This window comes from Nocardia puris, from assembly GCF_036051655.1.
GTDB lineage: Bacteria > Actinomycetota > Actinomycetes > Mycobacteriales > Mycobacteriaceae > Nocardia > Nocardia puris.
Genome location: NZ_CP107943.1, coordinates 2863083 through 2920753, shown reverse-complemented (window position 1 = coordinate 2920753; position 57671 = coordinate 2863083). Strand labels below are relative to the sequence as shown.

Here is a 57671-nt window from a genome sequence, read left to right as displayed (position 1 = left end):
GCGCACCCGGCCGAGCCATCGCCGTCCCGCCCAACGGGTTTCCAGAAACAAGCTCTCGCAGATGCTGCGCGACCGCTACTACCTCGGCTACGTCATCTACAAGGGCGAGGAGATGCAGGGCCGACACCAGCCGCTGATCGACGAGAACCTCTTCGACAACGTCCAAGAGATCCTCGAATCCCGCACCAACGCCAACGAACGCCGACGAGTCCACCACCACTACCTCAAAGGATCCCTGTTCTGCGGACGCTGCCAGCGGACCGGAACCGTCGGGCGGATGATCATCCAACGAACAACCAACCGACACGGCAACGAATACCTCTACTTCTTCTGCCGCAACAAACAGAAGGGCACCTGCAACGCGCCCCACATCAACGTCGCACTCGTCGAAGACGCCGTCGAGGCGCACTACGCGACGATCCGATTCCGCAGCGACTTCATCACCAGCATCCGCAACCAGATCGCCGAAGCCATCAACGCTCAAGAGACCGCCGATCGGCTCCTCCAGAAGCAACTGACCACCGAGCTGCAGGCACTCGACGCCCAGGAAGAGAACCTCATCGACTTGGCCGCCGACGCCACCCTTCCGCAGCCCAAGATCAAAGCCAAGCTCCGCGACATCGCCCACCAACGGCGACGACTGACCGAACGCCTGGCAACAACGACCGAAGACCTGTCATCCAGCGCCCGACTCATCGAAGCCGCGCTCACACTGCTGGAGAATCCCCAAGAACTGTATCGCCGCTGCAACGAACACCAGCGCCGCCTGTTCAATCAGGCAATCTTCCAACAGCTCTATATCGACGATGAGCAGATCAACGGCCACCGCCTGCACGACCCCTTCGGACAGCTACACGCCGCCCAACGGGCACAGACAGGAACATGCGGCGCAACCCGGCACAAGACAAGCCGGGATACTCCTGGATCAGGCAACGCCCAAATGAAGGGAGGAGTAGGGGTCCTACTCCAGGGCGTTCATTCAGCCCTGGGTTCTAGTAGTGACCCTATGGTGGTGGTAGAGGTGTTCGAACGCACTGCAGACCGCGCAGTGCTGGAAGTAGGCCGGTTCGTGCTGGTAGCAGGTCCGGCAGAGCGGGCCGACGGCGACGCTGGCCTGCACGCGCATGGTGCGACCGCAGCGGCTGCAAGGGGCGCGGCGTTGGCCGCACGGATGGCAGAGCGGACCGTCCGGACCACGCCGATGCACTGGTCGGACTCGTCCGCAGTTGACGCAGGTTTGGCCGAACAGCTTGCGCGAGCACAATGCACAGCGGGCCGTCGCCGAGTTCGCGAAGTGACAGGGTTTGCTCTTCCCACAGATCGAGCAGACCGCGACGGGGCCGCGCCAACACCGGCCGCAGTAGCGCCGGTCCTTCACTCGATGGACGATCAGGTGAATGCGCCCGCACTTCGTGCAGCTCTCGTGCCCGACGGGGTCGCGACGCATACAGGGGGCGCACAGCGGTCCGCCGTCGGGCGTGCGGGTCGCTACTGTTCTGGATTCGCCGCAGCGACAACATGTTTCATGTCTGAGCGCGTCATAGCATCGTCGGCAGCACCGCCGGTCGTCGCGCTGGAACTTCAACGCGACCACGCGTTCGCAGAACGGGCAGCTCGGCGGGAGGACTCCCGGCACCTGGTCGAGAACAAGGTGTTCGACCAGCGCTATCAGGCGCGGCGAACCCATCGCAGCACCGCCGGTCAGCAGCTCGGGGTGGGCGTCGAGCTGCCACGCCACTTCGCGGCGTTGGTAGGGCTCTCGGACGAGCCGTTCTACGGTCTGCCGCAGCAGCGCAGTATCGTAGTCGCCCGCTACGCGGCTGACGTGCTCGACGATCGCGGCGAGGTGGTTGCGGCCTGGTTCCGGTGGACACTTCGGGCAGCGCGCGGTGCCGTCGCGGTCGCGGGTCTGAACCTCGCGCAGCCTTCCGCATCCGCCGCACGTCTCGACTTGCCTTTTGTAGAAGGTGAAGCAGGAACCACAGATCCGTTGCCGTTGAACATCGAGGTTGACCAGGGGACGGGCACGACCGCAGCGGGCGCAGCGCGGCAATGCGACATGGGTTGCCGCGGCGTCCGTCAATTCGCTGATGAGCTGACCGACTGCCCGCGGTCCTTGCGGGCGCATCGACGTGAGCAGCCCAGGATCGTCGCTCAACGCTTGGGCCAGCTTGCGTTGCCGGGCGCGGGTCGGGGCGATCTTCTCGATCGCCGCGACGATCGTGTCGCCGTCGAGTCCAGGTTCGATATGGGCGACGATCTCGGCGATCACGCCGAGAGGATCGGTCAGGAATCGAGGAGCCGAGACGGAATCAGTCATCGCTCGGTGCGGCGATCCGTGCTCGCTTCGGACGGAAAGAGCCCACACCTTTGTCTGGTTTGCCTGTGGGCGAAGCCGTTTCGCCCGATGCCGTCCGCCGCTGACTTGCAGTCGCCGCGACCGGCTCGATCAGGTCGTCCATCCGGCAGCCCAGGATGTCCAGCAACGCCATCAGCACTTTCAGGCTCAGACGTTCGGGTCGTTCTGTCACCAGGCGATAGATTTGGCTGTCCGACAGGTCGATCCCGCGCTCACGCAACAGGGGCCGCAGCTTCGTCGTTGAGAACATGCCTCGGTCGGCCATCACGTCGCGCAGATGCCAGCGGTAGTCCAGTTTCGCGGTCATCCCGCTCCTTCCTCGATCGGTGCGAAGGCCCGGTCCAGGGCCTTGCGCATCATCGTGTTCATGTGGTCGGTGCTCACCGTCGTGTATATGCCGGTGGTGCTGCGGAAGCGGTGACCGACCTGCTGGCGCAGGAATTCCGGGTCCATCCCGTCCTCGACACCGTGCGAAACATACGAGTGCCGCAGGCAGTGCGGAGTGAGGTCGGCGGCCAAGCCCAGTTCGTCTCGGTATCGCGCGAATCGCTCGTCTACCTCGCGCCCCCGCAGCCGACCGCCTCGTTCGGTCACCCACAGCGCCGGATGATCGTCCAGGCCGAAACGGGGCCGGATGTTGACCAGGTAGTCCTCCACCGCCTCGACCGCCCACGGCATCACACTCGCCACCGCGCGCCGGCGCGGACCCGACCCACGCGACGCCTTGCCGTAGCGGACATGCAGTACCCCGAACCGGCCCAGTTCGGGTGCCTCAGGGTTGCGGTAGAAATCGCTGCGATCCAGCCGGCACGCCTCGTTGACCCGGAGGCCCCAGCCGTAAAGGACTTTGAAGACCGTCGCATCGCGGTACGCCGCCAACGCCCCTTTGCGGCCCGACCTCACCGCCCGCTCGACCTGACCGTCCGCGTGATCGAACAGCGCCTGAATCTCGTCGCGGCTCATCGGCCTACGGGTCGGACGGCTCTCATCGTCCTCGACATGGACCGCGGTGTTCCACTCGTGACAGACCTGCGTCGGATGCGTGCCGAACCGGGCCTCGCACACCTCGGGCCACTCGTAGTGCGCCGAGGTGATGTAGTCGCAGAACAAGCGAATCGCACCCTGATAGTTGCGGATCGTCGACAGCGACCGCCCCAGCTCCGAGAGCAGATGGGTCGTCCACTCCTCGACATGCGAGGCCGTCCATCGCCAGGGGTACTCGTTGCTGAACGCCACGAATGCCTGCACATTTCGTTGCCGCGTCCCGATCGTCTTCGGGTCGAGCCGCCGACCGCCGCGCTGCTGCTTGCTCCAACCACTGAGCATCGCCTCCAGAACCGCGTCTTCCTGACGCAGCAACGCCACGCCGTCCACCAGCTCGAGCCGCGCCGATCCCGGCGGACTGTCCACCATCACCACCTCCCACCTAACGGTCAGATCATGCATCAAACGGGAGATCTATTGCAAAATGCCAGGCAGGAGCCATGACACCTGATCAGAATCCGTGCTACGGTAACCCCAGCTCGGAGGGGGATAGCGCCGAAAAGTCTTGCATCAAACGCAATTCCGCTCAGTCGACCACGCTGGTCGTCATTCGTGGCAATTCGGCATCGGGCAAGTCGACCGTCGCCGCTGGCCTGCAACGTCGCTTCGAGCACGGCCACTGCGCTGTCGTCGGTCAAGATGTTGTGCGGCGGCAGATTGTCCGCGAGCGCGACGAGCCCGGCGGGTGGAATATCGAGCTGATCGAACACATCGCGACACTGTGCCTGGCCCGCCGGATGGTGACGATCGTGGAAGGCATCCTCGACGCCGATCGCTACGGGTCGATGCTGCACCGCCTCGCCGCCACCGCCGGTCGTGCACTGCACTACAGCTTCGATCTCACCTTCGACGAAACGCTCGCTCGCCACGCAGGGCGACCGCAGGCCGCGACGATTCCCCCTGGTCAAATGGCTGAGTGGTACCACGGCTGGCAACCCCTGTCTCACGTTGACGAGGTCCGCATCGACTCCAGCTGGAGCCGCGACTCCATCATCGAGCGGATCCACACCGACATCCTCACCACCCACGGACAACGCTGACTCGACGATCACACGGACGGGACAGAGCGCAAAATGAATTGCCGCCGGTGCGGCAAGTCCTGATCATGCTGTACATGATCGTGCGCCGACTTTCCGCCGATGACTGGCCCGTAGCCCGAACAGCGCGACTCAACGCGCTCGCCGGTAGTCCCGCAGACACCTTCTCCACTACTCACCACCAGGCATTGGCGTGGAGTGAGGACCAGTGGAAGGCTGGGCGCGGACTCGGGTGATGTTCGTGGCCGAGGACCAGGACACGGTGCTCGGATCCGCCGCTGTGCGCGTCGGAGAGGCTGGTGCGGAAGTGGTGTCGGTGTGGGCTTCTTCGGCTGTCCGAGGGACAGGGATCTCGGACCTGTTGCTGAGTGCCGCGTTCGACTGGGCACGGGCCGATGGTCACCGAACTTTGCGGCTGTCGGTCCTCGACGACAACGGACCTGCCCGCACCCTGTACCTGCGCAATCAGTTCACCGAAACCGGGCAGCAGTCCGTCGACCCTGCCTGCGGGAAGGTGGAAGTAGAGATGGTGACGCCGCTCCAGTCGGTGCCCGACCGGCGCCCGGTGGTCCGGATGCGGCCACTGCATCGAGAAGACGAACACGCGTTCCGCGCGCTACGCCGCGCGTTTCACCGCACCGGATTCACCTTCGCGAAGGACTACCAGGAAGACATGCCCTGGCAGGACTATTTGGACTGGCTCGAGGCTGCCCGCACGGCTGGCACCGGCGACGGCCGGGTTCCGTTCTCGTTCTTCATCGCTGAGGACGCTGCCGGTGCGTTGATCGGCAGCAGCGACATCCGCCATGTCCTGACCGAAGAACTGACGGGCTGGGGTGGGCATATCGGCTACGCCGTCGCACCTGGGTTCCGGCGTCGCGGATACGCCACCGAAATCCTGCGCCAAACCCTGCCACTCGCCGCCGACCTGGGAATCTTCGACGCTCGGATCACCTGCACCGTCGACAATGTCGGCTCCCGACGAGTAGCCACTGGACTCGGCGGTCGGCTCGACATCATCAGCGACAACATCTGCCGCTACTGGATCGACACGACGAGCACCGAACCCCGAAGAGTCGGGGCCACTTCTCGATCATCGACTGCCGTCGAAACAGTTCGCCTACGGCCGTTGCAGGAAACGGACGAAAACGTGGTCCGCGCCGCGCACAGCGACCTGGCCAGGGGAGATAGCTTCCCGTTCGCGTTGGGGCTCGAGCCCGAGATGAGCTGGGCTGACTATCTACGCGCCCGGGAGGACCAACGGCAGGGTGTCAATTTGCCGGACGGCATCGTGGCCTCCACGTTCCTACTCGCGACTGTCGACGGCCAGGTAGTCGGTCGGACATCGATCAGACACACCCTCAACGACGGCCTACGTCGCCGAGGCGGGCACATCGGGTATGCCGTACTGCCCCAGTACAGACAGCGCGGCTACGGTACCGCCATACTCCGCCGCAGCATCGTCGTTGCCCGGTCGACCGGCATCGACCGGATACTTCTCACCTGCGACGATTCAAATCTCGGGTCCCGGAGGATCATCGAGGCGTGCGGCGGAGTTCTGGAATCCACCGAGCCCTGGACCAATGGCACGCTGATGTGCCGGTACTGGATCGAATAGATGCACCGGCGACCCGATCGTTGATCGGCCAACCTACGATGGATGTCCGGGGTCGCCGCACAGTCCGGTGGTGATCCAAGCCCAACCGAGCACCTGGAAGGTGTCCAAGCCATGCAATCGGCCGAAATCAGTCGCCGCGCTCTTCGATTTTTCGAGAACCGGGGTCACGCAGTGGTGCCCTCGGCATCGCTGATCGCTGATGACCCTACGTTGCTGCTGATCAACGCAGGTATGGCACCGTTCAAGCCGTACTTCCTCGGCGAGGCTCCGGCTCCTTTCTCTCGTGCCACCAGCCTGCAGAAATGCGTGCGAACGGTCGACATCGAAGAGGTCGGCAAGACCAGCCGTCATGGTTCGTTCTTCCAGATGTTCGGCAACTTCTCCTTCGGCGACTACTTCAAGGAGAAGGCTATTCCGTTCGCCTGGGAGTTCTTGACCGGTTCCGTCTCAGACGGGGGTCTCGGACTGGCTGAGGAGAAACTGTGGGTCACCGTCTATACCGACGATGACGAGGCCGAGGAGATCTGGCGGCGCGACATAGGTGTGCCGACCGACCGCATCCAGCGTCTGGGTATGTCCGAGAATTTCTGGTCGATGGGGGTACCCGGTCCGTGCGGACCGTGCTCGGAGATCTGCTACGACCGTGGCCCGGAGTTCGGGCGTGATGGCGGGCCGGTGGCAAACGATGAGCGCTACCTCGAGATCTGGAATCTCGTGTTCATGCAGAACATCCGTGGTGAGGGTCCTGCGAAGGAGGGCTATCCGATCGTCGGTGATCTGCCGTCGAAGAACATCGACACCGGCTTCGGCCTGGAGCGGATGGCCGCGCTTCTGCAGGATACGCCGACGATCTTCGATATCGACACCACACGTCAGATCCTGGACCTGGCTGCTGAGCTGAGCGGCGCGAAGTACGGTTCCACCGTCAAGGACGATGTTGCTCTGCGGGTGGTTGCGGATCACATCCTGACCAGCGTCATGTTGATCGGCGATGGTGTAACTCCTTCCAACGATGGCCGCGGCTACATCCTGCGCCGAATTCTGCGCCGAGCGGTCCGGATGATGCGGTTGCTCGGTTCCGACGACGCCGTTGTTCACGACCTCGTTGCTCGCACGGTCCAGGTAATGAGCCCGATGTATCCAGAGCTGACCGGTGAGCACGACCGCATTGATCGCATCGCGGTCGCGGAGGAGGCCGCGTTCGCTCAAACCCTCAAGTCGGGGACGTCCATATTCGATCTTGCCGCTGAACAGGTACGCAAGAGCGGAAAGCTGGTGTTGCCCGGTGACAAAGCGTTCCAGCTGCATGACACCTACGGGTTCCCCATCGACTTGACGCTGGAGATGGCGGAGGAAGCCGGCCTGACCGTCGATGAGACTGGATTCCGCGAGCTCATGCAGGAGCAGCGGGCGCGGGCGAAGGCCGATGCGGCTGCGCGTAAGACCGGCGGGCATGGCGAGACCGGCGTGTATCGCGAGCTGCTGGCCTATGGTCCTACCGAGTTCACCGGCTACTCGGAGCTGGAATCCGAAGCCACGGTCCGCGGCCTCGTATGGGAGGGCGAGCGGATCCCGGCGGCGGTCGAGGGCGACATCCTTGAATTGGTGCTCGACAGGACTCCGCTGTACGCCGAATCCGGCGGTCAGGAGAGCGATGCGGGCACGATCGTCGCAGACGGAGTCGAGCTCGAAGTGCTCGACGTACAGAAGGTCGCCCGCAAGTTGTGGGTTCACCAAGTGCGAGTCCGAAGCGGCGAAATTACCGAGGGGCAGGGTGTCCTGGCCAGGGTTGATCCGGAATGGCGGATCGGCGCCCGTCAAGCTCACTCGGGTACCCACATCGTCCATGCCGCCTTGCGGCAAGTGCTCGGGTCGACCGCGCTGCAGAGCGGCTCCTACAACAAGCCCGGGTACCTCCGTCTGGATTTCTCGTGGACCGGTGGTCTTTCCGCGGAGACGCGCAGCGAAATCGAGGAGATCTCCAACCTGGCGGTGCGCCGTGACCTGCCGGTTGCTGTCGAGTACATGCCACTGCCCCGGGCCCGTGAGATCGGTGCGCTGGCATTGTTCGGCGAGACCTACGGCGAAGAGGTTCGTGTGGTCGAGATCGGCGGCGAATGGTCGCGGGAACTGTGCGGCGGGACTCACGTAGCGCACTCGTCCCAGGTCGGACCGCTGACCCTGATCGGTGAGTCGTCTGTTGGATCGGGTCTGCGCCGAATGGAGGCATACGTCGGTATCGACGCCCTGCGCTTTCTGGCGAAGGAGCGGGCATTGGCGGTCAACGTCGCCGACATCCTGCAGGTACCGACCAGCGATATCGGCGATCGAGTAGCGGCGTTGGTGAAGCAACTGCGCGACGCCGAGAAAGAGATCTCCCGGTTCCGGGCCACCCAGCTGGCGGCCTTGGCCGAACAGTACGCTGCCGACGCACCCACGATCGGTGGCGTCACGGTGGTATCAGAGCACCTGCCGGAGGCTGCAAGCGGCGAGGAACTGCGCACCGTGGTGCTCAAGGTCCGAGACCGGTTCGCAGACCGGCCGGCCGCCGTGGTCATGACGGCCTTGTCCGACGACAAGCCAATCGTGGTGGCCGCGGTCAACGAGCATGCCCGCGCACGCGGACTCAAGGCCGGCGACCTCGTGCGAACGGCCGCGAAGGTCCTGAAGGGCGGAGGCGGTGGAAAGCCCGACATCGCGCAAGGCGGAGGCACGGATCCGCTCGCGACGACCGATGCCTTGAACGAGGTCCGCCGGGCAATCAGCGAGTCGGTGAACTGACGTCACTCACCGGACCCAGGTCGGACCTCGATAGGTGCGAGCAGATCGAGGCCGACCTGGCCTGGTTCGGTGAGTACGCGATACGCTCCGGTATTGATCAGCGCTGCATCTCCGAGAAGCCCCCAGGCTGCACCGTACGTCCAGACCCCAGCTGCGCGCCCAGCGGCAATATCTGTTGGCGTGTCACCGAGAAAGAAAGCCTGGTCAGGGCGAACCCCGAGGCCGGTGCAAGCGGTGAGGACGCCCTCCGGAGACGGCTTCGCGGCAGCGTCCTCGTGTGCGATCACGATGTCCACTATCTCCGCGACATTCTCCGGCAGCAGGAATCGTAGCCGGTCACGTGCTTGCGCGGTGACGATGCCGATCCCAGCTCCTTGTTCCCGCAATACGGAGATCCCGTCGACGACCTCGTCGAAAACCCGCACTTCGCCTATGGCGGTCGCCAGCGCATCGTCGAAATAGTCCCGATACACGTGTCGTGCGTCCGGAACGTCCAAGGCCATGAGCGCGTCGACCGGTGGCATCGCCACACACGCGTCCAACAGGCTCGGGTTCACCGGCATCTGCGCCCTCGCGCCGGCGAGAGCAAGCAGGGCGGCTCGCGTCGCCGCGCGCGTATCGATGATCACGCCATCCAAATCGAACAGCGCCGCGTACTGGCGGGCGGAGGATGAATACGGCATCAACATGCCGGCCTGCCGAAGTCGATATCGTCCAGAAGGGACTGGGTCAGCAGTGCCCGCAGTTCAATCCCTTCGCTCGCCAGTAGCTCACCGCCGCCGGCCTCGCGATCGAGCACGCACAGGGCGGCAGACACTTCGGCACCGCATCCGCGAAGGACCTCGGCGGCATACACGACCTGCGAGCCGGTGCGCACCACGTCATCGACGATGACGACGTGGCGTCCACCGACCGCGTCACCTTCGATCTGACGGCAGCTGCCGTATTCCTTGGGGCGACGACGGAAGAATCCTGCCCGCCGACCAGTTACCGCAGATAACGCGACAGCCAGCGGCACACCGCCCATCGCCACGCCCATCACCACATCGGTGTCCGAAGGGACGTGGCCGACCATGGCCTGGGCGACATCCTTCAGCAGGATCGGGTCCGCGGCGAGCAAGTACTCGTCGAAGTACTCGTCCAAGGTGTCTCCGGTCGGCAGTATGAACGCCTGCTCTCGCAGCGCGGCCCTGCGAATTCGTCCGGCCAAACTGACGGGCAGCATCATCGGTCTTCCACTCCCGCCGAAACCGTCCCGAGGCGATCAGGTGCCACACTCTGTACGAGCTGAGGCAACTTTTCCCGGAATGCCGCGAGATCGGGTATCTCATGGAGGAAGCCGAGAGGACGGGTAGGTGTCTCGAACAACCAGTGCTCGGCCCGTAGAAATGTTGCCAGTCGCAGCGCAGTCGGTCCGGCGAGGCAAACAGGAACTGGTCGAATATTGCCTGCGTACCAGAGAGCAGCGGTCAGCTCGTGCAGAGTTCCAACTCCACCGCCCATGGCTATCACCAAGTCGGCGCCGCCGAGGAATCGGTGCAACCGATCACCCATCGAGGACAGGCGGATCGCTCTGGAGACATGCGGATTGAACTCACCCCAGCTCACACCGGCCAAGGTCACGGCGACGACCGGTCCGCCGGCACGTGCCGCCCCGCTGGCCGCGTCCTCCATCAGCCCGTTGTAGCCGCCGTGTTGTAGCAGCATGCCGGCTTCTGCGACTGTCTGTCCTATATCGCGCGCCAGCCCACGCTCATGGTCGGTTGCCGGCACCACTCCGCCGAAAAAGGATGCTGTCAGGCGCTTTTCACGCGAAGCCGACCTCATGGCAGATCCAAGTAGTACTGGTAGGCGTCGACCGCTTCGCGCATGCTGTCGACGGCATCCGGTGCCACCCTGCGCGCAATAGCGAACACTCGATCGAGTCCGTCGGTCAGGGACGCCACGGTGGGAATCGCCGGAGCGGAAATCAACGCCTCGAGGTCGGCCAGACACGCCCGGCCGATCGGGGTGGATCCTATCTCCTCTCTGAGCTGATACCAGCCCCAGTACCTCGACGTCGGCGCGAGCGCGGCCTTGACCAGGTTCTTCGCGGCCGAATTGAACAGGAACCACTCCGAATACGAGATGAATTCCTGCCCGCGAGCGATCCGTTTGTGGATCAGGTATCCGAGCACCATGGCCTCGACCAGCAAGTCCGCACACATATGCGGACGAGCCAGCGTTTCGGCTACGAACGGCGCAACCGATGAGTCCGGCTCGTAGGCCGCAGCCGGGGCGCGAATAAAGACAGCTTGGCAGACGGTGCGGTCCTGAATGCCGGAAATGGCGCTGGCCGGAGCGACGTAGAGGTCGAGCTGTTGCAGATGCCCTTCCCAGCCGACCAGATAGACGAACCCCAGCCCTCCCATGTGGCCCACGATTGTGTCGAGCCAACCCGGAAGGATGCCGCCCAGTTCCATCGAGATCAGCGGATCCAGCACCTTGACGAACTCGCGGAACGAATGATCATCGACTCCGACGACGAAGTCGACGTCGGAGAGCCGATCGGCTGTCCCGCGTGCGAGGGACCCGCGCACCAGCAGATGTGTCACGGCGTTGCTGCGGGTGAATACGCCGGCAGCGTGTTCGAGTAGTGCGAACTGATCCGGGCGATTTGCTGCCACGAGGCGGTCGAGGGCTATGTGACTCATGCCGAACGCTCCTTTCGGTGCGAAAGACCCAGTAGTACTTCCTTGTTCGCACGCCAGCGCTCGGCCACATCACGGTGCTCGAGGAGGTCGTGTAGCGACGCGATCATGTCGTAGGCCGACCCCTCCGGCACGGCCCATTCATAGAACAGCCTCAGCAGGTACTTTTCTGCGGATTGGATATACCCGAGTCTGGCCAGCGCCTGTGCTCTGTCATAACGGGTTTCGAGCTCGGCGCGGGTAGCCTGCGGTAGCTCGGTAACCTCGGAATCATTCAGCCACGCGCCGGATACCAGTTCCGTGAGTCGATCGTCTGCGTAGCAGTCCAGCAGCAGGTGGTACCGATCGGGACCGAGGAGATTGCAGGCGCCGTGGACACGGGTCGGTGTCAGCTGCCAGATGCGTCCAGGTGCGAGGTGAATTCGTGCGCCGCCGGTGACGAGCGCAGCCGAACTGTTCGACGTCAACGGTATGTGCAACCGGTAGCGTTCCGAGCGATCGAGTTCGTCGTAGTCGCGATGCTCCCAGAGGAAAGAGTTCGATCCCAAGCGGGCGATGCGGGCCCACATGTAGCGCAAGCCCAGTTCGGTTAGAAACTTTCGCGTCATCGGCATTTCCCGTAGGAGCGTTGTCTCGACCGGATTGCAGTCGGAGATCGTCACATCGGCCGGATCTCCGGACTCGTTCAGAAGCGAGAGTGTCCGCCACCCACCGGACTGGAACTGGGAGTACTCCGTAACCCACGTATCCTCGGCCGGCACGGTCAGCGCCTCATGGCGGAGCAGTTCGAACACCCGTGGATCGATCTGCTGCACGCACGAGACCTGATCGAGCAGTGCCTGCTCGTTGGTCAAGGTCATCGAATTCATGTCACATTCCTCCAGAGCCAGAACCACGAGCAGAACCGCGGATCACCAGCGTCTGCGAACCGAATCCGCCCGAGAGCGGAAGCTTGGGTCTGTCCGGTCTCCCCATGTCGACCTCCTTGAAGAACCCTGGAACCGAGGTCCAGGTCTGCTGTACCGCTCTCAGATAACCGGGGCCGCATATCATCTGGGGAGGGGGCAAATGGACTCCGCGGACTGTTGCCCCCCAGCACGATGCACCCGCCCGCACCTATAGGGGGCCACTCGGCATGACCAGCGTGGATACCGGCGGCCACGAGATACAGGCCCGCACAGTGCTGTCCAGCGAGATCAAGCGGCGCAGATCCTCGGCCGGTCTGAGCCAGTCGCAGTTGGCGGGCCGGATCGGGTACAGCCGTCAGTACGTTTCGCGGGCCGAACGTCCCCACAACCTGCCGTCGCAGGATCTCATGCACGCCATCGACACCGCGCTGTACGCCAACGGAGAGTTGCTCGGGCTGTGGCACGTAGCCAAATCCGAACAGCTCGCCCTACGCACCCCAGTCGAGCGGAGAGCCCCCTCCGGAAGCAACCGGTGGTACTCCGACGGCGGCACCGGACCATCCAGCGATTGTCGAACTGTCCTGCAACTACCCCGAGGGCGCAACTTCTCCGGCCTGGAAGTCCTCGCCGTGGTCTTTCCGGCTATCGCAGATCGAGGTCGGATAGTGATCACCTCGGCGTACGGCACATTGACCGATCCCACCATAGCTACGTCTGGCCGGGCAGTCGTACTCGCCCACCTCGATGCCTCTGGTCAGGTCCAGCAGTACGCGATGGATCGACGCCACGCCCGCGCCCGGCTAGCGGCCTCCAACCCGGAGGCACCACTGCCGATTCCTGTCGCGTACCTTCTCGATGACTTCACTCACGCGATCATCTGGGCCGTGACCAGCCTGGATACTGCACTTCTCGACGATGACGCCGACCTCGCCGATGCTGTATCCCGGTTGAATGATGGCCATGCAGAACCACGTTCAGATCTCGGTCCCGACCTCTCACCGATATCGCGGATGTGGCTCGGCTCCGACCTCTGTGCAGCCCATATCCTCCGTAACTCCGACAGACTCAGCACCACCCCACACTTCTGGTCCCGGGAGCAGCGCGGGGAAGAGGCCAGCACCTGGCTGTTGTTCACCCACAAATACCACTATCTCCGCGCAACCACCCCTGCGCACGGCGATCCGCCGATCCGCGCCTTCTGCATACCGCCCAGTGCCGTTGACGCCTCCGGTCGACTGGAACGGATCCTGCTGCTTCTCGCGATGGCACTGCACGAATCCATGGGCATCACAACCGTAGTGTGCACCGAACCGGAATACACAGCCACTCCCGGATTTGTTCTCGACCGCACTCGCGTCGCCTTGGTCGCCAACTGGGTCAATTCCGACCAGGTATGGCACGTGGATGTTACCGATCATCGACCCACCCTCCGAGAATTCGACGATGCCGTGGGCTGGGCAAGCACCCGTACGTCCCTTCCCGGAGAGACGCCGCAGCATCGGCTGCACGCTCTGGCGGACTACCTCGGTCTCGAGTGGTCTTGGCTCACCCGCCGCGCGCATGAACTGGCCGACAGCGGCGTCGCGGGTCTGTGTACGCCGCGCAGTCGACTCCTCTCCCTCATGGGCCTCGAACAAGCCTGTGCTTACCTCGCTGACCTCGGTGGCGAAGATCGTTAGGCTGTGTGGGTGAGTACCGTCGAATCCCGTCGTCGTATCGCTGTTTTCGCTCTCGGCGGCACCATCGCCATGACCGACAACGGCAGCGGCGCAGTCACTCCCACCTTGTCGGCCGAGCAACTCGTGGCCGCGGTCCCCGGCCTCGATGCCGCTGGCGCCGAGATCGAGGTCATCGATTTCCGGCAGAAACCGGGAGCCTCGCTCACCCCGACCGATATCGCCAACCTCGCCGCAGCGATCCATGCCCGGCTACCCGAGATCGACGGCGCGGTGGTCACTCAGGGCACCGACACCATCGAAGAAACCGCCTACTTGCTCGACCTACTCCACACCGCACCGATCCCCGTGGTCGTCACCGGCGCCATGCGCAACCCCACCCTCGCCGGCGCCGACGGCCCCGCCAACCTGCTGGCCGCCATCCGCACCGCCGCCGCTCCCGCCCTGCGCGACCAAGGCAGCCTTGTGGTGTTCAACGACGAGATCCACGCCGCGGATCGGGTCCGCAAGTCCCACACCACCAGCACCGCCACCTTCACCTCCGCCAATGGCGGTCCCCTGGGTTACATCACCGAGAACCAGCCGCATATTTTCAACCGCCGCCCTCATCGCCTGGCGTTGCCGCCGACCCAACCGCAGTCGGCCCGCATTCCCATCATCACGACGACACTCGGAGACGACAGCATGGTCGTCGACACAGTCGCCCCCCATATCGACGGGCTCATCGTCGCGGGCTTCGGTGCGGGCCATGTACCCATGAACCTTGTTGCCCCCCTCGAAGGTCTCGCTACCCGGGTACCGGTAATCCTGGCCTCACGCACCGGCTCCGGTACCGTCCTATCGGCCACCTACGGATTTCCCGGCTCCGAACAAGACCTGCTCGCTCGCGGGTTGATCCGTGCCGGCTACCTCGACCCCCTCAAGTCCCGCATCCTGCTCCACGCCCTCCTCGCAGTTACCTCCGACCGAGCCCAAATCGCGGCTGCGTTCGCCGCGGCTGGCGGATACAGCGAAGCGTCCCTCTGGCCCTGGCCGGCATCCACGGACAAGGAGTTCTGACGATGCGCGCCCACGAACTCACCCTCGGCCGCACCTTCGGCGTCACCTTCGACCACGGCGAGGATTTCTACACCGCCCTCGAAGACTTCTGCCGCACCCACAACCTCCGGCAGGGCTACATCCCGTCGTTCATCGCCGGGTTCAGCGAAGCGGACCTCGTCGGCGCGTGCGACCGTCTCGAGGACCCAGCCGCTCCGGTATGGTCAAAAGTCCACCTCCGCAACGTTGAGGTATTCGGCGGCGGCACACTGGCTTACGACCCTGTCGCCAACGGCCTTCGACCGCACATCCACGTCACGGTCGGCCTCAAGGAACAAGCGGCCACCGGCTACACCAGCCACCTTCTTGGCGCAACTGTCCAGTTCCTCACCGAAATGCTGGTGATAGAGGTGGTAGCGCCGAGCATGACCAGAACCCCGCAACCAAACCTCTATGACGTGCCACTTCTCCAGTTCGGAACAGATGGCTCAGCCCAGCCCTGACAGCCGTAGCTACGCCGTCATCGACCCTGAAAGGCCACGATTTCGGTGCAGGTCTCGACGCCTCGACGACCTGGTCGCGCTACATGTGGTCTCAGGATCCGACGTTTCCCCATGCCTCGAACGGTCGGGGTACCCGACGACCGCTTCAGAGAATGGTCCAGGCTGTGTGGAGGCGGTTTCGGAGTGCGGTGATCCGGCGGCTGACTTCGTCTGATGCCGCTGTGCCCGGTGCAGATTTGCGGGCGTTGGTGGTGATCATCCGTAGTTCGCGGAGGTCGCGGAGCCACGGATAGCTGGACCAATCTCGGATATCGAGGCCATACAGGCTGCAGAACTGGTTGTAGTCGGTGGGTGGGTGCGCGAAGCGGCGGCTGTGGACTTCGAGGGTGACGAGGTCCCATTCGGGCGGCCCGACGGCCGCGCCGTCCCAGTCGCAGAGCACGGCTCCGCCGGTGCGGTCGTGAAGAGCGTTGCGGTGGTGCGCGTCGCCGTGGATCACGACGGGCAGCAGGTCGAAGGTGACATCGGGGGCTTGTCGGGCGAGTTCGTCCCGGTGGTGACGGAGCAACGCGCGGTCGTCCGGGGTCAGGATGCGACTGCGATCGATGCTGTGGGTGACCGAGGTGAAGGTGTCATCGATGCCGAAATGGGGGAGACTTGTTGGCGGCGGCGGGCACTGGTGAAGGCGCGCCAGGGGGCCAGCGAGCTGTTGTGCTCGGACCGGATTGTTCTGTTCGAGGTATCGCCAGTATGTGACTGGGCATCCTGCGATGGTGATCGGCTGCTCGACGCCGGGGTACAGGGCCACGGTGGGGACGGCGTGGTGTTCGAGCCATTGAACGAACTCGATGATGGCGGCGAAGCGTGTCGTGTCGCGGGGGCGGCCGATTTTGACCACAACCGATTCGCTGGGCAGAAGGTAGACGGCGTTGGTGTGGTGTCGGAGCAGGGTGGCGCTGGACGGGTCGAGGCCCGCGATGTCGCATGCCGAGATGAGAACCGACCGGGTTCGTTCGGGTACGAACGTATGTTCGGTCAAGTCGGTGGAGTCGACGTTGTGGTTCATCCGACGGCGGTTGTTTCCGCGTGGACGAGTTCACGCAGCGAGGTTGCTGTCGGGCGGTTGCGGCACGATGTGGGGAGTGCTTTGAGGACCTCGCCTGCGCGGGCCACGACGATTCGGGTGCGGTGGTCTGCAGGCAGGTCGGCGAGGATGTGGGCGGCCAGTGCGCAGCCGTCATCGGCGGCTCCGTCCTGGACGTGGCTGACGGCTGCGTCTAGGTGTATGAGCGCGGGGTCGATGATGACCTGCGTTTTCCTATAGAGGCGGAGCGCTTCGTCCTGTACCCGGCGGGCGCGGTCGATGTGTCCCATGTTGGTGAGTGTTCCAGACATGTACAGCATGAGCCGTTTGGCGGTGAACCGGAATGCTTCGTCGCTGTCGTGGTCATTGAGGTGTTCGGTGAGGTGTTGGGCGCGGGTGAGGGCTTCTTCGGCTGCGCCGGTGTCGCCGATGCGGGCGAGTGCGCGGGCCTCGGCGGCTGCGGCCAGTGCTGTCTCGTCGGAGGAAACGCCTGGTAGGAGTGCTTGGGCGGATCGGGCGAGGGCGATAGTTTTCGCGGGGTCGCCGAAGTAGTAGGGCAGCATGGCGTGCTGAGCGCGGACCTTTGCCTGCAGTTTCGGGTTGGGGGTGTCGTCGGCCGCGATACGGGCTGTGCCGTACCAGTAGTTCGCTCGGTCCACTTCTCCGAGCTTCATGAGGGCGTCCGCGGTCAAGAGGCCGAGTACTGCGGCTGCCTGGGACAACCGGGCTTGTACGGCGGCGGGTTGGCGATCGGCCGCCAATGTCTGTACTTCGAGGAGATCCGGTGTGATTCCGGAGAGCGCGGTGCTCGGAGGGGTTGTGGTGTAGTTCCGGATCCGGTCGGCGACCCGCTCCTCGATCAGGTCGATGCGGCTCGGCGTCACACTGCTCGTGGCCAGGGTCCGGTCGACGGCTAAGCGCAAGTCGTCGAGACGCGATAGCGCGTTGCCGTCGTGAGCGGTGTTTTCTGTTCCCGCAGCGTCATGGTCTGTGGGTATCGGTACGTGTACGGCTTCTGCGAGTGCGGTTTCGAAGCGTTGGCGTTCGCGGTCATCGAGCTTGCTGTAGCGGTCTTCGAGGAGCCGTTTGCTTCCGGGGTTGAGGCGGGCGGCACGCCCTCTGGATTCCCACACTCGGATGGTTCGGGGTGCACAGCCGATGCGATCGGCGAACGCATCGATGCTCAGCAGCATCGATTCTCGGAGGCATTTGACTTCGATGCCTGTCCAGTCGAGTCCGATCACCGCGAACACCACCCCATGCCAGCTGATTGTTGTCGCCAGACTACGTCGGATCTGCCATGGGCAGGGATGGTGATCGAAAAGTGCCGCGGGAATGCCGTTTCGATGCCTTATGCCGTCCACGGAGTCGGCGCAATCTGGATTCGGCACCCGGCGCCGGTAGCGCGGTCATCCCCTCGTGATATGCGCAACCTGCTGGCAGTGAGAGGACATCGGGTTCGGTGGCCAGACCAGGCCCGGCGTCGGTGTGCCACCCACGAATACCTCAGGGAGGCAAATGATGTCCTGGTTGGCAACCGGCATCCGGCGAGTCACCGTTGTCGCCAGCGGTGAGCGACGATGAACGTCGATCCGGCGACCGACACCGCTTCACGGTGCGAGTTCTATCGCCGCGAATGTGATCTCGCTGCCGTCGTTCAGCCTGAGCAGCAGATTACGGTACCGGTCGGCAGGGTCGCGGCGATTACGATGCCGACGCGACTCGGGACGCGAGTACGCGAACACTTGCGCCGTTGTGGAGAGCCAATCGGGCCGGTTATCTCCCATCCCCGTTCGGATCGCTGGACATTCTTGGTCCGTCCCGACCTCGACGACGATATGGGCGTGTTCTCCGCACTGTTTCGGCTGAATGTGCTGATCACCGGGCTTGGCGGTCAGATCGCCTTACCGTCGCCGAGAGACGAACGCCGAGGACCAGGTGCGTTCCGTCTATGGGTCCAACCACCGCATTCCTGCTACCGACCGTCAGGAAAAGCCGTCGTCGATGCGATCCGATCGTGCGCGACGGCCCATGCGGACCGGCGTGAGGTTCAGACCAGAAGTCCTGGCGACGAATCGAATCCGAGCCGCTCGATACATACGCAAGGGGGTCGGTGATGACCGACGATCTGCCGCAGCGTGATCCAGGAGCGACGTTGCCCACGCACTTCGAGCAGCTGAACGATGCGCTGGCAACGGTCATAGTGGCCGGAGACGAGAGCGAAGGCCAGCTACCGCGGTCGTTCTTGTGCGACGAGGCAACGATGCGACGGGTCGCCGAGCACTTACTCCTATGGCCCGGTCAACCAGCGGCTGATTGACCCGCCATGGAGCGCCGCCTGGTTGTTGACTTCGACTTCCCTGGAGTGCCGGTTCAGCACTACCGAGCAGAGCGGTGTGCCGCCGAGGCATTCGCCGCCGAAGCAACACGACAGGGACTGGCGCGCGTGACGGTCGATGATCTGGCGACCGACGAGATGAAGCAGCTTCCGTACCAGCGACTTTTCATGCCGAGCAGAAGGGACGACGCATACCCATGGACGCCACCCGAGGACCAATGTGGGCGCAGCAGCGGCCGATAGAGCGCATGCCCGCCATCATCTGCACTGACGTTAGGCACGATCCGGGCGATTTGCTGGCGCTCATCCTCGCGGCGGCGGCGTTGCCGCTGCGGCTGGTGGTCACCAGCGATGAGTTCGGCGGCGGTCAACGCGCGAGACTGGCGCGATTCCTGCTGAACCTGTGTGGGAGGACCGGGGTAGTGGTGGTCGCCGGCGCGGAAACCGAGGGCGGGAAAGCGCGCTGGGTGTGCGACGGTCTGGTTCCCGTCGGATTTCCACCGGCTGGGCTGTCCTGGGGTTCTGTCCGCTGAGTTATGAGATTCCAATCCGTTCGGTGGAAGGATCTCCGCTCATGCCGATGATGTACTCACCACAGTTCCGTGAACGCGCCGTCGCTGTGGTCGTCGATGAAGGCCGCAGGGTCACCGACGTCGCCCGCGATCCAGGAGTCACTGGGCCATTTTCAACCTGCCGCTGAACCATGTTGCACCGCAGCGTGATTGATCTGCAGCTCGGGATGCGAACTGGCGAAGCCCCTGGTAAGAGAGCTGATTACCACATCCACTCGCACACCAGAGGCTTCACTTGCTGTTCTACCCTGCCGTGCTGCCGCTGTCACCTTCGACCCTGCACTTCGTCGCCGGCGTGATCCGCCGCCACCGCCGTGAAATCGGTTCACGCTGGCGGGCACTGGATCCGGGTCAACAAGCCATGCTCGTGCTGGTCTACCTGCGCAAAGGTGAGCCGTTCACCGAACTCGGGGCAGGGTTCGGCATCTCGACGACGACGGCGTGGCGATACGTCGAGGAAACAACCACGGTGCTCGCGGCACGAGCACCGGGATTGAAATCCGCGCTGCGGACCGCCAAAGCCGCAGGTCATAGCTATCTGATCCTCGATGGGACCGTCATCGCGATCGATCGGATCGCTGCGGATAGACCGTACTACTCGGGCAAGCACCGGTTACACGGGATGAACGTGCAGGTCCTGGCCTCGCCAGAAGGTGAGATCGTGTGGCTGTCACCGGCCTTGCCGGGCAGTGTGCACGACAGCAAAGCTGCCTGGATCTGGCAGATCGTGACCGAGTTGGTCACCGGCGGCTGGGTGGTGTTGGCGGACAAGGGATATCAGGGCGTCGCAGGTGTACTCACCCCGTACAAGGGCCGGAACAAGCCGCTGTCGCAGAAGGAAGCCAACCGTGCCCACGCACGGCTACGCGGCCGCGGTGAGCGGGCGTTCGCCCAGCTCAAGGTCTGGAAGATTCTGCGGAAGCTGCGTTGTTGTCCCGACAAAACGACCCGGCTCGTCAGGGCGATCGGAGTTCTTCAGGACCGTGAGCTTCAGGCTGCGGCAGCAGGATGAAAAAGGCTCACTGAAGGCACGCTGTATCGGTGGAAACATCAAGCACTGGTCGACCGCGGTGAGGCGCCCGGGACGTCCACGGTCGAATCCGCGCAACTACGGGATGCGCTCAACAGGATCAAGCAGCTCGAAGAGGAGCTGCGCGCCACTCGGCTGGCGGCAAAGATCCTCGATGACACCACGATCGGCCCAAAAGGCGGTTCCCGGCTGTCTCGACCTTGACCGGGCAAGGAATCAGCATCCGCACCGCCTGCCGTGTGCTCGGAGTGTCCGAGCGCGGCTACCGCCACCACCGCAACCGATTGCCCAGCCAGCGCCGACTGCGCCACGAGATGCTCGCCGAAACGATCAGGGCAATCCACGCGGCCTCGCGCGGCTGTTACGGCGTGCGGCGCATGCACGCCGAGCTCACCATCGGCATGGGTATCGAGGTCGGCTCCGGGCAAGTGCACTCGAACATGAAACGCAGTTCACCTCATGGGCCTTCAGCCGTCGAATCACCGAGGCCGGCTTGGTCGGTTCGATGGGGACAATCGGCGATGGCTACGACAATGCGATGATCGAATCCTTCTGGAGCAGACTGCAAATCGAGCTGCTCGACCGCAAGAAGTGGAAAACCCGCACCGAACTGGCCAACGCGATCTTCGACTATATCGAGATCTTCCACAACCGACAACGCCGCCACTCCAGCCTCGGCTGGCTCACCCCGACCGAATTCGAGAAGGCCAACCGACACCTACAATCAGTGTCCTGACTCTCGCAACCCGGCGGACATCAAGCTGAGACAGCCCAAAGCGGCCCCCAACCCGTGACGGTTCACGGTGCGCTCGGCCAGGTAGCCGGGCCGGAATGGGAGCTGCTCGAGCCCGGCGGAGAGGACCTGCTTGTGGTCGGAGGCGGTATTGGCGCCGACGTTGTCGGCCGCGATCAGCTGGTACCCCAACGTAGATTACCTCACCAGAACGGTGCTCCTGCTACTGACGGTAATTGACACTCGGCAAGCCGATTCAGGGCACCTTTCGCCATTTCAGAGCGGCCAGCAGCTCAGATGCGTGATCGGCCGAGGCTGGGCCATTGGGGCAGGCTGGGCGGCCCCGTGCTTCCCTGGCCGAGGCATGAAAGATCTGCGGTGGCTTCGGCCCCGGCCGTGGCGTCGATTCCGCGGTTGAACCGATGTGTTCCCGATACAGTCGAGGATCCGGAGTTGGCAAGGCATCTGTTCACGGTGGCGACGATACCGGCCCAGAACGGACGGCTTCGCCGGTCCATGGTCTGTTGAGAGGAACCGCAACGTGTCCGCATCGTATGGGAAATGGTGGGGCGTCGTGCGATCTCGCAGAGTGTCGGCCGGGTACGCGAATCATTCGACGGAGAAGCGGGCAGTCGAGCGCATTACCTCGAGTATTCGTATCGCGGTGGTGCTCTCCGTGGCGGCGTTGCTTCTACTGGGAACAGATGCTGCGCGGCGCCATCCGATCGTGGCGTGGTGCCTGGTTGCCGTCGCGGCAGCTTACGCCGTGGCGGTGTTCGCGGATCCGGAGCTGGAGCTTCGCAGCAGGGCGTCGGCCGCTACGATCACATCCAGCGATAGCGTGCTGGCTTCCGCGATAGTCGCGTCCACGGGGGCTGCGCAGAGCCCTGCGGTAGCCATCCTGTTCCTCGTGGTTGTCGCTGCAGCGATGAGGCTTTCTTTCCTGAGCACAGTGGGGGTAGCAACAGTTCTCGGTGCCGTCCATCTTGCGACATCGTTGTTCGTGGACGCGGACTACGCGCCTATCGGCATTCGGTTGGAGGCCGGTGTGTGGTGGGCGATCTATCTGGTGCTGACCGGCGCGCTTGGCGCCGGATTGTCCCTACTGACCGAATACGCCGAACGTGCTCGGAGTGTCGCTGAAGCTGAAGCGAATGCTGAACGCTTGGTTGCTGAGGAAGAGCGCGACTTGCGGACGCGGCTGGCCGCCTCTTATGAGGCTCAGGAAACTGGCTTGCGGGTGATCCTGCACGAGTTTCGGACGCCGATCGCATCCTTGCGAGCGCTGGTGCGGCAACTCGTTGTCGAGAATTCGCAACCTGCCAGCACACCAGTGGCCGCCGCCGCCGTCAGCTTGCTCGTGGCTCATGCAGACCATCTATCCGGAATGATGGACGCCCTTGCCGATGTCGCCGCCAGCCATCAGCCCGCGTTCAGCGTCGGAACCTACCGGGCAGTCGACCTTCGGGAGTGGTTGCTGGCTGCCTGTGCTGCCGCAGGGCTCGGTCCTGGGGACTGTCGGATGACGGTTCTGCCTGGCGGGGCGCGGTGTCGGTTGGAAACGCAGCTCGTTCGCCGGGTGGTCACCAATCTACTCGAAAATGCTCGTCGTTATGGTGGCGATGAGCCCGTCGAGTTCACTGCCAAAGTCGATTCAGGGCAACTGTTACTCGAGATCGGGGACAGAGGTCCTGGTATATCGAAGGAAATGGCCTCGGTTCTCGTTGGAAAGTTCGTCGCTATGGGCGAGCGGCAGGGAACCGCTGGCCTCGGATTGTGGATTGTGGATCAGATCGTCCAATCGTTGGGCGGCCAACTCGAATTTCGGCCGCGAGCCGGGGGCGGCCTGTTGGTGATGGTTGCGGTACCGGTTCAGCCGTAACCCATTCGCCCTTTGCGAGCAGCTCGCAATGCGGGTGGACCTCACAGCTGACCTGGCACCGACCGGCAACCGTCCGATTAGATATAGCGTATGGCTATATAACCGCGACGTTACCTGGCCTGTCAGGGCCAACATTGGCCCGTCGGATCGCCCCTCTCAGTGGCGATTCAAGTGACACTGATCATAGTTACCGAACAGGATCTCGACGATCAGGGGTTGACGAATGAAGACCAAAGCGGCTGTTATATGGGGTCCGAATGAAAAGTGGCAGGTCGAAGAGATCGACCTGGATCCGCCCGCTGACGATGAAGTTCTGGTCAAGCTTGCGGTAAGCGGTCTGTGCCATTCTGATCTGCATCTGGTCACCGGTGACATCCCGATTCCCTATCCGGTAGTCGGCGGCCACGAAGGCGCGGGCGTCGTAGCGGCGGTCGGCCCCAACGTCACCGAAATTTCCGAGGGTGACCCGGTCGTGTTGAGCTTCTTGCCGGCTTGCGGGCATTGCTCGTACTGTGCCCGCGGGATGTCGAACCTGTGCGATCTGGGTGCGGCGGTGGTGCTCGGTCCGCAGTTGGATGGGACCTACCGATTCCATGCGCGCGGCGCCGACCTGGGGCAGATGTGCCTGCTGGGTACTTTCTCCGAGTACACCGTGGTTCCGGCCTCTTCGGTGGTGAAGATCGACAATGGCTTCCCGCTCGATCGGGCCGCACTCGTCGGATGTGGGGTTACGACAGGATTCGGCAGCGCCGTTCGATCTGGTGAGGTCCGTGTCGGTGACGCGGTGGTTGTCGTCGGAGCCGGCGGTATCGGGATGAACGCTGTGCAGGGCGCTCGCATCGCGGGCGCTCGGATCATCGTCGCTGTCGACCCGATCGAATTCAAGCGTGTCAAAGCCGTCGAGTTCGGCGCGACTCACACCGCGGCCTCCATGGAAGAGGCGTGGAACATGGTCAGCGAGTTGACTCGTGGTCAGCTCGCCGATGTCTGCATCCTGACAACGGATATCGCGGAGGGGCAGTACATCGGGCCCGCGCTCGGCCTGGTGGGCAAGCGGGGCAGGGTCGTTGTCACCGCAATCGGGCACCCTGAAGATGAGTCGATGTCGGGGAACTTGTTCGAGCTCACCATGTACGAGAAGCAGATTCGTGGTGCTCTTTTCGGGTCCTCGAACCCGCACCACGACATTCCTCGCCTCCTCGAGCTGTACAACCTCGGTCAGCTCAAGCTGGATGAGCTGGTGACCAAGGAGTACGCCCTGGAGGACATCAATCAGGGATATGAAGACATGCTCGATGGCAGGAATATTCGCGGAATCATCCGTTACTGATCCGGTGTGCGAGCGCAATCGGTGGTCGTGGCGCATTAGTCACACTTGCCTGCCGCAACTGAAAGGAAAAGAAAATGTCACTCGATCGAATCATTGAACACGGCAAGCGAAACGGTTACGGAAGTCTGTGCGAAGGCGGCCTTCGCATGGAATCGTTTCCAATGCGACTCTTTCGAAAGGGAAATAAGAAGTTTTGGGACCCCGAGACCATCGACTTCTCTCAAGATGCCGCCGACTACGCGGCGATGACGCCGGAAGAGAAGCGGCTGACCTGCTATCTCGCTACACAGTTTATGGCGGGCGAGGAATCGGTGGCCCAGGATCTGCAACCTTTCATGACTGCGATGGCGGCCGAGGGCAGGCTAGCCGATGAAGCGTACTTGACCCAATTCACCTTCGAAGAAGCCAAGCATATGCAGTCCTTCCGGCTGTGGTTCGATGCGGTGGGACTAGATTCGGACCTGCATGAGTACGTCGAGTATAGTGAACCCTATCGGCGAGTATTTGCCGAGGAATTGCCAAAATCCCTGTACGCGCTCCAGCACGATCCATCGCCTGCCGCCCAGATTCGTGCCTCGATCACTTACAACCATGTCGTTGAGGGCTGCCTTGCACTGACCGGGTATTTCGCTTGGGCGAAGGTTTGCGCAAGCCGAAACATCTTGCCCGGCATGCAGCAGTTGATCAAATACATCGGTGACGACGAGCGACGTCACATGGCTTGGGGCACCTTCACTTGCCGCAGGCATGTGGCGGCCGATGAGCGCAACTGGGATGTCGCCGATGAGCGTATGCAGGAGTTGCTCGAGCCGGCAATGGGGCTGATCGTGAAGCTGTTCGATCAGTTCGACGATTCTATTCCGTTCGGCATCAATCTCGATGAGATGACCGATTACGGGCTGGACAAGGTCAACCGGCGACTCGAGTCCATCGAGAGTGCACGCGGTCGGCCTGTCGAGGAGATCGACGAGGACTACTCCCCGATGCAACTCGAGGATACGTTCGCCGAGGAAGACGAGAAAGTAGTTGCGCAATCCCTGGCGGCGATGTCATAAAACGTCGCTGCCCACCGCTGCGCACGAAAGGGCGGCCGCAGCGCGGGAAAATGTAGCCAGTTGATCAAGAATGAGAGGTATCTGCCGCATGGCTGATGTAGCACCACCCTCGGCACCCGCGGTCGATATCGATGTGCTGTTCATAGGTGCTGGTCCGGTTGGACTGTTCGGTGCCTATTACGCCGGATTCCGTGGACTCAGTGTGGCCCTAGTCGACTCGCTTCCCGAGGTGGGCGGCCAGGTCCAGGCCATATATCCGGAGAAGAGCATCTACGACGTCGCAGGACTCCCCGGAGTCCAAGGGCAGGTGCTCATTCGCAACCTTGTTGCGCAAGCGGAGCCGTTCCGGCCGATCCACTTGTTGTCGCAGGAGGCGGTGGCAGTCGAGCTTCTCCAGGACCGGCGTTGGCGCGTCGTCACCTCGCGAGGGGTCGTGGTGCAGGCGAGAGCGATCGTCGTGACCTCTGGCGTGGGCTCTGTCACCCCCAGGCAACTGCCGTGCGGTGAAGACTTCCTCGATCGCGGGATGTGCTATTACGTCCCGCGCCTCGAGGTGTTCGACGGTAGAGATGTCGTCGTGGTCGGTGGCGGCGACTCGGCGGTGGACTGGGCGCTGGCCGCGACCTCGCGAGCCCGGTCGGTGACACTCGTGCACCGGCGCAAGCAGTTCCGAGCGCACGAGCATTCTGTGCGACTGCTGCGGGAGTCATCGTGCGAACTCGTACTCGATGCTACTTTGACTGCGCTGCGCGGCGGATCGCGAGTCGAAAGCGCCGAGGTCCAGGTCGCCGGGGCGACACGAGTACGGGAAATCAAAGCGCAGGTGGTGGTCGCCGCGCTGGGATTCACGATGGATCTGGGTCCGATTACGACCTGGGGGCTCGAGCTCAAAGGCCGTGCCATCACCGTGGACAGCAGGATGCGAACAAATTTGCCCACCGTGTATGCGGCGGGCGATGCGGCAGACTACGACGGCAAAGTCAAACTGATCGCCGTCGGATTCGGCGAGGTGGCGCTTGCGGTGAACAACGCGGCCGTCGAGTTGAATCCGGACGCATCGCTGGCGCCGGGTCACTCGAGTGATTTGACGATACCGGCACTGAACTCCTGAGTTATCCGAAGCGCGACCGGATTGACGGTGCGTGAAGCAATAGGGAAGGTTGATCCATATGGCATTCGTAATCGGTGAGCCGTGCGTCGATGTCAAGGATATGACATGCATTGAAGAATGTCCGGTCGATTGCATATACGAGGGTGAACGAATGCTGTATATTCATCCCAGCGAGTGTATCGACTGTGCGGCATGCGAGCCGGTATGTCCAGTAGGCGCAATTCGCCCCGCGCAGCGTGTCGACGAAGAATGGCGGCCCTTTCAGGAATCTGCTAAAAATGCATTTCTCGAAATTGGCAGCCCGGGTGGGTCTCATAAGATCGATACTCCGATGGCCGACACAAGATATGTGGCAGCACTGCCGGAAAAATAGCTCGTCATCTCAATCTGATTCGTCCATCGGCCCACTCGATGAGGCATGCAGCGAGGTGTGGAGAGAATTCTTCTATCCGACCGACAAGGCCCGTGAGGTCGTCGAGTAAGAAGTATTCACGAATGGGATTGCGGTCCGGTCCAAGTGGTCGGTAAACCTGCTGGGCAAGAAAGGAGTTCGACGATGACCGCGATGGCTTTCGATGTACCGGAGTCAGTGAAGACGTTTCTAGGAGGTGCGATCGCCAGTATCGTGGTGGACGGTCGGAGGATGACCGCCGACGGCGACGGGATACCTACCACGGACCCCGCAACCGGCCTCGTACTCGGCCGGATTTCCGCCGGCGGTGCTGCCGAAGTCGACAATGCGGTGCGGTCGGCCGGCAATGCTCTCGATGAGTGGAATGCTCTGAGCGCAGCGGCGCGCGGACGGGTACTTTTCGACATCGCCGACCTGATCGATGCCAACTCCGACGAACTTGCGATTCTGGAGACCCTCGATAACGGGAAGCCACTCACCGAATCCTTGTACCTAGACGTCGGACTCGCGGCCCAGACATGGCGCTACTTCGCCGGATGGACAACCAAACTCTGCGGGCAGACGGTGCCAGTGTCGCCACCGGTCGGTGAGGCGTTCGTCTACACGCGTCGCGAACCACTCGGGGTTGTTGGGGCCATCGTGCCGTGGAACTTCCCGTTGATGATCGCATCGTGGAAAGTAGCGCCGGCGCTTGCCGCCGGAAACACCGTAGTGCTCAAGCCTTCCGAATTCACCTCATTGAGCGCATTGCGCCTGGTAGAACTGGCGTTGGAGGCCGGGTTGCCAGCCGGTGTGCTCAATCTTGTCACCGGATTCGGCAACGAAGCAGGTCAAGCGCTGATCGAGCATCCGGATGTGGCCAAGATTTCATTTACCGGATCAACCGCTACTGGCAAACGAATTGCTCGGACAGGCGCAGACAGCCTGAAGCGGTTGACGCTGGAGCTCGGTGGGAAGTCGGCCAATATCATATTTCCCGATGCCGATCTCGGAGCAGCCGTGGACGGTGCCTTCAACGCGGTGTTCTTGAATCAAGGACAAGTATGCTGTGCCGGCACCAGACTCTTCGTGCACCGCGATGTACACGACGAATTGGTAGCCGCGCTGGAGTCCGCGGCGAACTCGGTGCAGCTCGGCCACGGAATGGCTGAAGGCACCGATATGGGGCCGCTCGTCTCGGAAATTCAGCTCGGTCGAGTCGAGGGTTTCGTGGAGTCCGGTCGGGCGCAGGGTGCGACGCTGGTGTGCGGCGGCGACCGTCCTCTCGGACCCCTGTCCAATGGGCACTTTCTGCGGCCCACAGTCTTTACTGACGTTCGTGACGATATGGAGATCGCCACCGAGGAGATCTTTGGACCGGTTCTCTCGGTTCTGACGTTCGATGACGAGGACGAGGTAGTGGCCCGCGCCAATGCGAGTTCCTATGGTTTGGCGGCCGGAGTCTGGACGAACGACCTCAAACGAGCGCACCGAGTGGCTGCCCGCCTACAGGCGGGCACCGTATGGGTGAACACCTACAACATGATCGATCCGGCAGCCCCATTCGGCGGCTTCAAGGCATCCGGGCACGGCCGCGACCTCGGTGAGGAATCGTTACTCGGCTTCACACAGACCAAGTCGGTGTGGATCGACCTCAGCTGAGTCGATCTCTGGTAATTCAATAGAAAGGGTCAAATACAATGGGTGTATTCAAGGATTCTGCCGAAGTGTCCAAGTACATCGGCGGCGTTTTCGAGAAGGGTCTGCTCGACACGGAGATCGGGCCCAAGCTGTCAGGTTCCGGCGTGGTATTGAAGATTACGTACACTGATCCGGATTCGGTAATCACCGTTGATATGCCGAGTGGAAAGGTGTACTCGGGTGAGACCGATCTCAAGCCCATGATTGAGCTGTTCATGTCGGCGGACAATGGAAATAGGTTCTGGCTCGGCAAGCTGAACTTGGCAACGGGACTTGCGAAAGGTCAGGTTAGAGCCAAAGGCCCCACATCAAAAGTGCTCAAGCTGATTCCGGCGGCGAAGTCGCTCTTCCCTGCCTACCGTGAAATGCTCGAAGCCGATGGACGGCAGGACCTGCTCGAGGCCTGAGTAAGTGTAAGACGTCATCGTCGATATCGTGGAGGAAGATCCATGATATCGGCGATGACCGACCGCTGGCGATGCCGGCGAATGGAGGCGAACCGACCATGGATGTATCAACCATGGATGTATCGGTGCCAAGGCGTTGGGCGCGGATAACAGACAAAGCAAAGATCGCTCCCAGTGCGGTCGGACAGTTCTACGCTACTTGTCTCGAAATCGTCCGTGCTGTACCACGGCGACCCTTCCAGCGACGGGAATTCGTGCAGCAGTCATGGTTCATCGCGAGTGTTTCGATCGTTCCCACGCTGCTGATGGCGATTCCGTTCTGCGTGATGGTCGTCTTCCAAATAAACGTGCTGCTCAACGAGATCGGCGCCATCGACTTGTCGGGTGCCGGTGCCGGTGTCGCGGTCATTCGGGAAATCGGCCCGATCGTGACTGTCCTCGTCGTCGCCGGATGCGGTGCTACTGCGATCTGTGCGGATCTCGGATCCCGCACGATTCGCGAGGAAATCGACGCTATGCGTGTACTTGGCATCAATCCGTTGCAGCGACTTGCGGTTCCTCGGGTGTTGGCCTCGACGATTGTAGCGCTGTTTCTCAACGGTCTGGTGACCGCGATCGGTCTGGCCGGGGGATACCTGTATGGCGTATTCCTCCAGGGCGCCACACCAGGGCAGTTCATCACAGCGATCCCCATTCTTACCGGTATCCCTGATCTGCTGATCAGTGAACTGAAGGCCGCCGTATTCGGGTGTCTTGCCGGCCTGGTCGCCTGCCATCTCGGGTTGAATGCAAAAGGCGGACCAAAAGGGGTAGGCGATGCGGTGAACCAGACCGTTGTCTTCAGCTTCGTTCTGCTTTTCCTGGCAAACGCCATCATTACTACTCTGTCGCTGCACTGAACGGATACTCAAAGTGACTGTCAACGACTACGGGCCGATCGAAGCATTGCGGCGAAAGCCGTTGGGCCGGAGCCTCGCCAAGGCCGCGGCTACCTCCACCAACGGGGTCGCCGATCTAGGCGACCAGCTGTCATTCCACATGCACAGTCTGGGCTGGATGCCGCGCGCATTGCGCCGCTACCGGCATGAGGTCATCCGTCTGATAGCCGAGGTCAGCCTCGGTACCGGTGCGCTCGCGGTAGTCGGTGGGACGGTCGTCGTTGTCGGATTCCTGACCGCCGCAGCCGGCTACGAGGTCGGCCAGCAGGGAACGAGTTCACTCGGCCGGGTCGGCGTGGAGGCGCTGTCGGGATTCATCTCTGCCTTCTTCAACACGCGCGAGGCGATTCCTGTGGTGGCGGGAGTCGCGCTCACGGCGACCGTCGGCGCTGGATTCACGGCGCAACTCGGGGCCATGCGGGTTAGCGAGGAGATCGACGCGCTCGAGGTGATGTCCGTTCCGGCAATTCCGTACTTGGTCACGACCCGAATCCTGGCCGGACTCATCGCTGTCGTGCCCCTGTACGGGATCGCGCTGTTCATGGGATACGCATCGACCGAGTTCGTCAGTGTTGTGCTGGCCGAGCAGTCGCCGGGCACTTACGGGCACTACTTCAACGTTTTCCTCGTGCCGAGCGACCTGCTGTGGTCACTGGTCAAGGTTGTGGTGATGGCGGTGGTCATCATGTCTGTGCACTGCTATCACGGATTCCATGCGTCCGGTGGTCCGGCAGGTGTCGGGGTGGCGGTTGGTAAGGCGGTCCGCGCCTCGCTCATCTCGATCATGGTCATCGACCTGATCATCGGCATCGCCGTCTACGGTGGCGTCCATTCGACGGTGCGGGTGTCCGGATGACCATAGAAATTTCTCGTCGCCGTAGGATTTTCGTCGGCATTTCGGCCTTAGTAGTCCTCGCGCTGGTCCTGGCTGGCGCGGTCGTGTCGTACACGGGAGCACTTCAGCCGACCACGCGGGTCTATCTGTACTCCGACCGCGCTGGCTTGCAGATGGCGTCGGGATCCGATGTTAAAGCTCGCGGCGTTGTGATCGGTCGAGTCGCCGCGGTCGAGAGGGAAGACGACCGTGCGCGCCTGACGCTGGAACTTGATCGAGGAAGAGTCGGTGCGATCCCGTCGAACATCGGTGCCGAGATCGTCCCGACGACTCTGTTCGGCCGCAAGTTCGTTTCGTTCGTATGGCCACAACAGCCTGCTGTGACGGCGCTGTCGGCTGGCTCGGTGATCGACAATCGCCAGGTCGGTGTCGAGGTGAACGACATCTTCGCCGTATTGTTGGACGTGCTCGAATCTGTTGATCCGCAAAAGATCAACGCCACATTGACGGCGCTGAGTACCGCGCTACAGAGCCACGGCAGGCGCGTCGGGGAGTTGATGGTCTCACTCGACCAATACTTGGCGCAGTTCAATGACAGCATCCCGACGCTGCAGCGCGATATACCGCTGCTTGCCGACAATCTCGATACCTTCGCGGCGGCAACTCCTGACTTCATCGCCACCGTTGCGAACCTCTCGACCACCGGTGCGACGGTGGTTGAGAAGCAGGTCGCTCTGAACGCTTTCCTGCTGTCGTTCACCCGTTTCGGCAACATCGGGGAGACGTTCACTGGTGCGATAGGTACGCCGTTGATCCGAGCCTCCGACGCACTGGAGCCGACCGCCAGGCTGCTGGCCGAATATTCCCCCTCCTACCCGTGCTTTCTCTCCAGTCTCAACCAGTCCCGAAAGTATCTGGAGCGGGCATTCGGCAGTAATAGCAGTCGGCCGGGACTGAACATTCTTGCGACGGTATTGCTGGGCAACCCCCCCTACACCTACCCGGAGGACCTTCCTGTGATCGGCGCGGACAACCCATCAAGCTGCTACGGCTACGGGAGCGCCCCCGCGCGCCACGAAGATTTCAACGTCGGCACCACCGTATACGGTCCGGCTCGTACACCGCTGGACGTGCTCGGCAACCCGTTCGCGCCACTGATCTACGGGCTGACGCGATGACCGCGAAGCACACCGGAGTCAAGCTGGGGATCTTCTTGACGATCACCTCATTGATCACCGCCCTGCTGTTCGTGGTCGTCGGCGATCTGAAATTCGTGGCCACGCGCAGCCACCTCGCCCTGATTGTTTCGGCGTCCGGCTTGAAGCCCGGCAACGACGTCAAGCTCGCGGGCGTGCCGGTCGGCAAGGTGAATTCGGTCCGGTTCGTCGAGAGCAGCCTGGTCGAGATCGGATTCACCGTCGACCGCGACATCCGCCTTCTCGAAACCTCGACCGCGGCAATCAAGTACAAGAACCTCATCGGCGACCGGTATCTCGAGGTGACCGTCAAACCCGATGGTTCCAAGCCGCTGTCCGAGCGTGATCCGATCCCGGCCGCTCAAACCAAACCCGCCCTCGACATCGACAGCCTGGTCAACGGATTCAAACCGCTGTTGCAGGGCTTGGACCCTGATCAGGCGAACAGACTGTCGGCATCGCTGGTCGCTGTTCTCAATGGAGAGGAACAACAGATCGCTACCTTCGTTCGGCAGCTCGGCGAACTCGGCAACACCTTGGCCGACCGCGACGCGGTAGTAGGCACAGTCATCGACAATCTTGGCGACGTGCTGCGCACCGTACGCGAGCGTGGTGACCAATTCGGGGATCTTCTCGTGGATCTGCAGCAGTTGGTGAGCGGGCTCGCAGAGGACCGTGCGACCCTCACCACCGCATTGGACCGGATCGACACGGGCAGCGCGGAAGTCGCCCGGATAGTCGGGGACAACCGGCCCGCGATCGCCCAGGATGTCAACGGACTAGAGAAGTTGGCGGGCAACCTCAATGCCGACAGTGCCACCCTTTCGTTGCTGCTGACCAAGCTGCCTGCCACCTATGCGCTGGTGAATCGCGCGTCGAGTTACGGCAGTTTCGTCAACTTTTTCGTTTGCGGGTTGGCCATCCGCTACCCGACTCCCGGTGGTGGGTACGACGACACTCCGATGTTCACCGCACCCGCCGAGAGATGTAGGTGATTTCAGCATGAAGTCCTTCCATGAACGCAACCCTGTTCGCCTGGGGATTGTCGGAACCGGCATACTGATCGCCGCGCTCGCCCTGGTGTTCAACTATGAAAGAATCCCCGGCTGGCCGGGCAGAGCAATTATCGTGGCGGAGTTCGCCGATGCCAGTGGACTGAATGTGGGCGACGCTGTGCAGGTTGCGGGTATCGATGTCGGCAAGGTCGATTCGATCGTCCTGCGCGACGACCGTGTCGATATCGGCCTGCGTGTCGACACGCGGGGCCAGCATCTCGGTGCCAGGACCACCGCGGCCATCAAGGTGGAAACCGTGCTCGGTCGTCGTCTCGTAGAACTTCGTCCAGATGGAGACGGGGACATCGGAAAGCGGATCTCCATGGCAAACACGGCATCTGGCTATGACATCAGCGAATCATTGAATCAGCTCACCGACCGACTTGCTGGCACCGACAAGAAACAGCTTTCGGAGGCGTTCGACGCGATATCGACGACGCTGGACAACTTACCGGAAGACCTACAGTCCTCGCTGGACGGAATGTCGCGTTTGTCGTCCACCATCGCCACCCGTGACGGTGCGGTGAAATCGCTGCTTAATGAGGCGAATTCGGTAACGGGTATTCTCGCAGAACGCAATGAGAACCTGACTGAATTGCTGACCGACGGTGGCATTCTGTTCGCCGCTCTCAACGATCGCGCGAATACGATCCGCAGCTTGCTGATCAATGTTCGTGCGGTCGGTGACGAGCTGCGCGGACTCGCGCAAGAAAACAAGAGCACGCTGGCCCCGATGCTTACCGAGGTCGAGCGAGTGTTGAACTTGCTGAACGCGAATTATACCAACCTCAATGCTGCCATCAGTGGCCTGCGGCCGTTTGTCACTCAACTCGGAGAGGCTGTAGGTAGCGGACCATTCTTCGGTGTGCTGCTGCAGAACATTGCCCCGGCCAATCTCAATGGGCAACAGCCCGGCAGCCCCGGCGGAGGTGGACACCGATGATTTCCGCACGCAAAGCTCTAGCCCGGACCCCTGTCTCGGGAAAGATTCTTATGGTCATGATCCTGGTGGCGATCGTTGCTACCGGCATAACCTTCTGGTCTACCCGGACGTCGACGATACGGATCACAGCAGATTTCACGAACTCTACGGGCCTGTACCCCGGCGACCGGGTAACCATTCGTGGTGTGCCGGTCGGCGCGATCGACGAGACCCGGCCTATGGGCGATCGAGTCCGAATCACCATGCATCTGGACGCATCACATCCGGTGGGTGCCGACGCGCGTGCGGCTATCGTCGCGCCGACCCTGGTGTCCGGACGTTACATTCAGCTCACCCCTGGCACCACGTCCGGCCCCAAGCTGCGAGACGGAGCGATGATCCCTATCGAACGTACTGCTGTGCCGGTTGAGTACGACCAGATCAAGCGTCAGGTCACCGACCTGGCCAACGAGCTCGGGCCGAAGGCCGGCGACAATATCGGTGCGTTGGGTCGTATGGTGGATTCTACCGCAAACGCATTGTCCGGCAATGGTGCGACTCTCAACACGACGCTGGTGAATCTGTCGAAGGCGATGCAGACGCTCGCCGATGGTGGCCCCGATCTGTTCGCGACCGTGCGTAACCTGCAAACAGTGGTGTCAGCGCTGGCCGCGAATGATCAGCAGATCCAGACTTTCATGAGCCAGCTTTCGGGCACGTCGGCGCTGTTGAACAACAACCGGACTCAGCTCGATGCGGCGCTACAGGCGCTGAACGCGATGCTGCCCGAGTTGCGCGGCTTCGTCGCTGACAATTCAGACGCACTACACCGGGATGTCACGGCCCTCACTCAGGTGACCAGACTGCTCGTCGACCGTGAGGACGACCTCGCCCAAATCCTGCATGTGGCACCCAATACGCTAGTGGACTTCTACAACATCTACGATCCTCGTTCACAGTCACTGACCGGGGCCCTGGCGGTCTCTGATTTTCCAGATCCGATGTCGATGATCTGCGCGCTACTGACTACCGTCGACGCACCACAAGAGGAATGTTCGCGCACGAGCCAGACCTTCGGTGATCTGTTCGGCGCCGCACTGCGTGCTGCGATGGGCGGATCGTCGTCACCTGGTCCAGCGCCGGCCGGAGATATTCCCACACTTCCGGGTCTTCCACCTATTCCAGGGTTGCCCGAACTCCTCACTCCGGGAGCTGGACGATGAAGCTGTCGAAAGTAATGCGGATCAACACGATTCTTGCGGGTCTGCTGATAGCTGCGGGCTGCCGTTTCGACGGAATAAATTCGCTTCCATTGCCGGGCAACGCGATCCAAAATGGTTCGTACCGCGTCCAAGTCGAATTGCGCGATGCCCAGAATCTGGTTGGCAATTCGATTGTCAAGGCCGATAACGTCACTGTTGGTACAATTACCTCCATTGCCGTACGCAACCTGGTCGCGGTGGTCACCCTAGAGGTCGACAATTCTGTTCGGTTGCCTGCCAATACCACCGCACGGCTCGCTCAGTCCAGTGTGCTCGGCGCACAGTATCTGGAATTGAGCACCCCGAAGGCGTACCCCGCCGAGGGGCAGTTGCGCGACGGAGATGTGATCCCGCTGACTGCGAGTGCCGAGTACCCGGCAACCGAAGAGGTGCTGGCCGCGCTGTCGCTGGTGCTCAACGGCAGTGGCCTGGAGCAGGTCAGGACGATCATGTCCGAACTCAACGAAGCGTTCGGAGGCAAGGAAGACGCCGTCCGGCGTTCGTTCGAGCGGATCGTGACCTTTGTCGACGGGCTCGACTCTCAGCGCGACAACATTGTTCGCGCAATCGACAGCCTCGCAGCCTTCTCCACTGAGCTCGCCGCCCAGAAGGACACCCTGAGAGCCGGCATCGAGACGATCCAGCCCGCCCTGGCAGTTCTTGGTCAGCAACAGGAACAGTTGACTGTAATGCTTGATGCCGTCGGCCGATTTGGCGACACGGCTACTCAGGTGCTGCGCGCCAGCCATGACAGTCTCACTTCGACCCTCAACGAGCTACAACCCACGCTGGCTGCGCTCGCCGCGGCGGGATCAGATCTGACGGGGGCGCTCCTGGTCGGCCTCACACTGCCGTTCCCGGTCACTGTCGCCGAAACCGCGATCCGTGGCGACTACATCAACCTCTTCCTGACGCTGGATCTAAGCCTCGACGGGATTCAAAGAAAGATCATCGGCAGTATCCCTGTCAGAGATCTCGTGCCGATGTCCAACCAAGCCGAGGACCCGCTGACCGCCCCACTGCGGTTCGGCCCGGCCGATGTTGCCACACCTGAACCCGAGTCGAACGGCGGACGCTGATGATCACCAAACTCGTCCGGGCGCAACTAGTTGTCTTTTCGGTGCTCGCGGTCGCCAGCCTCGTCTACGGATTGCTCCACTACGTCGGGATTCAACGCCTCACCGGGGTCGGTACATATCGAGTGACCGCAGAATTCGTCGATTCGAATGGTCTCTATCCGGGTGCGCTGGTGACTTACCGAGGTGTCGACGTCGGCCACGTCACAGAAGTCGATCTAGCCGGTGATGCCGTCCGGATCAGTTTGCAGCTGCGCGGCGGTGAACGAATCCCCGCAGACACCGCGGCCGCCATCAAGAGCATGTCGGCGATCGGCGAACAATACGTTGATCTGACCCCATCGTCGGACAGCCCACCGTATCTCGGAGAGGGAGCGCATATTCCGCGGGAACGGACCACCGTCGCGGTTCCGACGGGACAAGTCCTCGACAAAACGCAGATGCTACTTCGCAGCGTGTCGACCGATGCCCTGCGCTCAGCGGTCGACGAGACCTTCCAAGCCGTCAATGGTGTGGGTCCGACCTTGGCAGTGCTGATCGAGTCCTCGGCCGATCTGCTCGATCTTGCCCAAGCCGACATCGGTCCCACTCGTGCACTGATCGACGACGTGGAGCCGTTGCTACGCACAGGCAACTCGGTCCGGACCGAGATCCGTACCAGCATGAGCGATCTGGCGTCGTTTACCGACCAACTCGCGCGCAGCGACGCGGAACTGCGGGCAGTGCTGGATCAGGGGCCGTCCACTGCCGACACTGTTGCCGGTACGCTCGCCGATCTGACGAACCCGCTGCCGGTATTGCTATCGGACCTCCAGACGGTCGGCCAGGTGCTGCGCGTGAACCTGCCGGGATTGCGGCAAGTCCTTGTGGTGTATCCGGCTGTCGCGGCGGCAGCCAACTACAGCGTATCCTCCGCCGGTTTCCAAACCACCGGAGACCTACTGGGGCCGCAGGCGCCACTGGACGTGAAGCTCGGCAATACGCTGAATCCACCACCCTGCACCGAGGGGTATCAAAGCACCCAGCGTCGTGACCCGTCCGACACCGGCCCCGCCGAGGTTACGCAGGGCAACTACTGCCAAGTCGCGCCGGACAATCCGAAAGTCGCTCGAGGCGCCCGGAACATACCGTGCGCTGTCGACCCGTCGGTCCGTGCCGCCGAGGTCGCGGATTGCCCAGGTGGCCTTCCCTCGACCTGGCCCGAGATGCTCTCTCGCCCAGGTGGTTCCGCGCCCGCCGTACCACCCGGCGGTGCGTCGACCGTCCCGGCCCAGCCGACTGAGCCCGCAGCAGTCACAGTCCCGTATGCCGAGGGGGACGGGACGTTCCGTGGCCCCGATGGGCTCACCTACATCCTGGGCGTGCAAGTCCCGCGAGAAGACAACGGAAAGGAGCCCGAAGGGTGGCTATCGTTGCTGATCAAGTAGACGAAGAAACCGCAGCTGAGGGAGCAGGTGCCGATGCCATTGCGCAAGACCCCGGCATTACGGTGGAGGATGATGCCGCGCAAACCGAGATCGTCGAGGAGGCGCCGCCCGCAGCACGTCGCCCCAGTTCCTGGCTGCGCATCTGGCTGGTCGTCGGTCTCATCACCGCAGTTCTGGCCTTGACCGGCAATGCCGTGAGAGTGGGGCTCGACGTCCGCGCCCAACATCGCGCCGATACGCGTGACCAGGCCATTACGGATACCGCGCGTCAGGTTGCTGTGCTGTTGGTATCGCTCAACCACAACACCGCCAAAGACGATCTCGACGCCATCGCAGCGAGCTCCACCGGAGACTTCCGTGCTCAATTCGATAAACTGTCAGGCACCTTCACAGGGGTTCTCAACGACGGCAAGGTTGAATCCACCGGCGAAGTAAAGGCTATTGCCATAGTCGCCGCGAATGACAACAATGCAACCGTGCTGACTGCCATCACTTCGACTGTGAAGAATACTGAAGCCCCCGAGGGGCAACAGCGTGCCTATCGCACTAAGATGACCCTCGGATACATCGACGGCAGATGGCTCGTCTCGAACGTGGAGTTCATCGCATGACCGGGATAGTCGAGCGTCTGCGCAATATTGGACGCCGTTCCGCGTTCGTCATTTTAATTGCTCTTGGCGTGCTGCTGGCCACTGCAGGCGTGTTCACCACTGTCTTCGAGCGCGAGTTGTCCGAGCATCGAGCGGTGAGCGAGGCGGGCCGCCGGGCTCTCGAAGCTGCAAAATCCAGCGTACCCGAAACGCTTTCGTACGACTTCAACACTGTGGATCGCCAGCTCGAAGCTGCCGCGAATAACTTGACCGGAAAGTTCCGCGCCGATTTCACGACACTGAGCTCCAGTGTTATTGTCCCTGCCGCCCGCCGGGATTCAATCGTCACCACGGCGCAGGTCGCCGAGGGGGGAGTGATCAGCGCTGATGCCGGCACCGTCACCCTTCTGTTGTTTTTGAACCAGAACACTACGAGTACGAAGTATGAGGGGCCGCGTCTGGATGGCAGTCGTATACGGGTAACAATGACTAAGGTCGATGAAAACTGGTTGATTTCGGACTTGGTTCCGGTTTGATGCTGAGATGGCTGAGCCGCAATTCTGGCAACTTTTTCGAAGTAGTTAGTTAGGACTCTCTCATGGGTGTAGAAGTCGAAACCGTTGGCATATCGAAATCTTTCGGATCACAGAAGATCTGGCAGGATGTCTCACTGGCCCTCCCGTCTGGGGAAGTCAGTGCGTTGCTCGGACCCTCTGGCACCGGCAAATCTGTATTCCTGAAGTCTCTGATCGGTCTGCTGCGCCCGGAAGAGGGCTCGATCTACATCGATGGCACCGACATCATGACCTGCTCCAGCAAGGAGCTCTACGAGATCCGCAAGCTGTTCGGCGTCCTGTTCCAGGATGGCGCGCTGTTCGGTTCCATGAACCTGTTCGACAATGTGGCCTTCCCCCTGCGCGAGCACACCAAGAAGAGCGAATCCGAGATCAAGAAGATCGTCATGGAGAAGCTCGAGCTGACCGGTCTGCTGGGAGCGGAGGAGAAGCTCCCTGGTGAGATCTCCGGCGGTATGCGCAAGCGTGCCGGTCTGGCCCGTGCCCTGGTGCTGGATCCGCAGATCATTCTTGTCGACGAGCCGGACTCGGGTCTGGATCCCGTTCGCACCACCTATCTCTCACAGCTGCTGATCGATATCAACGCGCAGATCGACGCCACGATTCTGATAGTCACGCACAACATCAACCTGGCCCGCAGCGTGCCGGACAACATCGGCATGCTGTTCCGCCGCAATCTGGTCATGTTCGGTCCCCGCGAGGTGCTGCTCACCTCGGACGAGCCGGTGGTCAAGCAGTTCCTCAACGGCCGCATGATCGGCCCGATCGGCATGTCCGAGGAGAAGGACGAGTCGCAGATGGCCCGTGAGCAGGCCATGTTCGACGCCGGTCACCACGCGGGCGGCGCTGAAGACGTGGAGGGCATCATTCCGCAGATGAAGGCACAGCCGGGTATGCCGGTGCGGCAGGCGGTGCTGCGCCGCAGTGCTCGCGTCAACGACATCATCGACACCCTGCCGCACGCGGCTCAGGTTGCGATCCGTGAGTCACTTAATCGGAACGATGACCTTGCCCTGCTCACATGACCTCCGCGTCATTGTCGACCTTTGCTCCGTCTGAAATGACAAGGTCACGCGTATTTTCTATGAGGGCAGGCTATCGCTGGAACCTCGAGTTCTATTCATACTGAAATGTTGCCCTGGCGCGCAGTGGATGACGAGCTGAGCACAGGCAATACTGATCTGTTTCTGTCGGTGAAATCCCCCTTTGATAAAGAATGTGACGAGGAGTGATTCTGATGTTGAGCACTATGCAGGACGAACAGCTGTCGTTGGCGACGTTGCTACGATACGCATCGACGTTCATGGGCGATAGCAAAGTATCGACCTGGACCGGATCCGGCGTCCGCAGCATGACTTACCTCGAGCTGGGGGCCGAATCCGCGCGATTGGCGAATGCGTTGCGTGGATTGGGCGCCGGGGTTGGCGATCGGGTCGCCACCTTCATGTGGAACAATAATGAACACATGGTCGCGTATATCGCGGTGCCTGCAATGGGAGCTGTGCTGCATGCGCTCAACATTCGGTTATTCCCTGAGCAGCTGGTGTATGTCGCCAATCACGCCGAGGATCTGGTGGTGATTGTCGATGGCTCGTTGATGCCGCTGTTCGCCAAGATTTTGCCGAATCTGAAGACGGTGCGCCATGTGATCGTGGCCAACGGCGATGCCAGTCGACTGGAGGCACCCGCAGGCGTGCAGGTACATTCCTACGACGAACTACTCGCAGCGCAGTCGGATGTTTACGATTTTCCGGTACTTGACGAACGGTCCGCGGCTGCCATGTGCTATACTTCCGGCACCACTGGCGATCCGAAAGGTGTGGTGTATTCACACCGCTCCAGTTGGCTGCACGCAATGCAAGTGTGCGCACCGAACGGTTTGGGATTGACCGGCACCGACTCGATCCTCGCCATTGTTCCGCAGTTTCATGCCAACGCGTGGGGTTTGCCGTACGCAGCGTTGATGTCGGGGGCTGGTCTGCTGATGCCTGACCATTTCTTGCAGCCTGAGCCGTTGTTGCAGATGATGGCTGATCAGCGTCCCACCTTTGCTGGTGCGGTACCGACCATCTGGGGTGGGGTGCTCGCCGCGCTCGCCGCGAAGCCGCAGGACATCTCGCATCTGCGTACGGTGGCGGTGGGTGGGGCTGCGGTGCCGCCGTCGATGATGAGGGCCTTTCAAGAGCAGTACGGTGTCCGAATTCTGCATGCTTGGGGTATGACCGAGACCTCACCGTTGGGTAGCGTGGCGCATCCGCCGGCAGGTGTCGAGGGCGAGGATCAGTGGACTTTTCGCTACACACAGGGCCGCTTCCCGGCGGCGGTGCAGGCCAGGCTTGTTCGCGATGACGGCGCGGTTGTGCCCAATGATGGCGAGCAGTGGGGCGAGTTGGAGGTTCGAGGGCCCTGGATCACCGGCTCCTACTACGCCCAGGATGGGAAGCCGGTCGATCCGGACAAGTTCGACGAGGGCTGGCTGCGAACCGGTGATGTCGGCAAGATCAGTCCGAACGGCTACCTGACATTGGTGGATCGGTCCAAGGACGTGATCAAGTCAGGCGGTGAGTGGATCTCCTCGGTAGATCTGGAGAACGCGGTGATCGGCCATCCGGTCGTAGCCGAGGCGGCGGTCGTCGGCGTACCGGACGATAAATGGGACGAGCGCCCGCTGGCGGTGATTGTACTGCGTGCCGGCGTGGAGGGTGTCGATTTCTACGAACAAGCCGCAGAGCTCCGTGAATTCCTGTCGAACAGCTTCGCGAAATGGCAACTACCGGAACGCTGGACGTTTATCACCGAGGTACCCAAGACCAGCGTCGGAAAATTCGACAAGAAGCGGCTTCGTGCACAGTATGACCACGGTTACTTGACCGTCATCACCCTGACCTGAGATTGTCTTCTTGACGTCTGAACGTCACGAGCAAGGGGCCGGTCTTCCAGTTTCGGTCGGTGCCGATCGGCGTGGCGGTTATTGGGGAGTGCGTGGCATCGTATTCGGCCGGACTAGGGTAGCTCAGTCGGGAGTGCAGAAGGCGGCAATGTGCCAGCCGGCCCATTTCGTTAAGGCAAATTCCAGCTCGGTATAGGTGTTGAACGGGCCGTGCCGGTTGATGCCTTCTCGGCCCTACCAGGCCAAACAGGACTCTAATACCGAGCGGTCTCTTTCATCGGGGGCGGCCCACAACCTGGGCGATCGGCCGACCTGCGGCGACCAGGTCGAGCACCTTGCGGCGGAACTCCTCGGGATACTGCCTCGGCACGAACACATCTCCTTCGACGATGTCGTGGCCAAGAGTCAACCATCCCGGCTCCAGCGAACCCGGGGTACATCATTATGCCGAGTGGTCTCATTCACCGCGGACGGCCCGGGATGGCTCAGCGTTACGTGTGCCGGAACTCGCTCGGAGAGCGGCCGGTCCATCGCTTGAAAGCGTGTGAGAAGTTGGTGAGGTCGCTGTATCCGAGATCTGTGGCGATCTCACTCACCGACATTGATCGGTCGAGTAGCTGCAGCATCGCGCGCTCGCGCAGGAATGACTGGTGCAACTCGCGAAAGGTGGTCCCCTCTTCGGCGAGGCGGCGCTTGAGCGTGCTGGCGGATATCGACAGCTCATGTGCGACCCAATGGCTACCTCGCTGTCCGGAATGCTGCTCCAACAGTCGTCTCACCTTCTCTGAGAACGACGTTGTTCTGCTCCGCTGGTCGAGAGTTCGTTGCAGATCGACGATGGCGAGTCGATAAGCGAGGGGATCGGAGAACCGGCAGACCTCGTTGAGCGTGTCTGCGGGGATATGGAGAAAGGACGTTGGAGCGTCAAAGAACAGGCGCCCGGCCAGCACGTCCTTATGGTGGGTCAGGGAGGTCGGCGCTGGCCAGCTCAGGTGGAGTGTGACCGTCGGCATGTCGCCGGCGAGCATGGCAAGCAGCCGCAGGAGCACTGACCCGCTATAGGCAACGACCAGGCAGTCCAGGGCCGGGTCGCTTGTATGCGCGGTGAGCCCGACGGTGAGGCCGTGGTCACTTGGATGGAACTGTGGGCTGAGTGCTGTCGAGATCAACGGCAAGTAGGTGAGCAGCTCTACGATCTCGGCTACCGAGCCTGCGCTGACCAGTGGAAAACTCAACGGGCCGAAGGACGTCAACTGGGCCTGTTCGGCGAACGTGAAGCCGAGCAGGGTTGCCTGGTCGACGTCGAGTTCGGGGTAGACCTCCCGAAACCACCGGATCGGGGCCTGGACGTCATGCTGGATCAGCGTCGCCTCGTTGGTTCCTTCGCGAGCCATGATGTTGCGAAGCCGCGCTGCAGCGTCTGAGTCGAGTGCTTGGCTCTCGAGCAGTTGCACGAACATGAGCGGAGGCACACCCTCGTCATTGAGGTTCACCATAGTCCCTTTGAGCTGAATTCACAAGTTTCTGACTCCGTCGAACATGGTCGCAGCGGTCATCCTCGACAACACTTTGATCAAGTTCCCGTTGAGGACAACGTATCAGGAGTTGGCTATGGCATTTGTCACCTTTGTCTCCCACGACGGCGAGAAGCACGAAGCGCCCTTCGAGGAAGGGCAGTCGCTGATGCAGGTCGCGACCAACAACGCGGTCCCCGGAATCAACGGCGACTGTGGAGGCGAAGCCGCCTGTGGCACCTGTCATGTGATCGTCGATTCGCAATGGTCCGAGCAGGTCGGCCTCTCCGGATCCGATGAGGAGGAGATGCTCGCGATGAACCCAGAGCGCCAGCCGACCTCTCGGCTGTCCTGCCAGATGGTGGCCTGCGCGGAGTGGGACGGCTTGATCGTCCAACTACCCGAATTCCAGATGTGACGACGAGAGACGGCGTAAGACCTGATGAAGATTCCTGAAGTGATTACCACCAGAGTTCAGTCGACCATCCCGATGGACCTGCAGATCCGGGGCGCGCATCTGTATGACAAGACCCGGCGATGGGTGACCGGGACGAACGGAGAGAAGCTCTTCGTCGAGAGTCCTATCCCGCCGGTCGAGGACGTCGAGCTCGCCGACATCGACCTCAGCAACCCTTTTCTCTATCGCCAGGGGCGCTGGCAGTCCTACTTCGAGCGCTTGCGCAACGAGGCGCCGGTCCACTATCAGCCCAACAGTTCGTTCGGTCCGTTCTGGTCTGTCACGCGGCATGCCGACATCGTGGCCGTGGACAAGAACCACGAGCTCTTCTCCGCCGAGCCGTTCATTGTCATCGGGGCCCCGCCTCGCTTCCTCGATATCGCGATGTTCATCGCGATGGATCCGCCACGGCATGACGCGCAGCGGGCCGCTGTCCAAGGCGTGGTCGCGCCGAAGAACCTGCGTGAGATGGAGGGGCTGATTCGATCGCGTGTGCAGGAGGTGCTGGACGACCTGCCCGTGGATCAGCCGTTCGACTGGGTGCAGAACGTCTCGATCGAGTTGACCGCTCGGATGCTCGCGACTCTCCTGGACTTTCCGTACGAGCAGCGTCGCAAGCTCGTCTACTGGTCAGACCTTGCGACCTCGCTGGAGCAGGCTAACGGCGGGCCCTCGGACAACGACGAGGTGTTCCCCGGCATGCGCGACATGGCGCGAGGTCTCAGCGCTCTCTGGCACGACAAGGCAGCCCGGACAGCTGCCGGGGAGGAACCCGGCTTCGATCTGATCACCATGTTGCAGAGCAACGAGAACACCAAGGACCTGATCGACCGCCCGATGGAATTCTTGGGCAACCTCGTGTTGCTGATCGTCGGAGGCAACGACACGACCCGGAACTCGATGAGCGGCGGTGTTCTTGCGCTGAACCGCTTCCCCGATCAGTTCGAGAAGCTGAAGGCGAACCCCGACTTGATTCCCAACATGGGCTCGGAGATCATCCGGTGGCAAACCCCGCTGGCTTATATGCGCAGGGTCGCCAAGGCCGACACCATTCTGAACGGGCAATTCATCCGCAAGGGCGACAAGGTAGTGATGTGGTACGCCTCGGGCAACCGTGACGAGCGCGTGTTCGAACGGCCGGATGAGTTCATCATCGACCGGGCCAACGCCCGCAACCACATCTCGTTCGGCTTCGGCGTCCACCGCTGCATGGGCAACCGGCTGGCCGAGCTCCAGCTGCGGATCCTGTGGGAGGAGTTGCTTCCCCGTTTCGACAACATCGAGGTCGTCGGGGAGCCAGAGTACGTGCAGTCCAATTTCGTCAGGGGGATCAGTAAAATGATGGTCCGCCTCACCCCGAAGTCCAGCGCATGACTTCGCAGCGGGCCCTCATCGTCGGGGCCGGCCATGCCGGGGTCCAACTCGCGGCCAGTCTCCGCCAGGAAGGGTGGACCGGTGAGATCGTCCTCATCGGCGAGGAGTCGGCGCTGCCCTATCAACGCCCGCCGCTGTCGAAGGCTTACCTGGCGGGGAAGAGCACGCTCGACGAACTCGCGATCCGCAGCGCCGAGTTCTACAGCAAGCAGGGAATCCAACTCCTGGACGCGACCGTGGAGGCGATCGACCGCTCGGCCGGTCACCTTGCACTGAGCGCCGGCGACACGCTGCCCTACGACAAGCTCGCGCTGTGCACTGGGGCCAGCCCTCGACGGCTTTCCATCCCGGGTGCCGACCTGGTCGGCGTCTACTACCTACGCACCGCTGCGGACGTCGAGATGATCCGAGAGGCCACCAGCCCCGGGTGCCGGGCCGTGATCGTCGGCGGCGGCTACATCGGACTGGAGACGGCCGCCTCGTTGCGTGCGCTGGGTCTGGAGGTCACAGTGCTCGAGGCGGCCGAGCGCGTCCTCGAACGGGTCACCGCTCCCGAGGTATCGGCGTTCTTCGAACGGATCCACCGGGAGGAGGGCGTGAACATCAGGACGGGCGCGCTGGTCGAGGCTCTGTCCGGTGACGGCAGGGTCCGCGAGGTATTCCTGTCAGGTGGCGAATCAATTCCCGCCGACCTCGTCATTGTCGGCATCGGCGTTGAGCCGAACACCGAGCTCGCCGCCGCCGCGGGTCTGGTCGTCGACAACGGCGTCGTGATCGACGACCAGGCCCGGACCAGTGACCCCGACATCGTGGCCGCCGGGGACTGCGCCAGCCACGACATGGCCCGTTACGGCCGTCGCATACGCCTGGAGTCCGTGCCGAGTGCGGGTGAGCAGGCCAAGGTGGCCGCCGCGACCTTCTGCGGCAAGCCCAAGATGATCGCGGCGCTTCCGTGGTTCTGGTCGGATCAATACGATCTCAAGCTCCAGATCGCCGGTCTCAACACCGGGTACGACGAAGTCGTCTGCAGCGGCGACCCGATCCGGGACCGCGCCTTCGCTTGCTTCTACCTCCGTGCCGGCGAGCTCATTGCTGCCGACTGCGTCAACCGGCCCCGGGACTTCGTGTTCAGCAAGCGGGTCATCGCGCAACGACTCCCCGTCGGCCGGGCCGAACTGGTGCTCGCCGGCTCGGCCTGAGGTGACTGGTCCCTGGGGCCGACGGCGGTAGGAAGACATCGAGTGCGGCCCCACATTTTCAGAAAGGAACGTCAGTGACGAATATCATCCAGCTCCCGCTGGCGAAGGGTCGGGAGCGGCTCTCATCGGTACTCCTGGCGCCGCTGCCGAGTCGAGTCGACGCGACCCTGCTTGGGGTCAGCGACCAGTGGCCTGTGCGTGAGCTCACCCCGCCCCCGGCGGGGTCGGGCCTCGAGCCGGTCCGGGGGACTGCGGGCCTGCCTTTGCTCGGTCACACCCTGGACTACATCAGGTTCGGCTCCAACTTCACCCGGGCCAGGTACCAACGCTTCGGACCGGTCTGGTGGATGGGCGCCTTCGGTACGAGAATCGTGATGGTGGCCGGCGCGGATGCCACCCAGGAGGCGCTGACGACCAAGGCGAAGTCGTTCTCCCAGGACGGGTGGACCTATCTCATCGATGCCTTCTTTCACCGGGGCCTGATGCTGATGAGCTTCGACGAGCACAGGATGCATCGGCGGATCATGCAGGAAGCGTTCACCCGCGACCGGCTCGCCGGCTATGTCGACCAGCTCGGCCCGACGCTGGAGACCAGCATCCCCGGGTGGACAGCGGGCCGGTCCACGCGCATCTACCCACTGCTGAAGGCCCTGACTCTCGACGTCGCAACGGGGGTCTTCATGGCAGGTCGGGGAGGGAGCGAGGACACCGACGCCATCAACGACGCCTTCGTGGCCACCGTGCGCGCAGCCAGCTCGATCATCCGTTTCCCGCTGCCCGGTACTCGGTGGCGCGCCGGAGTCCGTGGGCGCACGCTCCTGGAGAACTACTTCACCTGGCATCTGCCGGCGGCTCGAAGTGGCCAGGGAGACGACCTCTTCACGGGGTTGTGCCATGCGCGCACGGCCGACGGTGAGGCGTTCAACGATGAGGACGTCGTCAACCACATGATCTTCTTGATGATGGCGGCCCACGACACCTCGACCATCACCACCACCGCTGCCGCCTACTTCCTCGCCAAGCACCCAGCCTGGCAGGAACGGGCTCGGGCCGAGTCCGACCGACTCGGTGAACGCCGCCCCGACATCGACGACCTGGACTCGCTGGCGACTCTCGACCTGGTGATCAAGGAGACGCTGCGCCTCGTAGCGCCCGTGCCGATCGTGATGCGCAAAACGATCGAGAACGTGGAGATTGCCGGACGCCACATCCCGGCGGACACCCTGGTGGCCGTGGCTCCTGCGGTGAACCACTTCGACGAGTCGTGCTGGACCGGCCCCGATACCTTCGACCCCGACCGTTTCAGCGAGCCGCGCCGGGAGGACCAGAATCACCGTTTCGGGTGGATCCCCTTCGGAGGAGGGGTGCACAAGTGCATTGGTCTGCACTTCGGCACTCTCGAGGTCAAGGCGATCCTGCACTACATGCTGCGCACCTACACCTGGTCGGTCCCGGACCAGTATGAAGTGAGATGGGACAACACTTCGCTCCCCATTCCTGTCGACGGGTTGCCGATCACCCTGGAGCGCAGATGAATCAGGCACCGGTGGCGTCGTTGGTGGCGACCGACTTCCTCGACATCGAACACGAGTCCGTCCGGGCATTCACCGCCGCCGCGATTGGGGATGCGAGCACCGACCGGGACAAGGCCAATCGCCTCTTCACCGCCGTCCGTGACCAGATCTGGTACGACCCCTACACAGTGTCGGACGATCCCGCCCACTATCGAGCCAGCTTCGTCCTCGAGGCCGGGCGCGCCTATTGCGTCCCGAAGGCGGTGCTCTTGACCGCGGTGTGCCGTGCGGCAGGGATTCCGGCGCTGCTGGGCTTCGCTGACGTCCGCAATCACCTGCAGACCGAAGCGCTGCGAGCGCTCATGGGCGGCACAGACCTGTTCGTCTATCACGGTTACAGCCTTCTCTACATCGACGGCCGGTGGTTGAAGGCGACACCTGCGTTCAACACCGAGTTGTGTGCGCGTTTCAGTGTGCCGCCGGTGGAATTCGACGGCGATCGCGACGCCCTCCTGCACGCCTTCACCGCCGACGGAGCCCAGCATATGGAGTACGTCCGCGAGCGCGGCATCTTCGACGACCTGCCTTTGAACGCGATCCTGACCGAGCTTCGGCATACCTATGGACCGTTGATGTTCAAACGCGCTGACGTGATCGCTGACGCTTTCACCGACACACCCACCAGACGCACCCCACCCAACGGGCTCTCCCGCGGGTTCGACTCACTCCTGGAGGACCGATGAGCACGGCGACCACAGCGGACGCCTTGGACGTGTGTAGCCCAGCCGACGGCCGGCTGGTCGCAACCGTCCCCGTGGATGATCGTGAGACCGTGAACCGCATCGCGGCTGACCTCCGCCGCGCCCAGGCAGGGTGGGCCGAAGCTGGCCCGCGGCAACGCGCAAGATGGTTGCATCGCTGGCGGGACTGGATCCTGGCTCACACCGACGAGCTCACCGACCTGTTGCAAGCCGAAACGGGCAAGGTGCGCCCAGACGCTCTCGTGGAGACGACCGCGTCGTGCGAATTCATCACCTACTACGCCGACAATGCCGAGAGGTTTCTCGCTGGCGAGCAGGTCAGGCCCTCGAGTCTGTTGAGTCTGCCGAAGCGGCTGTCCAAGACCTACCACCCGTACCCGGTTGTCGGGCTCATCACGCCCTGGAACTTCCCGATCACCCTCTTCCTCATGGATGCAGCACCCGCGTTGGCTGCCGGGTGCGCGGTCCTGGCGAAGTCCTCGGAAGCGACGCCGCTGACGTGTGCGCGGGTCGTCGAAGGCTGGCACGAGATCGGCGCCCCTCCGGTCTTGGCCCATGTTGTGGGTGCCGGCGAAGCGGGTGCGTCGGTGGTGGACGCAGCTGACTTCGTGCAGTTCACCGGCTCGACAGCCACCGGGCGCGCGGTCGCGATCCGCTGTGCCGAGCACCTGAAGCCGGTGAGCCTGGAGCTGGGCGGTAAGGATCCGGCGATAGTGCTGGAGGACGCCGACCTTGCTCGCGCGGTCGAGGGGATCGCGTGGGGCGGTCTGTTCAACGCAGGGCAGGTCTGCATCTCCGTTGAGCGGGTGTATGTGGTAGCTGAGATCTACGACGAGTTCGTGGCTCGGCTGACGCAAAGGGTGCGGTCCCTCGCCCAGGGTGCGGCGGCAGGTGACGACGTGGGTGCGATGGTCACTGCGAGGCAGGTCGAGATCGCCGATCGCCACGTCAACGAGGCGGTGGCGGCGGGTGCACGGGTCTTGGTCGGCGGAACCCGGAGCGCGGCCGGGAACTACTACGCTCCTACCGTCCTGGTCGGCGTCGACCACACGATGACTTGCATGACTGAGGAGACCTTCGGACCCACGATCCCGGTGATGCTGGTCGCGGATGAAGACGAGGCAGTCCGCTTGGCCAACGACTCGGTGTACGGCCTGTCCGCGACGGTGTGGACCCGCGATCACGCTCGTGCGCAGCGCATCGCGAAACGCCTGGACGCGGGTGCTGTCAACATCAACGACGTCTTCAGCAACCTCTTCGCCACCGCACTGCCGCACAGTGGATGGAAGGCATCAGGTATCGGTGCGCGGCTCGGCGGCGCCTATGGGCTGCACAAGTACTGCCAGGTCCAGGCGGTGACCGAGCCGCGGATCCCTGTCCTGACACGGGAACTCACGTGGTACCCGTACACCTCTCGGCGTGCGGCCATCGCCGAAAGAGTATTGCGCGCGGCAGCCGGCCGCGGCCTGTGGCAACGCCTCGGCCTGAACAAGGAGAACAGCAAGTGACGACGCACAACCCCCGCAATGCCGCCAAGACCGTGGCAATCACGGGCGGAGCCCGCGGTATCGGATACCAGACCGCGAAGGAGTTGATCCGACGAGGCCACCGCGTCGCTATTGGCGACGTCGACGAGGCCCGTGCCAAGGAGGCCGCCGTTGATCTCGGGGTGAAGGTCGTCGCCCACTTGGACGTCACCGACCCTGACTCGTTCCGCGAATTTCTCGACCTGGTCGAGGGGGACCTCGGCCCGCTCGACGTACTGATCAACAACGCGGGCATCATGCCCACCGGGCACGCCCACGAGGAAGACGACGCGGTAACCCGGCGGCAGGTCGAGATCAACGTCCTGGGAGTTGTCTTCGGCACCAAGCTCGCCCTTCAACGGATGCTGCCGCGGCGTGCTGGGTACATCATCAACACCGCATCACTGGCCGGTGAGCTCGCCGTACCCGGTCTGGCGACCTATTGCGGCACCAAGTTCGCGGTCATCGGATTCACCGAGGCAGCACGACAGGAATACCGCAAGTCCGGGGTCCAACTGTCCACGGTCCGGCCCACGTTCACCAACACCGAACTCGTCGCTGGGACGGCTGGGGCCAAGGGAATGCGCAACGCCGAGCCCGAGGAGATCGCCCGAGCGACAGCCGATTTGATCGAGAACCCGCGTCCCTTCGTGCGCGTCACCCGCCTCGCCGGCGGCATGGTCGCCGCGATGAAGTTCGTCCCCGGTTGGCTGGCCACCTGGCTCGGCTCGGCCCTGGGCTCGGACTCGGTGTTCCTGGACGACGTCGACATGAGGACCCGCCAGGCCTACCTGGACAGAATCCGGAACAACTGATCATGTCTTCGAACCCCGTCGTGCGCCCATCCACCGAAGAGGAACTCACATGCCCCGCAGGACCCTGATCGAGGACTACCCGCATCGGATGGGGGGGCATTGCGGTTCTGGTGCGATGCGGGATCTTCTGCACTGGCATGGTTTGGGGTGGGATGGACCGCCCGATGAAGGCCTGGTGTTCGCGCTCGGTGGCGCGCTAGGGCTGACCTACCTCCGATCGAGCGACCTCGTTCCGCCGCTGTACCTGGTGGGACGAGGCGCCGACTTCGAAGTCGACCTACCTCGTCGGCTCGGCGGACAGGTCCACGTTCTCACCACCGATGATCCCCGCGAGGGGTGGCTGTGGGTTCTCGACGAGATCGACGCAGGCAGACCCAGCCTGGTGTGGGGTGACATCGGCGAGCTGCCGTACCTGCGGGTCCAGCTACGGATGAGTCGCCACGACATCGTAGTGATTGGCTATGATGAGGCCAAGGGGATTGCCGTTGTCGTAGACAATGACCGCGCCGAGGTGCAGGAGGTCCCGCTCGAAGCCCTGGCTCGGGCGCGGTCCTCGACGTCGTTCCCGCAACCGACGCGCCACTGCACGTATCGCATCACCTGGCCAAGCGCGCTGCCGGATGTGGCGGGAGTGGCGGCAGAGGCATTTCGCCAGTCCGCGGCCAGCATGCGGCGCCCGTCGCGGCCGGGGATTGTCGATCTCACGACAGCGGTGCCCGGGGCTGAGGGCTTAGCCGCGGTCGTGCAGCTGGCGGCCGACGTTCAGACCTGGGTCGACCTTCCGGCAGACGACCTCGAGATCCTCTTGTTCAGCCTGAGCGCTTTCATCGAGAAGGCAGGCACCGGTGGCGGGCTGTTTCGTCGATTGCTCGCCGATGGCTGCGCGGATGTCGCACGTCTGACCGGTGACCTTGCTACCGCAGACCTCGCCATCGTCGCCAGCCGTTGCGCACAGGCATGGACCGACATTGCACGTGCCGGGATCCAGCGCGACGTTGATGTGCGAGCCCGCGCGGCCGGGATGGCCTTGGCGGCCAGCCGACTGCCAGAACTCGAGTTGGACCTGGTCGAGTCCTTGGAGTCTGCTTCAAGCTCGCTTTCGGCTGCAGATCGCTGACAGCCCACTCTCCCTGGACGCTCGATCCCGGATCGCTGTCGGTTCGACGGCAACTCTCTCAATAAGGAATGTTATGCAGAGCACGATGATGACCGTCCCGTTGACAACTGCGGCGATTCTGCGCCACGGCTCGAGTGTGCATGGCTCGTCGACCGTGCGGACCTTACAGCCCGACGGGAGCATAAAGGTCGCCTCGTTCGCCGAGATCGGACGGCGGTCCGCCCAGTTGGCCAACGCGTTGCGCGGTTGTGGGATCACAGGCGATGAGCGTGTCGCGACCTTTATGTGGAACAACCAGGAACATGTGGAGGTCTATTGTGCGGTGCCCTCGATGGGCGCGGTATTGCACACCCTCAATCTACGCCTCGCCTCAGATCAACTCGTCTACATAGGCAACCACGCCGAGGACCGGGTCGTGATTCTCGATGGAAGCCTGGTCCCGCTGCTGGCCCCCGTGCTGCCGCAGATCACCAGCGTGCACACCGTCGTCGTGACCGGCGGGGTGGACCTCACCCCGCTGCACCGTGACGGGCTCACAGTCGTGGGTTACGAGGAGTTCATCTCCGCCCAACCCGAGACGTTCGACTGGCCCGACCTCGATGAGCAGTCAGCAGCCGCCATGTGCTACACCTCTGGTACCACCGGAACCCCCAAAGGTGTCGCCTATAGCCACCGGTCGACCTACCTGCACTCGATGGCGGCCTGCGCCGCCGACGGACTGCGAGTCGGCTGTGACGACCGGATCCTCGCCATTGTGCCGATGTTCCATGCCAACGCCTGGGGACTGGTCTATGCCGCCCTCATGGCCGGTGCCGACCTGCTCATGCCTGACCGGTTCCTGCAGGCCGAGCCGCTGGTACGGCTCATCGATGCCCAGAAGCCAACCGTCGCAGGCGCGGTCCCGACGATCTGGAACGACGTGCTGAACTTCGTGGAGGCCAACCCCAACTACGACATTTCCTCTCTCGGTCTGGTTGCCTGCGGTGGCTCCGCCGTGCCCGTTCACCTGATGGAGGTCTTCGAGGAGAAGTACGGCGTGCAGGTCGTCCAGGCGTGGGGAATGACCGAGACCTCGCCGCTGGCCGCCGTCGCACGTCCGCCGGCATCGCTCGACGCGCAGGAGCGGTGGCGCCTGCGAGCTACCCAGGGCCGTCCGGTTCCTGGTGTGGAGTTGCGGATTGTCGGCGACGCGGGCAATGAGCTCCCGCACGACGGAGAAGCCGTCGGTGAGCTGCAGGTGCGCGGACCTTGGATCACCGGCTCGTACATCGGCGAAGAGGATGACGGGGAGAAGTTTCAGGACGGTTGGTTGCGCACCGGCGACGTCGGTCGGATCGATGAACGGAGCTTCGTGACGCTGACCGACCGCACCAAGGACGTGATCAAGTCTGGTGGGGAGTGGATCTCCTCGGTCGAGCTCGAGCTGCTGCTCGCCGGACACCCCTATGTGCTCGAGGCATCTGTGATCGGGGTGCCGGACGAGAAGTGGCAGGAACGGCCTCTCGCGGTGATCGTCGTACGTGACGGTCGCGAGCCCACACCTGCTCATCTGCGTGACTTCCTCGTTGGTAAGGTCGCCAAATGGTGGTTGCCTGAGCGTTGGTGCTTCGTCGACGAGGTGCCCAAGACCTCGGTCGGCAAGTTCGACAAGAAGCGCCTGCGCTCCCTGTATGCTGACGGAGAGCTTGCCGTCATTGAAATCTAGGAATCTTCTCCGGCCGGAGATCTGGGAGTCAACCCCGGCTCCGTGTTGGATCTGGCCCAAACTTCTGTCGGCAGCACGTGAAGGATGGCCACCCTCGAACCCACAGCCGTCAGATGGTCCGGCTTGGGGGATCTGTCACGAATTTGGTGATTCGGTAGGGTGAATTGGTCACTCGCTCAGAAGGATTCGTTTGCGGAGTGGGTCGCTCTTCTCGCGGCCGGACATTCGGCGTTTGAGCATCTTGGTGCGGGGGACGTGGCCTTCGACGGTTCCGCTGCTCCAGGGCATGGTCAGCTCGGCGCTGACCGCGTCCTGGTCGCGGCGGAGGCCTCGCACGAACGAGTGCAGCGCCAGCTGGTCGTCGACGTCGACTGTGGCCATCCACCGTTCGAGATCCCGACCGCGCCGCTCGCCCATGATCTCGGCGAACGCGCGGACGTGCCCGGCCAGCGCGGCCGGTCGCGGACTGACTGCCAGGATCGAATCCAGGCGCGGCCGGGGTCCGGCAGCGAGGGGTGTTGGGGTTGGTCATGATCCAGCTGATGACTTCGCGGACGATCGGTGGCTGGGCGGCGCGACCGGGAGGTGGGTGAGAGCGAGGAAAGGCTGCAGGTAGTCGCGCACCAACATCTCGCTGCCTTGGTAGCTGTGGGCCGTGATCTCCTCGAACAGCCGCATTGTGTTGGGTACACGCCACATTCCACCGCCGATGCAGCTCGGGTTTGTATGCCTCGAGAATACGGACTCGGTACCCGAGGCGATTGTTGACCGGCAGTTCATCGGGCGCCTCAGCGCGGGCAAAGCGGCGTGTGGTACCGCGAGACAGACCCAGCTCGCGGCTGATCGCAAGGATGTTAGTTAGTCCCCTCGGCCAGCACTGGGCGTGACCCGGCTCCCGAGTGGGTTTCGGCGGCAAACCACAGCGGCATCAGGCCGGTCCTGCGGTTCGGGAGCGATGATCGCGGCGGGCAGGGCCGCCCGGTGGCGTGCCACGGCGCGATCGACCGCCCCGCCGAGATGTGCCAGATGCGCCACCGATCGGCGACTTGCAGCGCGTCCGGTGCCCCGCCGCCGCGCCTTCTGCGTAAGCGCCGATGCGGTCACGATAGACGATCTCAACGCCCGGATGGACCCGCAACCAGGCCGTAAGAGTGTGGCGGTCCCGTCTTCCAATACCTCGATCGGACGGTCGGTCTGCATGGCGGTCCGGAGTCGTCCCATAACGGTGCCCGCGACGGAAGACAAAGTCGTCCACGCCCAACACCCACGGAACCGGGTGGTGGGGATCGGGCAACGCTCGGATCTGGCGCAGCAACGTCATCCGGCTCACCGTCGCGGCATCTGCCGGTCGGCCGTGCTCCCGCGCGACCGCCCAGTGCCACGTAACCGCTGTCACCGGATCGTGCAGCAGTCCCGTACGCGGCGGGCGTTCCTCGCGGCCGAGTTGCGGGACCTGTTCGGTGAAAGTTCTTTTGCCGCAATCGGAGTTGCTGCGGGAACAACCTGCGGACCGTAGCCCGATCAAGATCTCGCGGCCGCTGATCGAGGTGTCCGGCAACCTCCGCCGGTAACGGCTATGGACCCGTCGGACGGCATCCCCCGCCCCCGCCCGGGAGAGCCGACCGGGCCGTCGCCGGTTGCGGGCCTCGATCCGTAGACCGTCCAGGAGCGGGGCAGAACCTTCATCGGTTCAAATAAGAGCACCGCGACATGATGAACTATCAACCGTCCCTTCGCGTCCCGAACGGGTCAATCACGGAATCTGTGCCCGATCCAGGATTGGGCGTGCCGTTGACAACTTCGTTTGCGCTGTGTTTCGAGTGGAGGTTCAGTCCACGGCGTACTCGTGGCGATCCCGCTAGGACATTGTTGGGCTCCTCTTTCGTCGAGCGAGACAAGTCGACACTCACCGGCACCGGACGCGGATCCGCGCGCTGCTCACCACCCAAGCCGATCTTGTCGAGCAGGCCTCGGTACAGCTGCCCACCCTGGCCCGGCTGGCGATGGGATCCATCGGCGTTGACCGCACAGACCCCGACCACCGCCACGCTGAACCGGCCGCGCTTCCCCTCGCTACGCGCCCCGCGTCATCGGTCGATACCGCCCACCCGTTCGACCACATTCTCACCCCCGACGCCCGCGCCGTGCCCGGCGAATTCGACATCACTTTCGCCATCATCCAACTCCTCGGCCCGATCGTGTTCGCCCGCCTCACTCCCGGAGGTGAACGCAAGTCCTTCGCTGAGCGGCCCGCCCGAGTCGATACCGGCCGACGTCATGAGGTCGCGCGACGGACCGGTTCCGCAATGCCCGGTGTTTCGTGGGGGAGGGCAGAACTACATGACTCACCGGGGCGCTACTTTCAGGCTGGACAGTCCACGGAAGGACACCCCGGTACGCCAGCACGGCTCCCCGACGAGAGCGAGCTGCGGAAAGCGCGCCACCAATCGTGGAAACAGCACGGCCCCTTCGAGCCGGGCCAGCGGCGCGCCGAGACAGAAATGGACGCCGGCGCCGAACGACAGCGGTGTGGTCCCGGTTCGGGTGATGTCGAGGGAGTCCGGGACAGCGAAGCGGTCGGGGTCTCGGTTGGCTGCGCCGAGCAGGGTCAGCACAACCTGCCCGGGCTGTAGATCGACGCCTGCCAGTCGGGTCGGTTCGAGGACCGTGCGCCCATTGGTTTGGACAGGGGCGTCGTAGCGCAGCAGCTCTTCGACCGCGCTGCTCGCCAAGTCGGGTCTGGCGCGCAGCAGGTCCATTTGGTCGGAGTGGGTGAGCAGCGCCGCGACGCCGTTACCTATCAGGTTCGTGGTGGTTTCGAATCTGGCCGCGAACAATAGGATTGCGGTGCCGACGCATTCGTCGTCATCCAGTACGTCGTCGCCGCGGGCGGCGGCGAGTCGGCTGAGCAGATCCTGGGCAGGGTGAGCGCGCTTGGCGGCTAGCAGGTCGGTGAAATATGCGGCAAGTTCGTCTTCGGCCTCACAGGCGAAGGTCAGGGCCGCGGTATCGGCGTTGGGTTCGAGCGAGGCCAGGAGAGCGCGCACCATGGGTGCGGCGACGGCTCGGTCGGCCTTCGGTACTCCGAGGAGGTCGCCGATCACGTTGACCGGGAGTGGGAGCGCGAGTTCGCTGATGATGTCGGCGACCTCATGCTCGCTCATGGCATCTAACGAGGTTTTCGGCGTGATGTCGTGAGTGTGAGTCCGGTTGTGGTGAGGCATCCGTCGATGAGGGTGGGGCGGTACTGGATTCGGCGTAGGCCGTGGCGGAGGCTGTGTATCAGGTGGGTCGGGTCGTTGAATGCGGTGTTGGCCTGGCTGCCTCGCCGCAGCAGCGACCAGATGCTCTCCACCGGGTTCAACTCGGGCGCATACGGCGGTAGCCGGTAGCAGCGGATCCAGTCGTGGCCATCGACGAACGCACGCAGGTGGGCGTCGCGGTGCACGTTCAAGTTGTCCCAGACCAACACGATCGGGCCGCCGAGTCGGCGGTGGGCATCGATGAGCAGGTCCCGGTAGTCGGTCCAGGCGAAACTGCGGCGCCCGCCGGTCTTCAGGTCCCGGTGGTGCTTGGGTCTATAGAACAGCCGGGAGCGCTCACCGTCCTTGTAGCAGGTCACCGCAGCGATGGAG

The 57671-nt window shown here is 62.9% G+C and carries 55 protein-coding genes and 2 pseudogenes (2 of these 57 cut by a window edge); 41 read left to right on the top strand and 16 right to left on the bottom strand.

The annotated features are described in order from the left end of the window. A pseudogene (locus OHB21_RS37475) lies at nt 1–352 on the top strand (recombinase family protein); its annotated part reaches 737 nt to the left of the window's first position; the annotation flags it as partial. Nucleotides 353–676: 324 nt separating this feature from the next. On the opposite strand, the gene OHB21_RS13015 reads toward OHB21_RS37475, so the two are convergent. From OHB21_RS13015 to OHB21_RS13000, 4 genes are all read right to left on the bottom strand, one after another. Further along, nucleotides 677–826: a hypothetical protein gene (locus OHB21_RS13015; RefSeq protein ID WP_328438835.1), complete on the bottom strand. Its 150-nt coding sequence runs from the start codon at nt 824–826 to the stop codon at nt 677–679. Between the two features lie 153 nt (nt 827–979). Beyond that, nucleotides 980–2272, bottom strand: a complete 1293-nt coding sequence (locus tag OHB21_RS13010) for a hypothetical protein (protein WP_195142887.1) — start codon at nt 2270–2272, stop codon at nt 980–982. A 40-nt stretch (nt 2273–2312) separates the two neighbouring features. Continuing rightward, nucleotides 2313–2666 carry a helix-turn-helix domain-containing protein gene (locus OHB21_RS13005; RefSeq protein WP_195142888.1) on the bottom strand — a complete coding sequence of 118 codons (354 nt, stop codon included), beginning with the start codon at nt 2664–2666 and terminating at the stop codon, nt 2313–2315. Next, nucleotides 2663–3685 (bottom strand): tyrosine-type recombinase/integrase, encoded by a 1023-nt coding sequence (locus tag OHB21_RS13000; protein ID WP_195142897.1) that lies wholly within the window; start codon nt 3683–3685, stop codon nt 2663–2665. Before OHB21_RS13000 ends, OHB21_RS13005 begins: the two co-directional genes overlap by 4 nt. 158 nt (nt 3686–3843) lie before the next feature. Between OHB21_RS13000 and OHB21_RS12995 the strand changes: the two genes are divergently transcribed. From OHB21_RS12995 to alaS, 3 genes are all read left to right on the top strand, one after another. Further along, on the top strand, nt 3844–4443 hold the full coding sequence (locus OHB21_RS12995; RefSeq protein ID WP_195142889.1) for an AAA family ATPase: 600 nt from the start codon (nt 3844–3846) through the stop codon (nt 4441–4443). Between the two features lie 238 nt (nt 4444–4681). Beyond that, nucleotides 4682–6058: a GNAT family N-acetyltransferase gene (locus tag OHB21_RS12990; RefSeq protein ID WP_195142890.1), complete on the top strand. Its 1377-nt coding sequence runs from the start codon at nt 4682–4684 to the stop codon at nt 6056–6058. Between the two features lie 111 nt (nt 6059–6169). Beyond that, nucleotides 6170–8839, top strand: a complete 2670-nt coding sequence (alaS, locus tag OHB21_RS12985; protein ID WP_195142891.1) for an alanine--tRNA ligase — start codon at nt 6170–6172, stop codon at nt 8837–8839. A 2-nt stretch (nt 8840–8841) separates the two neighbouring features. Here the strand turns inward: alaS and OHB21_RS12980 are convergent, their stop codons facing one another. From OHB21_RS12980 to OHB21_RS12960, 5 genes are read right to left on the bottom strand one after another with little or no spacing between them, the layout of a single operon-like run. Then, nucleotides 8842–9528, bottom strand: coding sequence for an HAD family hydrolase (locus OHB21_RS12980; RefSeq protein WP_195142892.1), 687 nt, complete (start codon nt 9526–9528; stop codon nt 8842–8844). Continuing rightward, nucleotides 9522–10067, bottom strand: coding sequence for an orotate phosphoribosyltransferase (locus OHB21_RS12975; protein WP_228815877.1), 546 nt, complete (start codon nt 10065–10067; stop codon nt 9522–9524). Before OHB21_RS12975 ends, OHB21_RS12980 begins: the two co-directional genes overlap by 7 nt. Beyond that, on the bottom strand, nt 10064–10666 hold the full coding sequence (locus OHB21_RS12970) for an SLOG cluster 4 domain-containing protein (protein WP_195142893.1): 603 nt from the start codon (nt 10664–10666) through the stop codon (nt 10064–10066). The genes OHB21_RS12975 and OHB21_RS12970 overlap by 4 nt, the downstream gene beginning before the upstream one ends. Then, the gene (locus OHB21_RS12965) at nt 10663–11532 is read right to left on the bottom strand and encodes a nucleotidyltransferase domain-containing protein (RefSeq protein ID WP_195142894.1); all 870 of its coding nucleotides are present in this window, start codon (nt 11530–11532) and stop codon (nt 10663–10665) included. Before OHB21_RS12965 ends, OHB21_RS12970 begins: the two co-directional genes overlap by 4 nt. Continuing rightward, nucleotides 11529–12398, bottom strand: coding sequence for an aspartyl/asparaginyl beta-hydroxylase domain-containing protein (locus OHB21_RS12960; RefSeq protein ID WP_195142895.1), 870 nt, complete (start codon nt 12396–12398; stop codon nt 11529–11531). The genes OHB21_RS12965 and OHB21_RS12960 overlap by 4 nt, the downstream gene beginning before the upstream one ends. A 266-nt stretch (nt 12399–12664) precedes the next feature. Here OHB21_RS12960 and OHB21_RS12955 point away from each other — a divergent pair, with 266 nt between their 5' ends. From OHB21_RS12955 to OHB21_RS12945, 3 genes are read left to right on the top strand one after another with little or no spacing between them, the layout of a single operon-like run. After that, nucleotides 12665–14116 carry a helix-turn-helix transcriptional regulator gene (locus OHB21_RS12955; protein ID WP_328438825.1) on the top strand — a complete coding sequence of 484 codons (1452 nt, stop codon included), beginning with the start codon at nt 12665–12667 and terminating at the stop codon, nt 14114–14116. A gap of 9 nt (nt 14117–14125) precedes the next feature. Further along, the gene (locus OHB21_RS12950; protein WP_324192312.1) at nt 14126–15172 is read left to right on the top strand and encodes an asparaginase; all 1047 of its coding nucleotides are present in this window, start codon (nt 14126–14128) and stop codon (nt 15170–15172) included. A 2-nt stretch (nt 15173–15174) separates the two neighbouring features. Continuing rightward, on the top strand, nt 15175–15654 hold the full coding sequence (locus OHB21_RS12945; protein WP_195142570.1) for a PPC domain-containing DNA-binding protein: 480 nt from the start codon (nt 15175–15177) through the stop codon (nt 15652–15654). Nucleotides 15655–15799: 145 nt separating this feature from the next. Here OHB21_RS12945 and OHB21_RS12940 read toward each other — a convergent pair whose 3' ends face one another. Further along, a complete protein-coding gene (locus OHB21_RS12940) occupies nt 15800–16720 on the bottom strand; it encodes an aminoglycoside phosphotransferase family protein (RefSeq protein ID WP_195142569.1) in 921 nt (306 codons plus the stop codon). After that, nucleotides 16717–18129 (bottom strand): helix-turn-helix domain-containing protein, encoded by a 1413-nt coding sequence (locus OHB21_RS12935; RefSeq protein ID WP_195142568.1) that lies wholly within the window; start codon nt 18127–18129, stop codon nt 16717–16719. The genes OHB21_RS12940 and OHB21_RS12935 overlap by 4 nt, the downstream gene beginning before the upstream one ends. A gap of 725 nt (nt 18130–18854) precedes the next feature. On the opposite strand from OHB21_RS12935, the gene OHB21_RS12930 reads away from it, so the two are divergent. From OHB21_RS12930 to OHB21_RS12915, 5 genes are all read left to right on the top strand, one after another. Further along, the gene (locus OHB21_RS12930) at nt 18855–19058 is read left to right on the top strand and encodes a hypothetical protein (RefSeq protein WP_146088944.1); all 204 of its coding nucleotides are present in this window, start codon (nt 18855–18857) and stop codon (nt 19056–19058) included. Between the two features lie 266 nt (nt 19059–19324). After that, on the top strand, nt 19325–19609 hold the full coding sequence (locus OHB21_RS12925) for a hypothetical protein (protein WP_195142567.1): 285 nt from the start codon (nt 19325–19327) through the stop codon (nt 19607–19609). A 274-nt stretch (nt 19610–19883) separates the two neighbouring features. Next, nucleotides 19884–20660 (top strand): transposase family protein, encoded by a 777-nt coding sequence (locus OHB21_RS12920; RefSeq protein WP_195142566.1) that lies wholly within the window; start codon nt 19884–19886, stop codon nt 20658–20660. A gap of 332 nt (nt 20661–20992) precedes the next feature. Further along, nucleotides 20993–21220 carry a transposase gene (locus tag OHB21_RS37470; protein ID WP_407675238.1) on the top strand — a complete coding sequence of 76 codons (228 nt, stop codon included), beginning with the start codon at nt 20993–20995 and terminating at the stop codon, nt 21218–21220. After that, nucleotides 21184–21414, top strand: a complete 231-nt coding sequence (locus OHB21_RS12915) for an IS3 family transposase (protein WP_228815705.1) — start codon at nt 21184–21186, stop codon at nt 21412–21414. The genes OHB21_RS37470 and OHB21_RS12915 overlap by 37 nt, the downstream gene beginning before the upstream one ends. On the opposite strand, the gene OHB21_RS12910 is transcribed toward OHB21_RS12915, so the two are convergent. Then, entirely contained in the window at nt 21403–21603 is a 201-nt protein-coding gene (locus OHB21_RS12910; RefSeq protein WP_195142563.1) for a hypothetical protein, read from the bottom strand. The genes OHB21_RS12915 and OHB21_RS12910 overlap by 12 nt on opposite strands. 349 nt (nt 21604–21952) lie before the next feature. Between OHB21_RS12910 and OHB21_RS12905 the strand changes: the two genes are divergently transcribed. From OHB21_RS12905 to OHB21_RS12815, 19 genes are all read left to right on the top strand, one after another. Next, entirely contained in the window at nt 21953–23293 is a 1341-nt protein-coding gene (locus OHB21_RS12905; RefSeq protein WP_324192311.1) for a sensor histidine kinase, read from the top strand. A 223-nt stretch (nt 23294–23516) separates the two neighbouring features. Then, nucleotides 23517–24623, top strand: coding sequence for an NDMA-dependent alcohol dehydrogenase (locus OHB21_RS12900; protein ID WP_195142562.1), 1107 nt, complete (start codon nt 23517–23519; stop codon nt 24621–24623). Between the two features lie 74 nt (nt 24624–24697). Then, entirely contained in the window at nt 24698–25678 is a 981-nt protein-coding gene (locus OHB21_RS12895) for a R2-like ligand-binding oxidase (protein WP_195142561.1), read from the top strand. 88 nt (nt 25679–25766) lie between these two features. After that, the gene (locus tag OHB21_RS12890; protein WP_195142560.1) at nt 25767–26789 is read left to right on the top strand and encodes an NAD(P)/FAD-dependent oxidoreductase; all 1023 of its coding nucleotides are present in this window, start codon (nt 25767–25769) and stop codon (nt 26787–26789) included. A gap of 58 nt (nt 26790–26847) precedes the next feature. After that, entirely contained in the window at nt 26848–27162 is a 315-nt protein-coding gene (fdxA, locus tag OHB21_RS12885; RefSeq protein ID WP_195142559.1) for a ferredoxin, read from the top strand. Nucleotides 27163–27345: 183 nt separating this feature from the next. Then, nucleotides 27346–28842 (top strand): aldehyde dehydrogenase family protein, encoded by a 1497-nt coding sequence (locus tag OHB21_RS12880; RefSeq protein ID WP_195142558.1) that lies wholly within the window; start codon nt 27346–27348, stop codon nt 28840–28842. A gap of 38 nt (nt 28843–28880) precedes the next feature. Beyond that, entirely contained in the window at nt 28881–29288 is a 408-nt protein-coding gene (locus tag OHB21_RS12875) for a sterol carrier protein (protein ID WP_195142557.1), read from the top strand. 113 nt (nt 29289–29401) lie between these two features. After that, nucleotides 29402–30187, top strand: a complete 786-nt coding sequence (locus OHB21_RS12870) for an MlaE family ABC transporter permease (RefSeq protein ID WP_195142575.1) — start codon at nt 29402–29404, stop codon at nt 30185–30187. 139 nt (nt 30188–30326) lie between these two features. Further along, complete coding sequence (locus tag OHB21_RS12865; protein ID WP_195142574.1) at nt 30327–31082, top strand: ABC transporter permease; 756 nt, start codon at nt 30327–30329, stop codon at nt 31080–31082. After that, nucleotides 31079–32239 (top strand): MCE family protein, encoded by a 1161-nt coding sequence (locus tag OHB21_RS12860; protein WP_195142556.1) that lies wholly within the window; start codon nt 31079–31081, stop codon nt 32237–32239. The genes OHB21_RS12865 and OHB21_RS12860 overlap by 4 nt, the downstream gene beginning before the upstream one ends. Then, the gene (locus tag OHB21_RS12855; RefSeq protein WP_195142555.1) at nt 32236–33252 is read left to right on the top strand and encodes an MCE family protein; all 1017 of its coding nucleotides are present in this window, start codon (nt 32236–32238) and stop codon (nt 33250–33252) included. The genes OHB21_RS12860 and OHB21_RS12855 overlap by 4 nt, the downstream gene beginning before the upstream one ends. A gap of 7 nt (nt 33253–33259) precedes the next feature. After that, nucleotides 33260–34255, top strand: coding sequence for an MCE family protein (locus OHB21_RS12850; RefSeq protein WP_195142554.1), 996 nt, complete (start codon nt 33260–33262; stop codon nt 34253–34255). Nucleotides 34256–34311: 56 nt separating this feature from the next. After that, nucleotides 34312–35457: an MCE family protein gene (locus tag OHB21_RS12845; RefSeq protein ID WP_228815703.1), complete on the top strand. Its 1146-nt coding sequence runs from the start codon at nt 34312–34314 to the stop codon at nt 35455–35457. After that, nucleotides 35454–36575 carry an MCE family protein gene (locus OHB21_RS12840; protein WP_195142552.1) on the top strand — a complete coding sequence of 374 codons (1122 nt, stop codon included), beginning with the start codon at nt 35454–35456 and terminating at the stop codon, nt 36573–36575. Before OHB21_RS12845 ends, OHB21_RS12840 begins: the two co-directional genes overlap by 4 nt. After that, complete coding sequence (locus tag OHB21_RS12835; RefSeq protein WP_195142551.1) at nt 36575–37999, top strand: MCE family protein; 1425 nt, start codon at nt 36575–36577, stop codon at nt 37997–37999. The genes OHB21_RS12840 and OHB21_RS12835 overlap by 1 nt, the downstream gene beginning before the upstream one ends. After that, nucleotides 37975–38610, top strand: coding sequence for a hypothetical protein (locus OHB21_RS12830; RefSeq protein WP_195142550.1), 636 nt, complete (start codon nt 37975–37977; stop codon nt 38608–38610). The genes OHB21_RS12835 and OHB21_RS12830 overlap by 25 nt, the downstream gene beginning before the upstream one ends. Then, the gene (locus OHB21_RS12825) at nt 38607–39125 is read left to right on the top strand and encodes a hypothetical protein (RefSeq protein WP_195142549.1); all 519 of its coding nucleotides are present in this window, start codon (nt 38607–38609) and stop codon (nt 39123–39125) included. The genes OHB21_RS12830 and OHB21_RS12825 overlap by 4 nt, the downstream gene beginning before the upstream one ends. A 62-nt stretch (nt 39126–39187) precedes the next feature. Beyond that, complete coding sequence (locus OHB21_RS12820) at nt 39188–40189, top strand: ABC transporter ATP-binding protein (RefSeq protein ID WP_195142548.1); 1002 nt, start codon at nt 39188–39190, stop codon at nt 40187–40189. 212 nt (nt 40190–40401) lie between these two features. Further along, nucleotides 40402–42054, top strand: coding sequence for a long-chain fatty acid--CoA ligase (locus OHB21_RS12815; protein WP_195142547.1), 1653 nt, complete (start codon nt 40402–40404; stop codon nt 42052–42054). A gap of 491 nt (nt 42055–42545) precedes the next feature. Here the strand turns inward: OHB21_RS12815 and OHB21_RS12810 are convergent, their stop codons facing one another. Then, nucleotides 42546–43547 carry a helix-turn-helix transcriptional regulator gene (locus OHB21_RS12810; RefSeq protein WP_195142546.1) on the bottom strand — a complete coding sequence of 334 codons (1002 nt, stop codon included), beginning with the start codon at nt 43545–43547 and terminating at the stop codon, nt 42546–42548. 118 nt (nt 43548–43665) lie between these two features. Here OHB21_RS12810 and OHB21_RS12805 point away from each other — a divergent pair, with 118 nt between their 5' ends. The 9 genes from OHB21_RS12805 (at nt 43666) to OHB21_RS12765 (ending at nt 54036) form a co-directional block, all read left to right on the top strand. Then, entirely contained in the window at nt 43666–43986 is a 321-nt protein-coding gene (locus tag OHB21_RS12805; RefSeq protein ID WP_043078249.1) for a 2Fe-2S iron-sulfur cluster-binding protein, read from the top strand. A 24-nt stretch (nt 43987–44010) separates the two neighbouring features. Then, a complete protein-coding gene (locus OHB21_RS12800; protein WP_195142544.1) occupies nt 44011–45399 on the top strand; it encodes a cytochrome P450 in 1389 nt (462 codons plus the stop codon). Further along, the gene (locus tag OHB21_RS12795) at nt 45396–46598 is read left to right on the top strand and encodes an NAD(P)/FAD-dependent oxidoreductase (RefSeq protein WP_195142543.1); all 1203 of its coding nucleotides are present in this window, start codon (nt 45396–45398) and stop codon (nt 46596–46598) included. The genes OHB21_RS12800 and OHB21_RS12795 overlap by 4 nt, the downstream gene beginning before the upstream one ends. 74 nt (nt 46599–46672) lie before the next feature. Continuing rightward, complete coding sequence (locus OHB21_RS12790) at nt 46673–48133, top strand: cytochrome P450 (protein ID WP_195142542.1); 1461 nt, start codon at nt 46673–46675, stop codon at nt 48131–48133. Continuing rightward, a complete protein-coding gene (locus OHB21_RS12785; protein ID WP_195142573.1) occupies nt 48130–48855 on the top strand; it encodes a transglutaminase-like domain-containing protein in 726 nt (241 codons plus the stop codon). The genes OHB21_RS12790 and OHB21_RS12785 overlap by 4 nt, the downstream gene beginning before the upstream one ends. Then, a complete protein-coding gene (locus OHB21_RS12780) occupies nt 48852–50381 on the top strand; it encodes an aldehyde dehydrogenase family protein (RefSeq protein ID WP_195142541.1) in 1530 nt (509 codons plus the stop codon). Before OHB21_RS12785 ends, OHB21_RS12780 begins: the two co-directional genes overlap by 4 nt. Further along, complete coding sequence (locus OHB21_RS12775; protein ID WP_195142540.1) at nt 50378–51214, top strand: SDR family oxidoreductase; 837 nt, start codon at nt 50378–50380, stop codon at nt 51212–51214. Before OHB21_RS12780 ends, OHB21_RS12775 begins: the two co-directional genes overlap by 4 nt. A 49-nt stretch (nt 51215–51263) precedes the next feature. Next, the gene (locus OHB21_RS12770) at nt 51264–52331 is read left to right on the top strand and encodes a BtrH N-terminal domain-containing protein (RefSeq protein WP_195142539.1); all 1068 of its coding nucleotides are present in this window, start codon (nt 51264–51266) and stop codon (nt 52329–52331) included. Nucleotides 52332–52404: 73 nt separating this feature from the next. Continuing rightward, nucleotides 52405–54036, top strand: a complete 1632-nt coding sequence (locus OHB21_RS12765; RefSeq protein WP_195142538.1) for a long-chain fatty acid--CoA ligase — start codon at nt 52405–52407, stop codon at nt 54034–54036. Nucleotides 54037–54204: 168 nt separating this feature from the next. Here OHB21_RS12765 and OHB21_RS12760 read toward each other — a convergent pair whose 3' ends face one another. Beyond that, nucleotides 54205–54417 carry a transposase gene (locus OHB21_RS12760; protein ID WP_195142537.1) on the bottom strand — a complete coding sequence of 71 codons (213 nt, stop codon included), beginning with the start codon at nt 54415–54417 and terminating at the stop codon, nt 54205–54207. 1541 nt (nt 54418–55958) lie between these two features. Here OHB21_RS12760 and OHB21_RS37465 point away from each other — a divergent pair. After that, nucleotides 55959–56252 (top strand): annotated as a pseudogene (locus tag OHB21_RS37465) (TetR family transcriptional regulator); the annotation flags it as partial. A gap of 129 nt (nt 56253–56381) precedes the next feature. On the opposite strand, the gene OHB21_RS12755 reads toward OHB21_RS37465, so the two are convergent. Beyond that, the gene (locus OHB21_RS12755) at nt 56382–57260 is read right to left on the bottom strand and encodes a cytochrome P450 (RefSeq protein WP_228815698.1); all 879 of its coding nucleotides are present in this window, start codon (nt 57258–57260) and stop codon (nt 56382–56384) included. Then, nucleotides 57206–57671 carry the 3' portion of a transposase gene (locus OHB21_RS12750; RefSeq protein ID WP_195142536.1) on the bottom strand. 155 nt of this gene lie beyond the right edge of the window, so the window shows 466 of its 621 coding nt (coding positions 156–621); the start codon falls outside the window, past its right edge; its stop codon occupies nt 57206–57208. The genes OHB21_RS12755 and OHB21_RS12750 overlap by 55 nt, the downstream gene beginning before the upstream one ends.

Coding starts and splice junctions, on each gene's coding strand:
- OHB21_RS13005 (WP_195142888.1), bottom strand. CDS start 2,666: ATGACCGCGAAACTGGACTACCGCTGGCATCTGCGCGACGTGATGGCC.
- OHB21_RS13000 (WP_195142897.1), bottom strand. CDS start 3,685: ATGCTCAGTGGTTGGAGCAAGCAGCAGCGCGGCGGTCGGCGGCTCGAC.
- OHB21_RS12995 (WP_195142889.1), top strand. CDS start 3,844: ATGACACCTGATCAGAATCCGTGCTACGGTAACCCCAGCTCGGAGGGG.
- alaS (WP_195142891.1), top strand. CDS start 6,170: ATGCAATCGGCCGAAATCAGTCGCCGCGCTCTTCGATTTTTCGAGAAC.
- OHB21_RS12980 (WP_195142892.1), bottom strand. CDS start 9,528: ATGTTGATGCCGTATTCATCCTCCGCCCGCCAGTACGCGGCGCTGTTC.
- OHB21_RS12975 (WP_228815877.1), bottom strand. CDS start 10,067: ATGATGCTGCCCGTCAGTTTGGCCGGACGAATTCGCAGGGCCGCGCTG.
- OHB21_RS12970 (WP_195142893.1), bottom strand. CDS start 10,666: ATGAGGTCGGCTTCGCGTGAAAAGCGCCTGACAGCATCCTTTTTCGGC.
- OHB21_RS12965 (WP_195142894.1), bottom strand. CDS start 11,532: ATGAGTCACATAGCCCTCGACCGCCTCGTGGCAGCAAATCGCCCGGAT.
- OHB21_RS12960 (WP_195142895.1), bottom strand. CDS start 12,398: ATGAATTCGATGACCTTGACCAACGAGCAGGCACTGCTCGATCAGGTC.
- OHB21_RS12955 (WP_328438825.1), top strand. CDS start 12,665: ATGACCAGCGTGGATACCGGCGGCCACGAGATACAGGCCCGCACAGTG.
- OHB21_RS12945 (WP_195142570.1), top strand. CDS start 15,175: ATGCGCGCCCACGAACTCACCCTCGGCCGCACCTTCGGCGTCACCTTC.
- OHB21_RS12940 (WP_195142569.1), bottom strand. CDS start 16,720: ATGAACCACAACGTCGACTCCACCGACTTGACCGAACATACGTTCGTA.
- OHB21_RS12930 (WP_146088944.1), top strand. CDS start 18,855: ATGACCGACGATCTGCCGCAGCGTGATCCAGGAGCGACGTTGCCCACG.
- OHB21_RS12925 (WP_195142567.1), top strand. CDS start 19,325: ATGCCCGCCATCATCTGCACTGACGTTAGGCACGATCCGGGCGATTTG.
- OHB21_RS37470 (WP_407675238.1), top strand. CDS start 20,993: ATGCTCGCCGAAACGATCAGGGCAATCCACGCGGCCTCGCGCGGCTGT.
- OHB21_RS12915 (WP_228815705.1), top strand. CDS start 21,184: ATGGGGACAATCGGCGATGGCTACGACAATGCGATGATCGAATCCTTC.
- OHB21_RS12900 (WP_195142562.1), top strand. CDS start 23,517: ATGAAGACCAAAGCGGCTGTTATATGGGGTCCGAATGAAAAGTGGCAG.
- OHB21_RS12895 (WP_195142561.1), top strand. CDS start 24,698: ATGTCACTCGATCGAATCATTGAACACGGCAAGCGAAACGGTTACGGA.
- OHB21_RS12890 (WP_195142560.1), top strand. CDS start 25,767: ATGGCTGATGTAGCACCACCCTCGGCACCCGCGGTCGATATCGATGTG.
- fdxA (WP_195142559.1), top strand. CDS start 26,848: ATGGCATTCGTAATCGGTGAGCCGTGCGTCGATGTCAAGGATATGACA.
- OHB21_RS12880 (WP_195142558.1), top strand. CDS start 27,346: ATGACCGCGATGGCTTTCGATGTACCGGAGTCAGTGAAGACGTTTCTA.
- OHB21_RS12875 (WP_195142557.1), top strand. CDS start 28,881: ATGGGTGTATTCAAGGATTCTGCCGAAGTGTCCAAGTACATCGGCGGC.
- OHB21_RS12870 (WP_195142575.1), top strand. CDS start 29,402: ATGGATGTATCGGTGCCAAGGCGTTGGGCGCGGATAACAGACAAAGCA.
- OHB21_RS12865 (WP_195142574.1), top strand. CDS start 30,327: ATGCACAGTCTGGGCTGGATGCCGCGCGCATTGCGCCGCTACCGGCAT.
- OHB21_RS12860 (WP_195142556.1), top strand. CDS start 31,079: ATGACCATAGAAATTTCTCGTCGCCGTAGGATTTTCGTCGGCATTTCG.
- OHB21_RS12855 (WP_195142555.1), top strand. CDS start 32,236: ATGACCGCGAAGCACACCGGAGTCAAGCTGGGGATCTTCTTGACGATC.
- OHB21_RS12850 (WP_195142554.1), top strand. CDS start 33,260: ATGAAGTCCTTCCATGAACGCAACCCTGTTCGCCTGGGGATTGTCGGA.
- OHB21_RS12845 (WP_228815703.1), top strand. CDS start 34,312: ATGATCCTGGTGGCGATCGTTGCTACCGGCATAACCTTCTGGTCTACC.
- OHB21_RS12840 (WP_195142552.1), top strand. CDS start 35,454: ATGAAGCTGTCGAAAGTAATGCGGATCAACACGATTCTTGCGGGTCTG.
- OHB21_RS12835 (WP_195142551.1), top strand. CDS start 36,575: ATGATCACCAAACTCGTCCGGGCGCAACTAGTTGTCTTTTCGGTGCTC.
- OHB21_RS12825 (WP_195142549.1), top strand. CDS start 38,607: ATGACCGGGATAGTCGAGCGTCTGCGCAATATTGGACGCCGTTCCGCG.
- OHB21_RS12820 (WP_195142548.1), top strand. CDS start 39,188: ATGGGTGTAGAAGTCGAAACCGTTGGCATATCGAAATCTTTCGGATCA.
- OHB21_RS12815 (WP_195142547.1), top strand. CDS start 40,402: ATGTTGAGCACTATGCAGGACGAACAGCTGTCGTTGGCGACGTTGCTA.
- OHB21_RS12805 (WP_043078249.1), top strand. CDS start 43,666: ATGGCATTTGTCACCTTTGTCTCCCACGACGGCGAGAAGCACGAAGCG.
- OHB21_RS12800 (WP_195142544.1), top strand. CDS start 44,011: ATGAAGATTCCTGAAGTGATTACCACCAGAGTTCAGTCGACCATCCCG.
- OHB21_RS12795 (WP_195142543.1), top strand. CDS start 45,396: ATGACTTCGCAGCGGGCCCTCATCGTCGGGGCCGGCCATGCCGGGGTC.
- OHB21_RS12785 (WP_195142573.1), top strand. CDS start 48,130: ATGAATCAGGCACCGGTGGCGTCGTTGGTGGCGACCGACTTCCTCGAC.
- OHB21_RS12780 (WP_195142541.1), top strand. CDS start 48,852: ATGAGCACGGCGACCACAGCGGACGCCTTGGACGTGTGTAGCCCAGCC.
- OHB21_RS12770 (WP_195142539.1), top strand. CDS start 51,264: ATGCCCCGCAGGACCCTGATCGAGGACTACCCGCATCGGATGGGGGGG.
- OHB21_RS12765 (WP_195142538.1), top strand. CDS start 52,405: ATGCAGAGCACGATGATGACCGTCCCGTTGACAACTGCGGCGATTCTG.
- OHB21_RS12760 (WP_195142537.1), bottom strand. CDS start 54,417: ATGGCCACAGTCGACGTCGACGACCAGCTGGCGCTGCACTCGTTCGTG.
- OHB21_RS12755 (WP_228815698.1), bottom strand. CDS start 57,260: ATGCCTCACCACAACCGGACTCACACTCACGACATCACGCCGAAAACC.